This window comes from Cupriavidus sp. SS-3 (genome assembly GCF_035818815.1).
GTDB lineage: Bacteria > Pseudomonadota > Gammaproteobacteria > Burkholderiales > Burkholderiaceae > Cupriavidus > Cupriavidus taiwanensis_C.
On record NZ_JAYLVT010000018.1, the window covers coordinates 1 to 56,321 of the forward strand.

The window sequence follows — 56,321 nt, forward strand, 5'->3', positions numbered from 1 at the left end:
GCGACGATCTCGCCCAGCGTGGCGTAGCTGTAGGTATAGATCGAGCCCGACACCGGGATCGCCGAGGCGAACTCCGCGTAGCACAGCGCGGCAAAGCCGCACGCCAGCGCCGCGATCACGAACGACACCGTCAGCGCCGGCCCCGCGGTCAACGCGCCGGTGCCGGTCAGCACGAAGATGCCGGTGCCGATAATGGCGCCGATGCCCATCAGCACCAGGTCGACCGGACCCAGCACCTTCCTCAGGGTGGCAGCGTGCGTCTGCGCCAGCATGGCGTCGATGTTCTTGGTTCGGAACAAGCTCATATAGGGATCTCCTGCATGGGTTGTGCCGCGCGCGCGCACGGATCCGCGCCGGAGATGGCGACGAGGCATGCGGTGCGGTGGCATCCGGGCAGCGTGCCGACGGGTAGACGACAGCGCTTGCCGGCATGCAGGTCGCGCGCCGGTCCCGGTAATTTTTTTGGAATTGCCCAGACCGCAGAGGCGGCGGGGACAGCTGTCAAGCCAAATCAACGCGGCGAGCGTTGCCCTGCGATGCCTTGCTCGCCGCCGAGGTCAATCACGCCGGTCTCAGTCGACGTGGTGCACCCATCCGAACGGGTCGGCGATGCTGCCGCGCTGGATGCCGGTCAGCAAGGTACGGAGCCGTTGCGTGACTTCGCCTTCGCCGCCGTTGCCGATGGTGAATTCGCCGCCGGCGTGGCGCACCTGCCCGATCGCGGTGACGACCGCGGCGGTGCCGCAGGCGAAGGTTTCCCTGACCCGGCCACTGGCTGCATCGGCGCGCCACGACTCGAAGTCGTAGGGCGTTTCGTCGACCGGAATGCCCTCGTGCCGCGCCAGTTCGATGATCGAAGCGCGGGTAATGCCCGGCAGGATGGTCCCTTTCAGGGGCGGCGTGCGCAGCGAGCCGTCATCCATCACGAAAAACACGTTCATGCCGCCGAGCTCCTCGATCCAGCGGTGCTCCGCCGCGTCCAGGAACACCACCTGGTCGCAGCCCTTGGCCGCAGCCTCGGTCTGCGCAATCAGGCTGGCCGCGTAATTGCCGCCGCACTTGGCGGCGCCGGTGCCGCCGGAAGCCGCGCGGGTGTATTGATCCGACACCCAGACGGTCACGGCGGACTTGCCCGGCTTGAAATAGGGGCCGACCGGACATGCGATCACGCAAAATATGTATTCGGCCGAGGCGCGCACCCCGAGAAAACTCTCCGAGGCGAACATGAACGGGCGCAGGTACAGGCTGCCCTCGCTGCCGGGAATCCAGGCACGGTCAATATCGACGAGCGCTTCCACGGCTTGCAGGAAGGTGGCTTCGGGCAGTTCCGCCATCGACATGCGGGCGGCGGAGGCACGAAAACGCCTGGTGTTTTCCTGCGGCCGGAACAGCGAAATCCTGCCGCCCTCGCCACGGTATGCCTTCATGCCTTCGAAGATCTCCTGCGCATAGTGCAGCACTGCGCAGGCGGGGTCGATCTGGAAAGGTCGGCGTGCTTCCACCCTGGCGTCATGCCAGCCGCGACCGTCGGTCCAACGGATCGTGACCATGTGGTCGGTGAACACGCGACCGAAGACGGGGCTCTCCAGCCTGGCAGCGATCTGCTCGGCGGGGGTGGGGCCGGGATGGGGCTCCAGAACGAACTGCAGTGGATTTTCGGTGCTCATGCTTCAGTGCTCGGGGGGTGTTGGGCCGTACGGCCTGGCCGCCGCGGTAGCGTTGCCGGGGCGGGTGCGCTGCAAGGGAGTATCGGGCAAAGGTGCGGCTTCGGGCAACCGACCGCGGCCTGGTGCGGGCTGGCGCGTGGGGTGGGATTCACGATGTCTGTCTCCGGATGCTTCTTTTTGTTCGGAGCAGTGTATGAAGCGGTCGACACGCAGTAAATTGAAGAATTCCGACATCTGGTATCTGCAAAACGCATAGCGGGCGATGGGTTCCGCTGCCGCCCCGAGGTCTTCGGGTCAGCGATCGTGACGGCGATCCCGTCGGTGGCGAGGTATGTGCCGTGGCCGACGTGATGCCATATCATGCTGAGGCATCCGCCACCGGATGCTTGCGGCAACGCATCTCGACCATCCCATCCAGCAGCCTACGCCACGCCAAGCATGTCTTGTCACGATCCCTCTCTCCGCCGGAACAACTGCCTGCCCGGTCCACCGGGCCGGCCAGGAAGCGGGCGCGGCACCTTCGGCAAGGCCGGCCGCGCCCTGATGGTGCTCCTGCTTGCGGGAGTCGGCGCCTGCGGCTCGCTTTCTCACAATGTCCCCCGCAACCTGCCCCAGGCGGCGGCCGCCAGCGCCACCGTACCGCTGCGTGAACCCGCCGATGTCGCCGGGCCGACTACCGTCGCCATGGCGTTCTCCGGCGGCGGCACGCGCGCCGCGGCGTTCGCCTTCGGCGCGCTGCAGGGGCTTGACGCCATGCGGGGTTCCGGCGGCGCGTCCTTGCTCGACGACGTGGCCTTCATCAGCAGCGTGTCCGGAGGCTCGCTCACCGCCGCCTACTACGGCCTGCACGGCAAGGACAGCCTGGCAACGTTCCGGTCGGTGCTGCTGAAGGACGGCGAGGCCCGGCTGCGCTTCAGCCTCCTTAACCCCTTCAATATTGCGCGGCTCTTTGGCGGGGGCCTCAATAATCGGGAAGACCTCCGGACCTGGCTGGACGAGGACGTGTTCCAGGGGGCCACCTACGCCGACATGTTCCGCCGCGGCAAGCCGCTGGTGTGGATCAACGCCACCAACGTCTATTATCGGGTCGCATTTCCGTTCAGCCAGCTCGCCTTCGATGCGCTTTGCAGCGATCTCGCCAGCTTTCCCGTCTCCGAGGCGGTCGCGGCGTCGATGGCGGTGCCGCTGTTCTTCGCGCCCATCGTGCTGGAGAAACATCCCGAGGCTTGCCGCGCGCCGCTGCCCAACCTGGATCACGCCGAGGCGCCGGGGCAATCGCTGCTGATTGGCGCGTTGGCGGTTGCCGTGCGCGGCCACCGGGATCTGTCCAAGGGCAAGTACATCAAGCTGGTCGACGGCGGCGTGACGGACAACTACGGGCTAGCCACCATTTTCCAGTCGCGCCTGCTGCTGGGCACGGCCTACGGGCCCATGAGCGAGAACGACGCCATCAAGGTGCGCCGGCTGCTGTTTGTCGTGGTCGATGCCGGCCAGGGCCCGCGTGGCGACTGGAACCAAAGCCAGGTTGGCCCGTCGGGGATCGAAGTGGCAAACGCGTCCATCGACGCCGCCATGGCCACCAACGTGCGCATGAGCTATGACGCCTTCGTGCCCATGACGCGCCAGTGGCGCAACGACCTGGTCGCCTATCGCTGCGCCATGCCGTTTGCACGGCAGCAGGCCATCGCCGCAAGCCGTCCAGGCTGGCGCTGCGACGATGTCGAATTCTTCGTCACGCGGATCGCATTCGACTCCCTCGACAAGGCGCGTGCCGCGAGCCTGAACGAGCTGCCGACCCGGCTTCGGTTGCCCGAGCAGGATGTCGATCGCCTGATCGAAGCCGGCCGGGACGCCATCCTGGGCAACCCGGTGATCCGCGAGTTCGAGCGCGAAGCCAACGCGGTCCGGTAGTTCCGCTGCCGGCAGACCCGGCGCAGCCGCATCGTGCCCGACGATTGGTGCCGGCGAGGTAACAGTGCGTGTACTGCTGCGGCACTACCGGTGCGTCCGGCCCACGGCTACGCTTCGTTCCAAGCGGTACCTGCCTGCCATCCGGCGCAGCGCCGCCAGGCATCCCCGCCATCTCAGCAGGAGCGATCATGACGCAACGCCTCAACTACTTCCAGCAGTCTCCGGAGCTGTCCAAGAAGCTCATGGAGCTCAACAGCCTGTTCCCTAAAACGACGGTCGAGCAGCACATTCGCGAGCTCGTCGAGATTCGCGCGTCGCAGCTCAACGGCTGCGCGTTCTGTGTCGACATGCACATCAAGATGGCCAAGATCCACGGCGAGCGCGAGCTTCGGCTGCATCACGTGGCGATCTGGCGTGAATCGACGCTGTTCTCGGCGCGCGAGCGCGCCGCGCTGGCCTGGACCGAGGCCCTGACCCAGCTGCCCGCGCAAGGGGTGCCGGACGATGTCTACGAGCGCGTGCGCACGCAGTATTCCGAGAAGGAGCTGTCCGACCTCACTTTCCTGGTGGGCGCCATCAATACCTGGAACCGGTTGAACGTAGCGTTCCGCATGGTCCCCGGTTCCTCCGACAAGGCCTTCGGGCTGGACAAGGCCAACCTGGAGTAATGCCATGAAACAGTCGATTGCCATGGCGGCGAGCCTGGTGCTGCTGCTGTCGGCGCCGCTGGCCAGCGCCGCGCCGCCGGAAGTGGTGGTCCAGTCTCTGACCACCAGGGCGCTGCCCGACTACGCGGGCAAGGAAGTGCAGATGATCACGGTGGAGTACCCGCCCGGCGGCTTCGACCCGGTGCATCGCCATGACGCGCATGCGTTCGTCTATGTGCTCGAAGGCAGCATCGTGATGGGCGTGAAGGGCGGCAAGGAGGTTACGCTGAAGGCGGGCGAGACCTTCTATGAAGGCCCGGACGACCTCCACACCGTCGGTCGCAATGCCAGCAAGACCAGGCCAGCGAAGTTTGTCGTGTTCCTGCTCAAGAAGCAGGGGGCGCCGGTCTTTACGCCGGTGAATTAGCGCGGTCGTTCTCCCGGGCCGGTCACGGCCCGGGTGCCCGGGTCACGGGGCCAGGATCCGCCGGTATTGCGTCGGGCGGCCGGGCGCCATGCGCCATGCTACTTCCCCAGCCATACCGCACGGCGCGCATCGAACTCCCCGCCGGCCCTGGCCAGGTGCAGCCACTGGTCGACGTACCGCTTGAACACCTCGTCGCCATTCGGCAGCAGATAGCCCATCTCAGCGTACTGCAGCGGCTTGTCGGGATTGACCGCGCACAGCTCGGGATGGGCCTTGCTCTGGACGATGGCTTCGGCGGCCTCGGTGACGAAGACGTCGGCGCGGCCCTGGATCACCTCGTCGAAAATCGTCAGGTTGTCCTTGTGCATGGTCAGCCTGGCCTGGGACAGGTGGGTGCGGGCGAAGCGCTCGTTGCTGCCGCCGGGATTGGCGATCACGCGCACGCCGGGCCGGTTGATGGCCTCCACGGTCTGGAAGCGCTGCACGTTCTCGCAGCGCGTGATCGGTGTCTTGCCATTGACCATGTAGGGCGCACTGAAATAGGCCTGCTTCTGGCGTTCCAGCGACACCGAGATGCCGCCGGCGCCGATATCGCACTTGCCGCCGACGAAGTCCGGCATCAGCGTGGCCCAGCTGGTCTTGACGAATTGCGGTTTGGCGCCGAGCGAACTGGCCAGCGACGTCATCAGGTCCACGTCGAGCCCTTCGTACTGGCCTTCCGACTTCATGAAGCTGAAGGGTTTGTAGTCGCCCGGCGTGCAGACGCGCAGCACGCCCGATTGGGCGACGCGGGTCAATGTGGGCGACAGCCCGGCGGCCGGCGCGGCCGGCTGCGAGAACACCGGGGCGGCGCAGAGCAGGGCAACGGCGCTGACGATCGTCCTTGTCATTGGCATTTTCGTTTTTCTCTGTGTTGGGTTCGGGAAATGTGGCCACGGCGGCATGCGGAAATATATCGCATGCGCCTGCCCCGGCGCCGGTCTCGCGCCGATATGCCATGAGCCGGCCGCGGCCTTATTCCCGGCTTGGTACGTAGGTCGACGACTGACCGAAGATCCAGCTTAGTGCCAGTCCGGCGGCCAGGGCGTCTTTCCGGCGCACCAGCGGGCTGTTCTCGAAGCTGGCGCCGTCGAGCCGGTCGTAGCGGACGAAGGCGCCGAACCAGACATGGCGAAAGCGCTTGGACAGCGAAGCCAGCGCCATGCTGCCGGAATAGCCACCCTGCGCGCTGTAGGCCGGACGTGCCGCGGTCGCGAATTGTTCTTCGACGGAATAGAAATACTGGTTGTAGCGCGCGGTCGAGAACAGTGGCCCCGCCATCAGGCCCAGGTTCCAGCCGGGCAGGCCGCCGACGTTGGCAACGTCGAGGTTCAGGTTGGGCGAGAAGATCCAGCCGATCGCCTTGGGCGACGATTCGACGGTGATGGCCAGCCGTATGGGAAGCCGCAGATCGAGCCTGGTACGGTCCTCGGCGGAACGCCAAAGCGTCACTGCCAGCGACGGCCCGATTTCCACCGCGGTCTTGAGATCCGGCATGCCGCGTCGGACTTCATCCTCGCTGCTCTTGACCGGGAGCGAGAGGCCGAGGCTGACATTGAGCTCGATCCGGTCGCTGTCGAACAGCTTGCCACGCACGCCGTTGCGGTCCGCGCGCAGATGCTCGCCGCGATAGACGAAGTAGGGCACCGGGAATAGCAGGTTGGCGCGTGCATCCGAGCCTCGGTAGTGCGGCAGGGTGATGCCGCCGACTCCGAGCCCGGCTTCCCACAACGGCCGTTCGATGGCATCGAAATCCTGTGCCCCGCAGGCCGTTGCGAAGGCCGCGGCAAAGGCCGGGAGCGCGCGGTAGCGTTTGCGCAGCCTCTTCTCTGGCAAGGCATGCCGTGAACGGCTGGCGCAATGCCCGGTTCGCATGGCGTGGCTCCGGAGAACTTTGGTGGAATTGCGGGGGAAAACCGAACAGGAGCAAAACTTGGCCAAGTATAACCAGAGTGGCTGGCTGCGCGGTTCCCGTTCAGCCTCGGTATTTCTCCCACATCTCCCGCACGATCGGTTCCGGCGGCGGCGCCGGGGCGAAGCCGGCGACATTGGCGAACACGCCGGCAATGCGGCGCCTGAACGAATCGAGGTCCTCGGTCGGCCCCGGCGCGGCATTGGCGATATCGAGAATCGTGTGCAGCTGCTCGGCGGAGAGGCCGGCGATCGCACTCCATAGGTCTTCGGGGGTGGCACTGGGCAGGGCTAGCATCGGTCATCTCCTCGCGGATGCTGCAGGGCTAGCGCACCGCCGCGCCGCGCTTGCCGCCGTCCGGGTACACGGCCGCCTGGAACGGTGCCAGGCCGATCCGTGCGACCACGTCGACGAAGCGCTCGGCATCGCTGTCGCGATGCGCCAGGTAGGTGCCGATCAGCGTCTCGATCACGTCAGGCACCTGTTCCTGTGCGAACGAGGGGCCGATGATGCGGCCGATCGCCGCGCCGCCGCCGCCGTCCTGGCTGTCGGCGCCGTTCTGCCGGCCGCCCAGGGTGACCTGGTACCAGGCCTCGCCGGCCTTGTCGACGCCGAGGATGCCGATATGGCCGACATGATGATGCCCGCACGAGTTGATGCAGCCCGAGATGTTGAGGTCGAGCTCGCCGATGTCGTGCACGTGGTCCAAGTCCTCGAAACGCTCCTGGATTGCCTGCGCCAGCGGGATCGACACCGCATTGGCGAGCGAGCAGAAGTCGCCGCCCGGGCAGGCGATGATGTTAGTGATCCGGCCGACGTTGGGCGTGGCCAGGCCCGCCGCATCCAGCGCGCGCCACAGCGCAGGCAGGCCGCTGCGCCGCACGTCGGCGAGGATCAGGTTCTGTTCGTGCGAGACCCGCAGCTCGCCAAAGCCGTGGCGCTCGGCGAGGTCGGCCATCAGCTCCATCTGGTCGGCGGTCATGTCGCCCGGCGCGCGGCCGGTTGCCTTTAGCGATGCCGTCACCGCGGCATAGCCGGATACGCGGTGCGGATGGACGTTGCTGCGCAGCCAGAGCCGGAACGCACGGTCGGTCTGCGCGAGCCGGGCGCTTTCATCGGCATCGTCCGCCGCGGCGGGGTCATAAGGCGGCACGGTGAAGCGCGCCGCCACCGACTCGACGAAGTCTTCGGTGACGGTATCCGGGCCGCCCCGGATGCGCTGCCACTGCTCGGCAACCTGTTCGCGGAAGACCTCGGGGGTGAGGTCCTTCACCAGGATCTTGATGCGCGCCTTGTACTTGTTGTCGCGCCTGCCATGCAGGTTGTAGACGCGCAGCGTGGCCTGCAGGTAGGTCAGCAGGTCCTGCCAGGCGACGAAGGGATTGATCAGCTTGCCGACCATGGGCGTGCGCCCCATGCCGCCGCCGACCCATACGCGGAAGCCGACCTGTCCTTCCTGCTCGACCGCCTGCAGCCCGATATCATGCACGCCGACCGCGGCCCGGTCGGTGGTGGCGCCGCTGATCGCGATCTTGAACTTGCGCGGCAGGTAGGCAAACTCGGGGTGCAGCATCGACCATTGCCGCACGATCTCGCACCACACCAGCGGATTCACCAACTCGTCGGGCGCGATACCGGCAAAGTGGTCGGTAGTGGTGTTGCGGATGCAGTTGCCGCTGGTCTGGATCGCGTGCATCTGCACCGTGGCGAGTTCCGCGAGGATGGCGGGCGCGTCTTCCAGGCGCGGCCAGTTGAACTGCAGGTTCTGCCGCGTGCTGAAGTGCCCGTAGCCACGGTCCCAGCGGCGCGCGATCTGCGCCAGCTTGCGCAGCTGCGTCGACGACAGCATGCCGTAGGGGATGGCCACGCGCAGCATCGGCGCATGGCGCTGGATATACAGCCCGTTCTGCAGCCGCAGCACGCGAAACTCTTCCTCGTCGAGCTCGCCATCGAGAAAGCGGCGGGTCTGGTCGGTGAACTGCACGACCCGCTCGTCGACCAGCCGCTGGTCGATCTCGTCATAGACATACATGGTGAAGGTCTCCTCGCGCCCGTGCGCTAGTCTTTGGCCCGTGCCCGTTCGATCGACATGTCGGTCGGCATCATGTTGAGGTCGGCGTTGTGCATCACCCACAGCGAGCCGGCGACGACGATGACGATCAGGAAGCCGGTGCAGGCGAAGATGGCGGTATTGCCGCGCTGCCCGGGACCGGTGCCCAGGTGCAGGAAGTAGACCAGCTGCACCAGCAGCTGCGCGACGCACAGGCCCACCACCAGCGCGATCGCGGCGTGGCTTTGCAACGCGCCGGTCATCACCGAGGCAAACGAGGCCACGGTCAGCGCCACCGACAGCAGCAGGCCGATGGTGTAGCTGCGCACGCTGCCGTGGGTGGCGTGCTGGTCCGGATGGACGGAATGAAGGTGGGACGGCTTCATGCGAACTCCCGCAGGTAGACGAAGGTGAAGACGCAGATCCAGACCAGGTCCAGGAAGTGCCAGAACAGGCTCAGGCACGCCAGCCGGCGGCGCACGATGTCGTCGAGGCCAAAGCGCCGGATCTGGTGGATCATCACGGCCAGCCAGCACAGGCCCGCGGTGACGTGCAGGCCGTGGGTGCCGACCAGCGTGAAGAACGCCGACAGGTAGGCGCTCACGCCGGGGCCGGCGCCCTGGTGCAGCAGGTGGGCAAACTCGTAGACCTCCATGGCGATGAACACTGCGCCCAGTACGAAGGTGGCCGCCAGCCAGCGGATCATGCGCGGCGCGGCATTGGCGTCCTGGCGCAGCATGGCCAGGCCGAAGGTGTAGCTGCTGAGCAGCAGCACCATGGTCTCGGCGAACACGAACGGCAACTCGAACAGTTGCTGCCCCCCAGGGCCGCCGGCGGTGTTGCCGGACAGCACGCCGAAGGTGGCGAACAACACCGCGAAGATCAGGCAGTCGCTCATCAGGTAGAGCCAGAAGCCCAGCGTGGTGTGCGCGGCGGCATCGTGATGGCCGTGGTCGGCGGGTGCGGTCGCGTGTGCGGCGTCCGGGCCCGGGCGGTGCAGGGTAGGGGATAGCGTCGGGTTCATGGCTCAGGCAGCTTGCTGCAGTTGGGCGTAGCGGGCGCGCTCGATGCGCTCGACTTCGGCGGCCGGGACGTAGTAGTCGACATCGCGGTCGTAGCTGCGCAGCACGAAGGTCGCGATCGCGCCGAGCAGCCCGGCCACGGCGACCAGCCACATGTGCCAGACCAGCGCGAAGCAGGACACCAGTCCGAACACCGACACCAGGAAGCCGGCCGCGGTGGGGCGCGGCATGTGGATGTCCTCGTACCGGGCGGGCTGGCGCCAGGCTCGTCCCGCCTCCTTGTCATCCCAGTGCTGTTCCAGCGAGGTGATGTTCGGGACCTTGGCGAAGTTGTAGAACGGCGCCGGCGATGCGGTCGACCATTCCAGGCTGCGGCCGTCCCACGGGTCGCCGGTCAGGTCGCGGTTGTGCTTGCGGTCGCGGATGCTGACGGCCAGCTGCACCATCATCGCCAGGATGCCGGCGCCGATGACGAAGGCGCCGATCATCGCCACCACCAGGTAGGGATGCCAGTCGACGTTGGCGTAGTGGTTCATCCGGCGGGTCATGCCCTTGAAGCCCAGCACGTAGAGCGGCATGAAGGCCAGGAAGAAGCCGGCCAGCCAGCACCAGAACGACACCTTGCCCCAGAACTCGTTGAGCTTGAAGCCGAACACCTTCGGGAACCAGAAGCTGATCGCCGCCAGGCAGCCGAACAGCACGCCGCCGATGATCACGTTATGGAAGTGGGCCACCAGGAACAGGCTGTTGTGCAGCACGAAGTCGGCGCCCGGCACCGCCAGCAGCACGCCGGTCATGCCGCCGATCGCGAACGTCACCATGAAGCCGATGGTCCACATGGTCGAGGTATGGAAGCGGATCCGGCCCCGGTACATGGTGAACAGCCAGTTGAACAGCTTGACGCCGGTCGGAATCGAGATGATCGACGTCATGATGCCGAAGAAGGCATTGACGTTGGCGCCCGAGCCCATGGTGAAGAAGTGGTGCAGCCAGACGAAGAACGACAGCACGCCGATCGACGAGGTCGCATAGACCATCGACTTGTAGCCGAACAGCGGCTTGCGCGAGAACGTGGCGATGATTTCCGAGAACGCGCCGAACGCGGGCAGGATCAGCACATAGACCTCGGGGTGCCCCCAGATCCAGATCAGGTTCACGTACATCATGGCGTTGCCGCCCAACTCGTTGGTGAAGAAATGCATGCCGAGGTAGCGGTCGGCGGTGAGCAGGGCGAGCGTGGCGGTCAGCACCGGGAAGATGGCGACGATCAGGATGTTGGTGATCAGCGCGGTCCAGGTGAACACCGGCATCTTCATCAGCGTCAGGCCCGGCGCGCGCATGCGCAGGATGGTGACGATGAAGTTGATGCCGGTCAGCGTGGTGCCGAGCCCGGATATCTGCAATGACCAGATGTAGTAGTCGACGCCTACGGTCGGGCTGTAGCCGAGCTCGGACAGCGGCGGGTAGGCCACCCAGCCGGTCGCGGCGAAGTCGCCGACGAACATCGACAGCATCACCAGCACCGCGCCCATCGCCGACAGCCAGAAGCTGAGCGAGTTGACGAACGGAAAGGCCACGTCGCGCGCGCCAATCTGCAGCGGCACGATCACGTTCATCAGCCCCACCACCAGCGGCGTGGCGACGTAGAAGATCATGATCACGCCGTGGGCGGTGAAGATCTGGTCATAGTGGTGCGGGGGCAGGTAGCCGGCCGCATCGCCGTAGGCGATGGCCTGCTGCGTGCGCATCAGGATCGCGTCGGCAAAGCCGCGCAGCAGCATGACCAGGGCCAGGATGATGTACATCACCCCGACCTTCTTGTGGTCGACCGAGCAGATCCACTCGGTCCACAGGTATTTCCACTTGCGGTAGTAGGTGATGGCGCCGAGCAGCGCGGCGCCCAGCACGATCACCACGGCCAGCGTCCCCATGATGATCGGCTCGTGGTAGGGGATGGCCTCGAGGTTCAGTTTTCCTAGCATGTCATTGCTCCATGCGGCCGGGCAGCGCCGAGGAGACGCGCTGGAAGGCCTGCAGAGATTCAGGAGTGTCCGCGCGGCACACCGCGCCGTAGGCCTGCATGTACTTGTCGACCACCTGGTCGAACAGCTTCGGCGTCACCGATGCGTACAGCGTGACCGGGTCCTTGCTGCTGGGCTGCTCCAGCGCGCGATAGGTGTTCGCATCGAGCGCCTGGCCCGAAGCGCGGGCCTTGCCGATCCACGCGTCGAATTCCTCGCGCGAGCTCGCCAGGGTCTTGAAATGCATGTCCGAGAAGCCCGCGCCGCTATAGGCCGCCGACTGGCCGAGATAGACGCCGGGCGACTCGGCGATCAGGTGCAGGCGGGTCTGCATGCCGGCCATGGTGTAGACCATGCTGCCAAGCTGCGGGATGAAGAACGCGTTCATCATCGACTCCGAGGTCAGCCGGAAACTGACGGGCGTGCCGACCGGGATCGCCAGCTGGTTCACCGAGGCGACGCCGTACTCCGGATAGACGAACAGCCATTTCCAGTTCAGCGCGATGACGTCGACCTGCAGCGGCCTGACCTCGGATTCCAGCGGGCGGTACGGGTCGAGCTTGTGCGTGGAGTCCCAGATCAGCACCGCCAGGCAGGCCACGATCACGCACGGGATGCCCCACACCACGATCTCGATCCTGGTCGAGTGCGACCATGTGGGCGCGTAGGTCGCGCGCGTGTTGCTTTCGCGGTAGCGCCAGGCAAACCACAGCGTCAGGAAGATCACCGGGATCACCACCATCAGCATCACGAACAGCGATATCAGGATCAGCGATTTCTCCTGCGCGCCGATGCTGCCCTTGGGATCGAGCAGTTCGAGGTTGCAGCCGCTGAGCAGGGCGCTCAGGCCGGCTGCGAGCAGCAAGACGCCGATACGGTGCGGCCGGGTTGGCGATGGACTGTGGCGGGAGGGCTGGCGGGGCAGCGGGCCTTGTCGGTTCTGGTTTGCCGGCCCGGCGGTAGGTTTGAGCATGTCGGACACCTTGGTTACGGATTACCGAAGGCATCCGGCCACGCGCCCGATTCAAGTGCTGCGTCAGCCCCGCGCGGGCGTGGCTTGTATGGATTCCTTCGGCAATGTCTGGCATGCTATTCGAAGACAAAGGCCATACATCTAGGAAAATTTTGGCAACAGAACCCATACAAGAGGGCGCGATCACGGCCGGATGGGATCTGCGGATCACCACCTCCGGCATCGCCCGCTACCTGCAGATCGTCGAATACATCGAACAAGCCATCGGCGACGGCCGGCTCGTGGCCGGCGACCGCGTGCCGCCGCAGCGCAGCCTGGCGCAAGCGCTCGGCGTCGACCTGACCACGGTCACGCGCGCCTACAACGAGGCCCGGCGGCGCCAGCTGATCGAGGCCAGGGGCGCGCTCGGGACGTTTATCGCCGCGCCGCGAGCGGAGCTGGCGCGGGTGGTCGACATGAGCATGAACGTGCCGCCGCCGCCGGCGGGCGTGGATTTCCATGACCTGTTGCGGCGCGGCCTGAACCAGGTGCTGCTGCGCAGCGACCCGCAGTTGCTGATGACCTATCAGCTTGGCGGCGGCAGTGCTTCGGACCGGTCGGCCGGCGCGCTCTGGCTGGCGCCGATGTTCGGGCCGGTCGACACCGCGCGGCTGGTGGTGTGTCCCGGCGCGCAGGCCGCGCTGGCCGCCGTGATCCTCAGCCGCACCCGGCCCGGCGATGCGATCGTGACCGAACCGCTGGCCTATCCGGGCATCCGCGCCGCGGCGGCGCAGCTGGGCCGGCGCGTGGTGGTCGCGCCGTGCGACGCGGACGGGATGCTGCCCGACGCGCTCGTCGCCGCCCGCGCCGAGGGCGCCACGCTGGCCTACCTCAACCCGACCGCGCAGAACCCCACCACCCACACCATGCCGGCCTCGCGCCGGGCCGAGCTGGCCAGCGCGGCGGAGCGCTGCGACATCGCGCTGCTCGAGGACGATCCCTACTGGCTGCTGACGCCGTCCGCACCGCCGCCGCTGGCGCGCTTTGCTCCCGCCCGCACCTATTACGTCGCGACGCTGTCCAAGGCGCTGAGCCCGGGCTTGCGCACCGCCTATGTGCTGTTGCCCGAAGGCCGCGGCAGCGACGACCTGCTGGCGCCGCTACGCGCCTTTGCGCTGATGCCCGCGCCCATGACGGCGGCCCTGGCGACGCAATGGATCCACGACGGCTCGGCCATGCAGCTGCTCGAAGGCATCCGCGCCGAAGCGCTGGCGCGCTGTGCCCTGGCCAGCCGCTGGCTGAGCGGGATGGGCCAGCTGCCGCCCAGCGGCATCCACGTATGGCACCGGCTGCCGTCCCACTGGTCCGCGCAGCAGCTGGCCAGCGCCGCGCTGGCGGAAGACCTGCGGGTCACGCCCTCCGATGTGTTCTGGGATGGCGCGGGCGCACCCAATGCCATCCGGATTTCGCTGGGCGGGGTGGATGACCGGGCCCAGTTGGCGCACGCGCTGCGCAGGCTGGCGGCGCTGCTGGAGCGCGGACCGCGGCAGCATCCCATCACGATCGTCTAGCGGACCCAGCGCTCGACCCGCGCTTGCAGACGCGGCCCGACCAGCAGGATGGCGGGGATGACGATCACATAGCCGACGCCCCAGGAACGCAACCAGGTCAGTGCAAAGTCCTCGGTGAATCCCACATTGAGAGCGAGCAGGGCGAAGGAGATGATCCCCGTGGTCACCACGCCCATCGACAGCGCGAAGGCGATTTTCCGTTTCAGTTCTACGTTCATGGCGGCTTTCATGGCATAAGAATCAGGAGCGGCAGGTTGCCGGAGGCCGCATGTCCAGCGGATATGGCGCGGACGGCGGGCACTCCGGAGGCGGACCCTCACCGCGCAATGCCGTACCGCGCGGCCGGCTGCGAACGCGAAAGATTTGGCCCCAGCGCGGCGCGTGCCGCCTCGAAGGCCTGCCAGTCCCCGGCGTCAGGCAACGACGGCAGCGTGATCACCTCGCCCTGGTCCAGACCCGCCAGTGCCGCATCGACCAGGTCGTCGCCGTCCATCACCAGCGCTTGCGGCAGGTTCTCGACAGGCTGCCCGGCAACGTCCCAGAACGCCGTGCGGGTCGCCCCTGGCAGCACCGCCTGGACGCGTACGCCGTGGCCGGCAAGCTCATGCTGCAGCGACTGGGTAAAGGCCAGCACAAAGGCCTTGGAGCCGCCGTACACGCCGTTCAGCACCTCGGGCGCGATCGCGACGATCGACGCAATATTGATGATCGTGCCCTGGCCCCGCGCCACGAAGGCCGGCGCTGCGGCGTAGGTGAGGCGGGTCAGCGCCGTGACGTTGAGTTCGATCATTGCCTGCATGGTGTCTGCATCCGACGCCAGCAACGGCGACGCCCCACCGAACCCCGCGTTGTTGACCAGCGTGGTGATGCTGGCGTCCGTCCTCAGGATGTTCTCGACATGGCGTAATTCGGCAGCCTGGCCCAGGTCGGCCGTGACGATCTCGACGGAACGCCCGGTCTGGTCGGTGATCCGCCGTGCCAGGGTCTCGAGCCGGCCGCGGTTGCGCGCCACCAGGATCAGGTCATGGCCGCGGCGCGCGAGCCGATCCGCGTAGATGGCGCCGATGCCCGAAGACGCCCCGGTGATCAGGGCGGTGCCAGCGTAGGTATGAGTTGTCACGTTGAAGCTCCATAACAGTGGGAAGGCAGTGAGAAGGTCCGTGGCAGCCGGCGGTGCGTATCGCCGCTGCGTGCATCGAAGATTAGGTGCACAATGGCGATGGCAACAATGTCGTAGATCCCACCTTTTATGCCATGGCTGGAAATGTGCCTTCCGCCGCCACCAGGAGTTCGCCATGCACCATGTGGCCCTAGCCCTCTATCCCGGCTTCCAGGCGCTGAACCTTGCGGTGTCGACGGTGCTCGAGTTCGCCAACCGGGCGCTTGGCGAGCCGCTGTACCAGGTTCACTTGCTGTCCGAACATGGCGGCCCCGTGGCGAGTTCCGGGGGCTTTGCCGTCAGCACCGCGCCCTTTGGCCGGCGTCGCTTCGATACCGTGCTGGTGGTGGGAGACAATGACGTCATGCCCGCGCCGCCGGCGCTGGTGAAGTTCCTGCAGCGCGCGGCGCGCACGTCGCGACGCATCGGCGCCACGTGTACCGGCGCCTTCACCCTGGCCGAGGCGGGCTTGTTGGCCGGCCGCCGTGCCACCACGCACTGGTATTACGCCGAGGAGCTGCGGCGCCGCTTCCCGGACGTCAGCGTGGAAGAGGACCGCATCTTCATCATCGACGGTCCGGTCTGGACCTCGGCCGGAATGTCGGCCTGCATCGACCTCGCGCTGGCACTGGTGGAGAAGGACGCGGGCGCCGCCGTCGCGCGCGGCGTGGCCAAGAGCCTGGTTGTTTACCATCGCCGCGCCGGCGGCCAGTCGCAGTTTTCGGCGCTGCTGGACCTGGAGCCGCGCTCTGATCGCATTCGCGGCGCGCTGGATTTCGCGCGGCAGAACCTGCAGCAGGACCTGTCGGTGGAGCAGCTGGCGAATGCCGCGCACCTCAGCGCCCGCCAGTTCTCGCGCGCATTCCGCGACGAAACCGGGCAAAGCCCGGCCAAAGCCGTGGAGCGCCTGCGCGTGGAGGCGGCGCGGCTGATGATGGAAAGCGGACGCCACCCCATCGACGTGGTGGCCCGGGATACCGGCTTTGGCGATGCCGAGCGCATGCGGCGGGCCTTCCTGCGGGCGTTCGGGCAACCGCCGCAGGCGATCCGCCGCATGGCGCGCGGTGGCGCCTTGCAGACGGCCTAGCTGGTGCAGGCGTCACATTGGCTGGATATGCGTGTTCCGGGGCAGGGCGTCCTTCGCCAACGCCGGAAGCGGAATCGCGCCGGTATGCGCAATACGCCAGCTAGAATCTGAAAACAGCTTCTCTTGGCACGGCATCATGAAACACGAATCCAGCGTTATGCATGACGAGCCGCCGGCCCCGCGCGGGGAGGGCCAGCCGGGCGACCTGGCGGATGCGGCTACGGTGTCCAACGGCAATGCGCTCTATATCAACCGCGAACTCAGCCAGCTGGCGTTCTTTGAGCGGGTCCTGCAACAGGCGGCCGATCCTGCCATGCCGCTGCTCGAGCGCCTGCGTGCGCTGTGCACCTTCAGCAGCAACCTGGATGAGTTCTATGAGATCCGCGTGGCGGGGTTGAAGGAACAGTGCGTGCTGTCGTCGCCGGTGGTCGGCCCGGACGGGCTGACGCCGCAGGCCGTTTTTGCCGCGGTCAACCAGCGCGTGCGCGAGCTGGTCGGTCAACAGTACCGGCTGTTCAATGACGTGCTGATTCCCGCCATGGCCCGGGAGCAGATTTGCTTCTTGCGGCGGCCATCGTGGAATGCCGCGCAGCAAGACTGGATTCGCGAGTTCTTCTTTGCCGAGCTGATGCCGGTCCTGACGCCAATCAGGCTGGACCCTGCGCATCCGTTTCCGCGGGTGCTGAACAAGAGCCTGAACTTCGCCGTGGAGCTCGAGGGCAAGGATGCGTTCGGCCGCAGCTCCGGCAATGCCATCGTGCAGGCGCCCAGGGCGCTGCCGCGCGTGATCGCGCTGCCAGCGCAGGTGGCCGGATGCGAATACGGCTTCGTGTTCCTGTCTTCGATCCTGCATGCCCACGTCGGCGAGCTGTTCAGCGGCATGACGGTGCGCGGCTGCTACCAGTTCCGGGTTACCCGCAACAGCGAGCTGTTTGTCGACGAGGAAGAGGTCAAGAACCTGCGCGAGGCGCTGCAGGGCGAACTGCCGCACCGGCACCTCGGCGATGCGGTGCGGCTCGAGGTGGCCGACAACTGCCCGCGCGCCATGACCGCGTTCCTGCAGGAACAGTTTGGCCTCGCACCCGCCGAGGTGTTCGCGGTCAACGGCCCGGTCAACCTGGTCCGCCTGATGCAGGTGCCGGACCAGGTCGACCGGCCGGACCTGAAATACCCGCCGTTCCGGCCGGCCTTGCCCAAGGCGCTGCGGGACCAGCCCGATGTCTTCCGCGCCATGCGCGATGGCGACATCCTGCTGCACCATCCATTCCAGTCGTTTGCGCCGGTGGTCGATTTCGTCAGGCAGGCGGCGCAGGATCCGGATGTGGTGGCGATCAGCCAGACGGTGTATCGGGCCGGGCATGACTCGGCGCTGCTGTCGTCGCTGATCGAGGCCGCGCGCAACGGCAAGGAGGTCACGGCCGTGGTGGAGCTGATGGCGCGCTTCGACGAAGAGGCCAACATCGGCTGGGCCGGGCAACTCGAGGAAGTGGGGGCGCATGTGGTCTACGGCGTGGTCGGCTTCAAGGCGCACGCCAAGATCCTGATGGTGGTGCGGCGCGAGGACGGAAGGCTCAGGCGCTATGTGCATCTCGGCACCGGCAACTATCATCACGAGACCTCGCGCAGCTATACGGATTTCGGCTTGCTGACCTGCGATGAAGCGCTGACCCAGGACGTGGCTCAGGTCTTCAGCCAGCTGACCGGCCGCGGCCAGACGCAAAGCATGACCCATGTCTGGCAATCGCCGTTTACGCTGAAGCAGCAGCTGCTGGCGGCGATCCGGGGCGAGGCCGAACACGCCCGGGCCGGGCGCAAGGGGCGCATCATCGCCAAGATGAATGCGCTGCTCGAGCCCGAGCTGATCCAGGCGCTGTACGACGCGTCAGGCCAGGGGGTGCGCATCGACCTGATCGTGCGGGGCGCGTGCGCGCTGCGTCCGGGTGTCGCCGGACTGTCCGAGCACATCACGGTGAAATCGGTGATGGGCCGGTTTCTCGAGCACTCGCGCATTTTCTGCTTCCACGACGGCGGCGCCGACAAGGTCATGCTGTCGAGCGGGGAATGGATGGAACGAAGCCTGTCGCGTCGCATCGAAATAAGTTTTCCGGTGCTCGATCCCCGCTTGAAGGAGCGCGTCTTCTCCGAGGGCCTCGAGCCGTACCTGTCCGATCGGTGCGAAGCGTGGATGATGACGCCTGAAGGAAACTATGAGCGCCCGCCCGTGCCGGACGGCGAGTCGGCGCAGCGCATGCTGCTGGCTGCGCTGACCTGAGTGCGCCACTGCCACGTGTCGCCCCCAGTCCCTGCAAAAGGAACGACCATGACCCTGACTCCAGCCATCGGTCAAGGCCGCCTCAAGGCACGCCAGGCCAGGACCGCTGCCGCGTACACGACCTCCATGCTCGACGGCGGCCTGGTGTTCGACCATCGCCACTGGGCCTGCGGCGAGGCGGAGTTTCGCTGGAAGGCGCCGCGCCACCTGATCGTGCTGACCGAGCGCGGCTCGACCGCCCGCACTTGCGTCTACGGCGAAGGTCGCCTGATGCACGACGGGCGCGACCGGCCCGGCACGCTCAGTTTCGTGCCTGCCCACGCGGAACGCAGCGGGCATTTCCGCGACGCCGACCTGGTCTACACGGCGCTGTGGCTCGATCCGGCGCTGGCGCTGCCGGGTTGCGACCGGCTGGCGCAATTGCCGATGCGCATCAACGGCACCGCCGATGCGGTGGTGCAGGCACTGCTGACCTCGCTCAGCGCCGACATGGCCGCTGGCCGCGTGCCCGAAGCGGTCTACCTGGAGCAGCTGGTGTCGCTGGTGGCGCTGCGCCTCGCCGGCGCCGCGCCGGCCGCGCCCGCGCGCCGCGTGCAGGGGCTGGGCCAGCGATTGCTGGCGCGCCTGACCGACTATATCGATGCGCGGCTGGACGCGTCGCTGTCGCTGTGCGACCTGGCCGGCGTCGCGGGCATGCCGGTGGACACCTTCGCACGGCGCTTCAAGGCGGAGACCGGCATGGCCCCGTATGCCTACGTCATCGACCGGCGCGTGCGGCGCGCGCAAGCACTGCTGCGCGGCAGCGCGCTGCCGATCAGTGCCGTGGCGCTCGAACTGGGATTTTCGAGCCAGAGCCATTTCACCTCCACCTTCCAGCGCCTGACCGGCACCACGCCGCGCAGCTATCGGCAGCACTTGCTCCGGGATTCTGATAGTTCCGCCTGATATGTGAAAGAAACGCCCCGCTGGCGCCGACATACTGGCGGTGCCGGCTGTGGCGGCTTCCGCTGGGGAAGTCTGTCGCGCCGCGCGGCAGGGCCAGGCCCTGCCGTCCTCACCAGGAGCAGGCCATGGATCAGGCGGACCATCCGCAAAACCCCGGTCGCCGCGCGGTGCTGCGCGCCAGCGCGGCGAGCGGCATGCTGTTCGCAGTCGGCCCTGCGCCGGCGCAGGGCGCCGCGGGCCCATCCTCAGCCTCGAACGCCGCGCCCGCCGCCGTGCCGCTCCGCCCGCTGACCTTGCGCATCAACGGCGCGGAACATGCGGTGCAACTGGATGTGCGCACGACCCTGCTGGACGCGCTGCGCAACCAGCTCGGCCTGACCGGCACCAAGAAAGGCTGCGACCACGGCCAGTGCGGCGCCTGCACAGTGCTGGTGAACGGCCGCCGCATCAATGCCTGCCTGACGCTGGCGGTGATGCACGATGGCGACGCCATCACCACCATCGAAGGACTGGCGGACGGCGATACGCTGCATCCCCTGCAAACCGCATTTATCGCGCGTGACGCGTTCCAGTGCGGCTACTGCACGCCCGGCCAGATCTGCTCGGCCGTCGGCATGCTGGCCGAGGTGCGTGCCGGCTGGCCCAGCCATGCCAGCCGCGATGTCGCCGCGCGGACGTTCGCGCTCGACGAGGCCGAGGTCCGCGAGCGCATGAGCGGCAACCTGTGCCGCTGCGCGGCCTATCCGAACATCGTCGCCGCGATCCGCGATGCAGCCGACGGAGGCCGGGCATGATGAGCTTCAGCTACGAGCGCGCCGGCAACGCGGCAGAGGCGGCGCAGGCCGTCGCCAGCCGGGACGGCGCCCGCTTTATCGGCGGCGGCACCAACCTGCTCGACCTGATGAAGCTGGGCATCGAGCAGCCGCGCCACCTGGTCGACATCAGCCGGCTGCCGCTCGCCGTGATCGAGGATACCGCGGACGGCGGGCTGCGCATCGGCGCGCAGGTGCGCAACAGCGACCTGGCGGCGGACCCGCGCGTGCGGGCGCGCTATCCGCTGCTGTCGCAGGCGCTGCTGGCGGGCGCATCTGCTCAGATCCGCAACAAGGCGTCGACCGCCGGCAACCTGCTGCAGCGCACGCGCTGCGCCTATTTCTACGATCCGCACATGCCCTGCAACAAGCGCACGCCCGGCAGCGGCTGCGCGGCGATGCAGGGCCACAACCGCATGAACGCCATCCTGGGCGGCAGCGAAGCCTGCATCGCCGTGCATCCGTCCGACATGGCGGTGGCGATGGCGGCGCTGGACGCGCGCGTGCATACCGTGTTGCCGCAGGGCGGCGGGCGCGTCATCCCGGTGCGCGAGTTGCACCGGCTGCCGGGCGCGACGCCGCACCTCGAGACCCAGCTCGCGCACGGCGAGATGATCGCCGCGGTCACGCTGCCGCCCCCGCCGGCTGGCCGCCAGCTTTACCGCAAGGTGCGCGACCGTGCCTCGTATGCGTTTGCGCTGGTGTCGGTGGCGCTGGTGCTCGATGTGGCCGGCGGCCAGGTGCGCGGCGCCCGCATCGCGCTGGGCGGCGTGGCGCCGCGCCCATGGCGGGCCGACGGCGCCGAGCAGTCACTGCGCGGCAGGGCGGCGGATGCCGCCAGCTGGCAGGCCGCAGCCGACGCGGCGCTCGCGGGCGCGCGCGGCCATGGCGGCAACGATTTCAAGATTCCGCTGGCGCTACGCACGGTGCGGCAGGCATTGGCCGCCGCGGCGCAGGGCGTTCCGCAGCGGACCTGACACGGACTGGTGCCCGGGTGCGCGGCTGGATCGGGCCGCCGACCGCTTGCCGCCACGGGCACATGGCGACGGACACGAACCATGACGACAAAGATGCAGGGTAATGCGGGCCGGGGGCCGGGCGCTCCGGTGGGCCTGCCCATCGACCGGGTCGACGGCAGGCTGAAGGTGACGGGCCGCGCCACCTATGCCTATGAACAGCCCGCGGCAGGGCCGGTGCCGCCGGCTTACGGCTATATCGTGGGCGCCACCATCGCGCGCGGCCGCATCGTTGCCATCGATACCCGGCAGGCGCGGCAGGCGCCGGGGGTGATCCATGTGATGACGTATCGGAACGCGCCGGCGCAGCCGGCCTTCGGGCCATCGGTGCCACCCACGCCGCGCGACGTGTTCACGCGCGCGCGGCCCTACCTGGCATCGGACCGCGTGTGCTATTACGACGAGCCGGTGGCGCTGGTGGTAGCCGAGAGCTTCGAGGCGGCGCGCGCCGCCGCCGCGCTGGTGCAGGTGCGCTACCAGGCCGAGCGCGGCGAATTCGAACTGGCGCCGCGGCTGGCCGGGGCCTACAAGCCCCCGCGCACCAATGCCGGATTCACGCCCGACAGCGCGACCGGGGATTTTGCCAGCGCGTTCTCCGAGGCAGCGGTGGCGCTCGACGTGACCTATGCCACGCCGTACCAGAGCCACAACCCGATGGAGCCGCACGCCACCATGGCGGTATGGTCGGATGCGGGGCTGACCGTCTACACCGGGTCGCAGACGCTGGGCAACTTCCAGGCGGGCCTGGCCGCCACGCTGCGCATCCCGCCGGAACGGGTGCGCATCGTCAGCCCCTTCACCGGCGGCGGCTTCGGCGCCAAGCTGATCGTCCATGCCGACACCGTGCTGGCCGCGCTGGCGGCGCGCGAACTGCGGCGGCCGGTCAAGATCGCGCTGACGCGCCAGCAGATGTATGCGAACGCCGGCCATCGCGCGGCCATGTCGCATCGCGTGCGCCTGGGCGCGGACCGGGACGGAAGGCTGTCGGCAATGGGCTATGAGGTCTGGTCGGCCACCTGCCGGTTCGAGGAGTATTGCGAGCAGACCGCGGTGTTCGCGCGCGCGCTGTACGCCGCGCCCCACCGCGCGACGCGGCACCGGCTGGTACCGGTCGACCTGAACCGCGGCGAATGGATGCGTTCGCCCGGCGAGGCGCCGGGCATGCAGGCTTTCGAGTGCGCCATGGATGAGCTGGCCGAGCGCCTGGGGCTCGACCCGATCGAACTGCGCGTGCGCAACGAGCCCGAGCGCGAGCCCGAGACCGGCCTGCCGTACTCGACCCGCAACCTGGTGGACTGCATGCGCACCGGCGCCGCGCGCTTCGGCTGGCAGCACCGCCGCGCCGCGCCCCGCAGCGTGCGCGAAGGACGCTGGCTGGTCGGCATGGGCATGGCCGCGGCGATACGGCCGAACTACCTCGGCGCCGCGGCGGCACAGGTCGCCATGGACAGCCGCGGGCGCGTCACGGTGCGGCTTGACATGACCGACATCGGCACCGGCACCTACACCATCCTGACGCAGATCGCCGCCGAGAGCCTGGGCGTGCCGCTGAACTGGGTGCGGGTCGAACTGGGCGACAGCGGCTTCCCGCGCACGGCGGGCTCCGGCGGATCCTGGGGCGCGGCCAGCGCGGGTTCCGCGGTGGCCGACGCCTGCACCCAACTGAAGGCCCGCATCGTGGCCGCCGCAAGCGGGGCGCACCAGGCCGCGCCCGCGGCGGTGCGCTTCGCCGATGGCAGCGTCACCCTCGGCGCGCAAACGCATCGGCTGGACGACCTGATGGCAAGCGTCGCGCCCGGCGGGCTGCAGGCGCAAGGCCAGGTGGCCGGCATGGGCGAAGCGTACAAGGCGCATTCGCACCACGCCTATGGCGCGCATTTCGCCGAAGTCGCGGTCGACGCCGATACCGGCGAGATCCGCATGCGGCGCATGCTGGCGGTGATCGGCGCCGGCCGCATCCTCAACCCCAAGACCGCGCGCTCGCAGATCCTGGGCGGCATGACCTGGGGCATCGGCGCCGCGCTGATGGAACAGACCCTGCTGGATCCGCGCTACGGCAGCTTTATCAACCACGACCTGGCCGAGTACCTGGTGCCGGTCAACGGCGACGTGGCGCAGATGGAGGTGGTGTTCCTGGACCAACCCGACCCGAACGCCAACCCGTTGGGCATCAAGGGGCTGGGCGAACTGGGCGTGTGCGGCGCGGGGGCGGCGGTGGCCAACGCGGTCTACAACGCCACCGGGGTGCGGGTGCGGGAATTTCCGGTGACGCTGGACAAGGTGCTGGCGGGGATGGAGGCGGCGCAGCGGCTGGCCTTGTGAGGCCGCTCACTGGGCACTGCGGCAAGTATTTTTCCTGGCCGCTGCGCAGGGTTGTACAAGCTATTGCCTCAGTCGATCAGCTTCCCCTGTGCATCGAAGAACGGATACGCAGGTCCGTGGTCCCCGATTGCAACGGCATGGGTGACCAGTCCGTGCACGGGATGCCACCAGTGCAGCAGCAGGCCCGGCGGCTCCATCCGGAAGCGCGAAGCCGCCTGCGGGTCGAGGTCCAGCGCGACCTGGTGCGCCGGGCCGGGCGCGGTCATGGCGATGGTGCCGCCGAAGCGCCGCGTGATATGCCGATGCAGATGGCCGCACAGCACTCGCTCGATCTGTGGATGGCGCCGCACCACGGCTTCGAGCAGCGCGGCGTTCTCCAGGCCCTGCCGGTCCATATGGCCGATGCCGGTGTGGAAAGGCGGGTGATGCAGCATCAGCAGGGTGGGACGCTGCGGGGCGGCGGCCAGCGCGGCTTCCAGCCATGGCAGCGCATCCGGGTCCACGCGCCCGCCGCTATGGCCGGGGACGGTGCAGTCGAAGGCGATCAGCGTCAAGGGCCCCGCGTCGATGCGGTAATGGACCGGGGCGTCGGCATCGCCCGCGGCGAACAGATAGGCGTGATCGGCGTGATCTGCGAATACGCGGCGCAGTGCGCCGCGGCTGTCGTGATTGCCCGGCATCAGCCGCACCGGCATCGGCAAGGATTCAAGGATCCCTCGCAGAAAGCGATATTCATCCTCGCTGCCGAAGTCGACCAGGTCGCCGGTCACCACCGCAACGTCTGGGCGCTGAGGCAACGCCAGCAGCGTGTCGATGCACTGGCGCAGGGCGCCCGCGGTATCCACGCGCCGGTAGGAAAGCCTGCCGCCCGCCTTGATATGCAGGTCCGTGATGTGGGCGACCAGGTAGGGCGTGGCCTGGGGGGCGCTCTGCATCATGCCGCGCTCCCTACTGACACGGAGGGCGCAGCAGGCACCGTCAACAGATGGCCGGTATCGATGCGCAGGCCAACGCGGTCGCCGGCTACCCAGCGGTCGCGTCGCGCGGTATCGAGCACGATCGGGGCAGGTGCGCCAACATCGACCAGCAGCCGGGTTGCATGGCCAAGGAACAGGGCCGTGACGACACTGCCGGCCACATGGACGTCGGGCGCATTGGGTGCGTCGGCCAGCGCTACGTCCTCGGGCCGGAACATCAGCTCCACCTGCGCCACCTCCATGTGCCGCGGCTCACGCGGCAATGCGCCACCAGGCACGCGCCATACCTGGTGATCCGCAGCCGCCGGCAAGCGATTCATCGTGCCGATGAAGTCCGCGACGAAAGCATTGGCCGGATGCCGGTAGATGTCCTGCGGCGTGCCGCTTTGCGCGATGTGCCCCTTGTCCATCACGATGATCCGGTCGCCAAGCGCCATCGCCTCGGCCTGGTCGTGCGTGACATACACGGTGGTGATGCGCAGGCTGCGCAGCAGCTGGTTGATGTCGGCGCGCAGCGCATCACGCAGCTTGGCATCGAGCGCCGTCAGCGGCTCGTCCAGCAGCAGCACACGCGGCTGCACGGCGATGGCGCGCGCCAGCGCCACGCGCTGGCGCTGGCCCCCGGACAGCTGGTCGACGCGCCGGTTGGCGAAGGCGCCCAGCTGCATCATGGCGAGCATGTCGTCGACCCGACGCCGGCGGGTCTGGGCGTCGACCTTGCGCACGCGCAGGCCATAGCCGATATTCTCGGCCACGGTCATATTGGGGAACAGGGCATAGTTCTGGAACACCATGCCGACGCCGCGCTGCTCGATCGGCAGATGCGTGACCGCTGCGCCGCCGAACAGGACCTCTCCGCCCGTATCGGGAAATTCCAGCCCCGCGATCATCCGCAGCGTGGTGGTCTTGCCGCAGCCGGACGGACCGAGCAGCACGACAGTTTCTCCGGCACCGATGTCCAGATCCAGTGGCTCGAGCGCGCGCGTGCCGTCGGGAAACGTCTTGCCGCATTGACGCAGGGCGATGGGGGTGGGCTCATGCATGGCGGGGGGCCTCCGTCTGTGGCTGGGACTGCGGGGTGCTGTCCGGTCCGGCTGGCGAGTTATGCGAGCTGGTGACCGTGGCGAGTGGCATGGGCGTGTCCTGTACCGGATGTCGTTGGGCCCGCGCACCCAGCGCGGACACCATTTGCATGATCACCAGCAGCGGAATGATCATCAGGAAAAACACGATGGTGTAGGCAGAGCCGATCTCCAGGCGCATCGAGGCATAGCTGTCGGCGAGTCCGACCGGAAGCGTCTGCGTGGTGGGCGTATGGAGCATCCATGTCAGGTTGAATTCGCCGACCGACAGCGTCACGACCATCAGCGCGCCGGCGAGTATCCCTTGCCGGCAATTGGGCAGCACCACGGTGAAAAAACGCTGCATGCGTGTCGCACCGAGGCTGGCGGCGGCGTCCTCGAGCGTGCGGATATCGATGGCGGACATGATGGCCAGCACCGAGCGCACCATGAAGGGCAAGGTGAACAGCACATGCCCGATCAGGATGAAGATCCAACTGGTGCGCAGCCATGGCAGGCCCCCATACAGCAGGATCAGGCCGAGTGCCGTCGCAAGTCCGGGGATCGCCACCGGCAACATCAGCAATTCTTCGATCAGCCGGGTCACGCGGCTGCGGCGCAGCGCCATGTAATAGGCGGCCGGAACGCCGAGCACCAGCGTGCAGGCCAGGCACGCCAGCGCGATCCATAGCGACAGGAAGATGGTGTTGCGGTACAGGGCCCACACTTCCTCGACCCAGCGCGTGGTCAGGCCGCTCTGCAGCCCGACGAAGATATTGTTGGTGAGTCCGGCCAGCACCGACAGCGCCACGGGGACGGTCATGAACGCGCAAACGGCGAGCGTCAGCGCGAGTTGCGCCCAATAGGCGGAGCCGCGACGGTTGGTCTTCATGCTTGCTCCTACGCGGTGGCGGCAACCGCGTTGCCGGAAAGATGACGCGCCACCGCCAGCAGCGCCCAGGTCACGACCCCGAGCAGGATGGACAGTGCGGCGGCCATGCCGAAGTTGGCGTAGTTGGTGAACTCGTTGTAGATGGTGAGCGGCAGCACATCGAGTTGCGTGGCAAGGGTGAAGGCGGTGCCGAACGCGCCCATGCTGGTGGCGAAGCAGATCGCGCCGCTGGAGATCAGTGCGGGCATCAGCGCCGGCAGCATCACGTCGCGCACCACGCGCCACCGGCCGGCGCCCAGTGAGCGGGCCGCTTCCTCCAGCGAGGCGTCGAGTTTTTCGACCGCCGCCATCACGGTCAGGATCACGCGTGGAATGGAGAAATACAGGTAGCCGACAAACAACCCGGCCATGCCATAAGCAAAGGTCCAGCGCTCGCCGGCGAGCAGGTCGCCCACCGATGCGAGCAGGCCGTTGCGGCCGCCCAGCATGATGACCATGAACCCGATCACCACGCCGGGAAAGGCCAGCGGAAAGGTCAGCATGGCGACCAGCACCGGCTTGCCCGGCACCGGATGCCGCTGCAGGAAGGTCCCCGCCACGCCCGCGATTGCCAGCGTGGCCAGCGTCACCGAGGCCGACAACAGCACCGTGGACAGCAGGCTGTGCAGATAGCGCGGGCTGGACAGCACGGTCCAGTAGACTCCCGCGCCATTTTCCCCCGCCACGCTGACCGCCAGCAATTTGGCCATCGGCAGGCAGAAGAATGCCAGGAAAACGATCAGCGCCGGCAGCGCGAAGACGATCAGCGTGCGGGCGGTTGGCGCAGTGGTGCGACGGCGCATGGGTTTCTCCATCTCGAGGGGGACTGGCCGGGGCCGACGCGCGCCCCGGCGCGACGTCAGCGCACTTCCTTCAGGTACTGGTCGCTGAAGGCCTTTTGCGCTTCGGCCATCTTGCCGTAGTCGATGGTCTTCGCACGCGCATAGTCCGAGGCCGGCAGGAAGCGCGATTCCACTTCCCTGGACACGGCCTTGGCCCGTACCGGGCGCAGATAGGCATTGGCCCACAGCGACTGGCCGGCGTCGGACAGCACGAAGTCCAGCACCTTGCGGGCTTCCGCCGGGTGCGGTGCCTTGTTGACCATGCTCATGACGTAGGGCACCACCAGCGAGCCCTCCCGGGGAATCACGAAGGCAACGTTGGCGCGATCCTTGTAGCGCGCGCGATAGGCGTTGAAGTCGTAGTCCAGCAGGATCGGGATTTCACCGGACAGCACGCGCGCGTACGCGGTCTGCTTCGGCACGATGGGCTGGTTCTTCTGCAGGTCCTTGAAGAACTTGAGGGCCGGGCCGAAGTTGTCCAGCGAGCCGCCCAGCGCCTGGTTGATCGCCACCGCGCCCACATAGCCGACAAAGGCGCTGGCCGGGTCGAGATAGCCAACCATGCCCTTGTACTCGGGCTTCTGCAGGTCGGCCCATGACTGCGGCACCGGTTTGCCGCGCAACGCGTCGACATTGACCATCAGGCCCAGCGTGCCCGAATGGATGGCAAACCAGTGGCCCTGCGGGTCCTTCAGGCCGTCGGGGATGTCATTCCAGTTGGCGGGCTTGTAGGGTGCCGTCACGCCTTCCTTCTGCGCCTGGATGCCGAACGTCACGCCGTAATACACCACGTCGGCCACCGGATTGGCCTTTTCCGCGACGATCTGGGCCAGTGACTGGCCCGAGTTCTTGTTGTCGTGCGGCACCGTGACGCCGGTCTTCTCCTTGATCGCGCGGATCTGCGCTGCCCAGTCCGCCCATTCCGGCGGGCAGTTGTAGCAGATTGCCGTTTGCGCGGCCGCGGCGTGGCTGAATACGACCGCGCCAACCGTGGGCAGCAGCCAGCGCAAGCGGCGCAGCCAGGACGAAGTCGATTGCATGATGCACTCCTTTTCTAGATACGACGGTGGTGGAAAACGGCGTAGGACGAGGCGATGTCGGCGCTGCTTTGGTTGCAGTGCCGCTAAGCCGGCGGCCCGACGGTAGCGCCTTCGCGCAGCGCGTGCGGCAGCAGCGTCGCGCGCGGCAAGCGGGGGTCAGGCGCGGCCCCGGCGCTGGCCGGCGCCAGCCGTGCCAGCAGGCAGCCCAGCGCACGCGCACCGATCTCGTGGTTGGGCTGCGCCACGGTGGACAGCGGCGGCTCCAGCAACTGGCCGAGCTCGATGCCGTCGTAGCCGAGCACGGATACATCGCCGGGCACGGACAGTCCCAGGCGCCTCAGGATGGAAATCACACCGATCGCCAGCATGTCGTTGGTGCAAAACAGCGCGGTGGGCGCGGATGGCGCTGTGACGAACCGCCGGATGCGCTCGACCTCCGCCGGCGTGTGCGTGGGCGTATGGGCTGGCAGGGACAGCGGCGGCAACGATTGCAGGCCATGCGCGCGCATCGCGTCCTGGTAGCCCATATGGCGCTGCCTGGCGCGGTCCGACGCGACGAAGGCGCCCGACACCACCGAAATGCGCCGATGCCCGGCAGCGATCAGCGTCTCGACGCCGGCGCGCGCGCTGACGCGGTTGTCCACCGATACCGAATAGCGTTGGCCCCGGCGCGCTGCCTGGTTGTAGGCCAGGACATAAGGCACGCCTTCGGCATCCAGCTGTTCCAGCACCGCGCTGCGGGCGGCATCGGCCACCGTCAGCACCATGCCGTCGACGCGGTGACGCAGCAGATATTCGATCCGCTCGCGTTCGCGGGCCGGGTCGTAGCGGCTGGTCACCAGCATCAGCGAATAGCCTTGCGCCAGCGCCGCCTCCTCGATGCCGCGCCAGCATTCGGCAAACACGGCATTCTCGAGCGTCGGCAGCATGACCCCGACGATGCGCGAGCGCTGGGCTCGCAGCTTGGCACCCAGCAGGTTGGGGCGAAAGCCTAGCTCACCCGCCGCCTGCAATACGCGCTCGGCGGTCTCCTGGCGCACCAGCTCCGGATTGCTGAACACGCGCGAGGCGGTCGCCAGCGACACGCCCGCGGCCCTGGCGACATTGACCAGGGTCGCGCCATTGGATGGCGCGGGCGAAGCGGCGAGGGAGGTGGCGTTGCGGCGCATTCGGCAGGTGAGTGCAGGAGTCGGTGCAGAAGAAATGAAAACGTTTTCATTCAAGCCGCAAAAAAACGGGTGTCAAGGACAACCGTTGGTGCGGTGCGCCGCAAGACAAGCGGCGGGGCCATGCGAGTGGCCTGGAAGGCCGGATGAAGGCGATTGTGCGGGGCGCAAGTGACAGCGGGATGACACGAGGGGCGAGGGACCCTCCATGGATCCGTCGCTTGATTGGTTGGGGCCGATGGCACGAGGGGCCAAATTTAAACGTGCCCCGTATTGCGCTGGTCCGGGAACATACGTTATAGTTTCGCCTCTCTGCTGCGGCGCTGGTACGAAAGTACGCTGCAGCAGGTACCGACACAGGAGTGGTAGTTCAGTCGGTTAGAATACCGGCCTGTCACGCCGGGGGTCGCGGGTTCGAGTCCCGTCCACTCCGCCAGTATCAAGAAACGCCCGCATTGCGGGCGTTTTTCATTTGCGCCATGGCTTCGCTCCGCCATGTTCGCCACCCTGCACAAAGGGCGCTTGCCCACCGGCTCCTGATAGAATCGCGGAGTTTGTCTTTCGTGCCAATCCACTACCCGAATCCGCATGCTTGATTTCGTACGCAACAACCGGCGCCTGATGCTCTTGCTGCTGCTGGTGCTTGTTTTCCCGTCGTTCGTGTTCTTCGGCGTGGAAAGCTATTCGCGCTTCATGGACAGCTCGCACGATGCCGCCAAGGTCGACGGCCGTGCCATCAGCGTGCAGGAGGTCGACAACGTGGTGCGCGACCAGAGCGAGCGCGCGCGCCAGATCCTGGGCGCCAACTATGATCCGCGCCAGTTCGAGGGCCCGGAGGCACGCAAGGCCGTGCTCGAGCAACTGATCCAGCAACGCGTGCTGGCCAATGCGGTGACCAGCGAGCACCTGACGGTGTCGGACGCCAGGCTGCTCGAAGAGATCAGCAACCTGCCGGCGATCGCGCAGCTGCCGCGCGGCAAGGACGGCAAGATCGACGACAAGGCTTACCTGCAGCTGCTGCAGTCGCAGGGCATGACACCCGAGCAGTTCGATGCGCGCATGCGCTTCGAGCTGGCCACGCAGCAGCTGGGCGGGTCGATTGCCGCGACCGCGTTCGTGCCGAAGTCGCTGATCGAGCGCCTGATGGCGGTGCGCGACCAGCAGCGCGAGGTGCAGGCGCTGCTGTTCAAGCCTGCCGGCTACACGGCCAAGGTGCAGCCCGACGCCGCCGCGCTGAAGGCCTACTATGACAGCCACCAGCAGGACTTCTCGGTGCCCGAGCAGGCCAAGGTCGAATACCTGGTGCTGTCGGGCGAGGCCCTGGCCGCGTCGCAGGCGGTGACGCCGGAAGAGCTGAAGTCGTACTACGAAAGCAATATCGCGCGCTTCCGCGTCGACGAGCAGCGCCGCGCCAGCCACATCCTGATCAGCGCGCCGAAGGACGCGCCGCCGGCGCAGCGCCAGGCCGCCAAGGACAAGGCGACCAAGCTGCTGGAAGAAGTGCGCAAGCAGCCGGACAGCTTCGCCGACGTCGCGCGCAAGAACTCGCAGGACCCGGGTTCGGCCGCGAAGGGCGGCGACCTCGGCTTCATGGGCCGCGGCGCGCTGGTCAAGCCGTTCGAGGACGCCATGTACGCGCTCAAGGAAGGCCAGATCAGCGACGTGGTCGAGACCGACTTCGGCTACCACATCATCAAGCTGACCGGCACCAAGCCCGCCGAAACCAGGCCGCTGGAGGCCGTGCGCACGGAGCTGGAAGCCGAGCTGCGCAAGCAGTTCGCTGACAAGAAATTTGCCGAGCAGGCGGATGCCTTCGGCAATACCGTCTACGAGCAGGCCGACAGCCTCAAGCCCGCCGCCGACAAGTTCAAGCTGACCATCCAGACCGCCGACAACGTCACGCGCCAGCCGAATCCGGCGCTGGGCGCGCAGAGCCCGCTGAACCACGAGAAGCTGCTCAAGGCACTGTTCAGCGACGACGCGATCAAGAACAAGCGCAACACCGAAGCCGTGCAGGTCGCGCCGAACACGCTGGTGGCCGCGCGCATCGTCGCGTACCGCCCGGCGACCGTGCGCAAGTTCGAGGAAGTCGAAGCGCAGGTGCGCGAAGGCTATGTCGCGCAGCAGGCCGCGGCGCTGGCGCGCAAGGATGGCGAGGCGCGACTGGCCGCGCTGAAGCAGGCCGACAGTGCCGAGGGTTTCGGCGCGGTGCAGACGGTGTCGCGCACCAAGGCCGAGGGCATGACGCCGCAGGCGGTGGAAGCCGTAATGCGCGCCGATGCCGCCAAGCTGCCGGCGCTGGTCGGTGTCGACCTGGGCGCGCAGGGCTATGCGGTCTATCGCATCACCAAGGTCAGCCAGCCGCCGCAGGCCGATCCGGCCCGCCGCCAGGCCGAGGCACAGCAGCTGGCGCAGCTGGCCGGCCAGACCGACCTGCAGGCCTTCTATGAAAGCCTGAAGGCCCGCTCCAAGGTCAAGCTGCTGACGCCGGCCGGCGCGACGCAGGAGCAGGGCGCGGAGTGATCCGCGCCAGGCCGGCGCTACGCCGCCACGCCTGAATCAAAAACCCCTGCCATGCGGCAGGAGTTTTTTATGTTCACTTCGCGCCGCTGCGCTTGAGCAAGGGCTTGAGCTGCGGCCACACCGTGTCGAGCAAGGCGGGCTGCGCCGCGGCGGTCGGGTGGATGCGGTCGGGCTGGAACCAGTCTTGCCGCGCAATAACCTGGTCGAGGAAGAACGGCACCAGCCGCACCTTGTATTCGCCCGCCAGCCTGGGATAGAGCGAGACGAACTTTTCGGTGTAGTCCTGGCCATAGTTGGGCGGGATGCGCATGCCGATCAGCAATACGCTGGCGCCGGCCTGCTGCGCGGTGGTGACCAGGTTGCGCAGGTTGGCCTCGGTGGTGTGCAGCGGCAAGCCGCGCAGCGCATCGTTGGCGCCGAGCTCGATCACCACGATGGCGGGGCGGTGCCGCGACAGCAGTTCGGGCAGGCGGGTCTTGCCGCCGATGGTGGTCTCGCCGCTGATGCTGGCATTGACGACGCTATAATCGAAGCGCTCTTGCCGCAGCCGGTCCTGCAGCAGCGTGACCCAGCCCGCGCCGCGCGCGATGCCGTATTCGGCCGACAGGCTGTCGCCCAGTACCAGCAGCGCGGGGGCGGCGGCCCGGGCCGCGGTCTTGGCCGGAGCCTGGGCCCGCGCCGGTCCGGCAGCCGCAATCGCCAGCGCCATGCCGGCTGCCAGCAGCAGCCTGCGCTTTTTCCCTCGGATCCCTATATCCATGTCTTCTTCCATTCTTGCAGTCGAATCCCTTGGAAAGACCGTAGCCGACACGACCGGTTCGCTGACGATTTTGCACGACGTGACGTTTTCCGTCACGCCGGGCGAAACGCTCGCCATCGTGGGCGCGTCCGGATCCGGCAAGTCGACGCTGCTGGGGCTGCTGGCGGGGCTGGACCTGCCCAGCACCGGCACGGTGCGGCTGCAGGGCCAGGACCTGTACGCGCTGGACGAGGACCAGCGCGCCGCGGTGCGCGGCCGGCATGTCGGCTTCGTGTTCCAGTCGTTCCAGCTGGTGGGCCACCTGACCGCGCTGGAGAATGTGATGCTTCCGCTGGAACTGCGCGGCGAAACCGCGCAAGTGCGCGAGCGCGCAGTCGACATGCTGCAGCGCGTGGGGCTGGGCGCGCGCCTGGGCCACTACCCGCGCACGCTGTCGGGCGGCGAGCAGCAGCGCGTGGCGCTGGCGCGCGCCTTCGTCGCGCGCCCCGACATCCTGTTCGCCGATGAACCGACCGGCAGCCTCGATACCGCCACCGGCGAAGCGGTGATCGCGCTGATGTTCGAGCTGAACCGCGATGCCGGCTCGACGCTGGTGCTGGTCACGCACGACCGCTCGGTGGCGTCGCGCTGCGGGCGCGTGCTGACCATCGACGCCGGCCGCGTGGCCAGCGACGAATGGATCGGCCTTGAGGTCTAGCGGCTAGCTGGCCGCGCCCGCCTGCAGCACCGCGCGGGCACGCGCGATCAGCGCGGCGGTGGAGGCATCGTGCTGGCCGGTGGCGGTGCCGGCCAGTTCGGCCTCGATCGGCCGCGCCAGGATCTTGCCCAGCTCGACGCCCCACTGGTCGAACGAGTTGATGCGCCACACCACGCCCTGCACGAAGGTGCGGTGCTCGTACAGCGCAATCAGCGCGCCCAGCACATTGGGCGTCAGGTCCTCCATCAGCAGCGTGTTGCTGGGGCGGTTGCCGTCGAACACCATATGCGCGATGCGCACCTCGTCCTTCAGCCCGCCGGCGCGCAGCTCGTCGGCGCTGCGCCCGCGCATCAGCGCCTCGGCCTGGGCGAAGCAATTGGCCAGCAGCTTGGCGTGATGGCCCGGCAGCCGGCGCGGCGGCACCAGCGGCGCGACGAAATCCACCGGCACCACCTGCGAGCCCTGGTGGATCTGCTGGAAGTACGCGTGCTGGCCGTTGGTGCCGGCCGTGCCCCACACCACCGGCGAGGTATGCGTGCGGATGGGCTGGCCGTCGAGCTGCACCGACTTGCCGTTGCTCTCCATCTCCAGCTGCTGCAGGAAGGCGGGGAACAGCTCCAGCGAGGTGGAATAGGGCGCCATGCAGCTGGTGGGCAGGTTCCAGAAATTGCGGTACCAGATGCCCAGCATGCCGAGGATCACCGGCATGTTGCGCTCCAGCGGCGCGCTGCGGAAATGCTCGTCCATCGCGCGCCCGCCGGCGAGGAGGTCGGCAAAGGCATCGAAGCCCACCGCCAGCGTGATCGACAGGCCCACCGACGACCACAGCGAAAAGCGCCCGCCGATCCAGTCCCAGAACTCGAACATATTGGCCGGGTCGATGCCGAACTCGCGCACCGCCTCGGTATTGGTCGAGACCGCGACGAAGTGCTTGGCCAGGTCCTGCTCGGCCACGCCGCCGGCGACAAACCACGCGCGCGCGCTGCGCGCGTTGGCCATGGTCTCGAGCGTGGTGAAGGTCTTGGAGCAGACGATCACCAGGGTCCGCTGCGGATCCAGCCGCACCAGGGTCTCGGCGAGGTCGGTGCCGTCGACATTGGAGACGAAGTGCATGCGCGGCGCGGTGTTGCCATCCGCATCGGCGAGATGCGACAGCGCCCGGCACACCATGCGCGGCCCCAGGTCGGAACCGCCGATGCCGATGTTGATGACATCGGTGATGCGCTCGCCGGTCGCGCCCTTCCAGGCGCCGCTGCGCACGCGCGCGGAGAAGTCGCGCATGCGCGCCAGCACCTGCTGGATCGCCGGCACCACGGCTTCGCCGTCGACCTTGTAGCCGGCGCCGGCGGTGGCGCGCAGGGCCACGTGCAGGGCCGCGCGGTCTTCGGTGGTGTTGATATGCTCGCCCGCGAACATCGCGTCGCGACGGCGGGTGACGCCGGCCTCGGCCGCGAGCTGCATCAGCAGGCTCATGGTCTGCGCGGTGATGCGGTTCTTCGAGTAGTCGAGATAGAGACCGGCGGCCTCGAGCGAGCATTGCGCGACGCGCTGTGCGCCTTCGCGATCGAACCAGTCGCGCATCTGGGCGTCGCGAAGGGTGTCATGGTGCCGCAGCAGGGCGTTCCAGGCGTGAAGGTCAGTGGGCATGCAGGACTGGCGTGCAGGACTAGCGGGGTTGCGGGGCGCGAGCCGCGTGGCATTGCCGGCTTGCAAGACGGAGCGGTAAGTATATCGCCAGCGATCGCGGCATCGAGGCTCGCGGCGGCGTCATATCGTTACCACTTGCAACATAACAGCCGCGGCGCCGAGCCGGTATCGGTCGTTGTCTGACGGCAGGTGCGGCGGGCGCCGCCGGTATGCGCCGGAACGCGAAGCTCGCGCTTGCCTTACGCTTGCGCTGCGTTCAGCAACTGGTTGAATACGCCGCGGGCCGGCGCATACAGTTCACCTGCCATGACGCCTGCCGGGCCCGTGCCTTGTTCGACCAGCACATCGGCGGCACGGCCATGGATCCACACTGCCGCCTGCGCCGCGGCCAGCGGCGCCATGCCTTGTGCCAGCAGCGCGCCCAGCATGCCGGCCAGCACGTCGCCGGTGCCGGCGCTGGCCAGCGCCGCGTTGCCGGTGGGGTTCAGCGTCCACGGGCTGCCGTCGGGCGCGGCGATCACGCTGCCCGATCCTTTCAGCACCACCACGGCCTGCCATTGAGCGGCCAGCGCCGCGGCGGCGGCGGGGCGGTCGCGCTGGATCTCGGCCACCGGCACGCCCATCAGCCGCGCGGCTTCGAGCGGGTGCGGCGTCATCACGGTGGCGGCGCCGCGCGCGGCCAGCGCACCGGCCAAGGCAGGATCGGACGCCAGCAGGTTCAGCGCATCGGCATCCAGCACCAGCGGCTGCGTCGCGGCCTGCAGCAGCCGCGCGAACTGCTGGCGGGCGTTGGCATCGGTGCCCATGCCCGGCCCGATCACCAGCGCCGACATCGACGCCAGTGCCAGCGCGTCGAGCGCATGCAGCATCAGCTCCGGATGCAGCGGATCGAGCAGCGGCGCCGGCTGCGCCAGGAAGCCGATATGCACCTTGCCCGCGCCAAGCCATTGCGCGGCCCGGGCCCCGAGCAGCGGCGCGCCGGTCATGCCGAGGTTGCCGCCGATCACGGCGAGCGAGCCATGCGTGCCCTTGTTGCTGGCGTGGCGGCGGCGCGGCAGCGCGGCACCGAACAGCGCGGGGCCGTTCACCAGGCCCTGCGGTGCTTCGCGCGGGGGATAGTCCAGGCCGATCGGCGCGATCTCGACCGCGCCGGCGCAGTCGCGCCCGTCCAGCGTCAGCAGGCCGGGCTTGGCGGCAATGAAGGTCAGCGTGCGCCGGGCGCGCACGGCCGGCGCGCCCGCGCCGGTGTCGGCGGACAGGCCGCTGGGAATGTCCAGCGCAAACACCGGCAGCGCGGCGCGGTTGAGCTGGTCGATCCACCACGCCATGCGGCCGTCGGCGGGGCGGTTCAGGCCGATGCCGAGCAGGCCGTCGACGATCGCGGCGGTGCCGGCGGGCCAGGGCGCGTCGTGCGCGGCATCCACCTTGGCCATCACGCTCGACGGCACGCCCGCGGCCTGCGCCTGCTGCCACGCGGTGGCGGCATCGGCCGGCAGGCGCTGCGGCTCGGCGGCGAGCCAGACCTGCACCGCGCGCCCGGCGCGATGCAGCTGCGTGGCGGCGACCAGCGCGTCGCCGCCGTTGTTGCCCGGCCCCGCCAGGAACAGCAGCGGCCCGTCGGGCGCATGGCAGGCGAGCCAGCGCGCCGCCGCCGTGCCGGCGCGCGACATCAGCGTGAAGGCCGGCAGCCGCGCCAGCGCGGCGTGCTCGAGCCGGCGGATCGCGGCCACGCCGTAGAGCGGCACCGGGGCCGGCGCGGCCGCATCGAGGGCAAGCCAGTCGTGTTCGAGGTCGGTGGGCGTGATGACGGTGGCGGCAGGGCGGGTCATGTCGGGCTCAGTTGGCCGGCCCCAGCCCGTAGCGGTCGGGCAGCAGGCCTTCCATGTCGATGTCCGGACCGTCGCGGCCGGCGGCAGCGCCAGCGCTGGCGGCGATCTGGTCCGCCGCAATCTTGCCTGATCCGCAGCTCATCGCCCAGCCCGTCGAACCATGGCCGAGGTTCAGGAACAGCCCCGGCACCGCGGTGGGGCCGATCAGCGGCGGCCCGTCGGGCAGCATCGGCCGGGCGCCGGCCCATTGCGTCGCCTCCTGGTAGTTGCCGGCCACCGGGAACCAGTCGCGTGCGACCTTGACCAGCGTGTTCAGCGCGGCGGGGCGCAGGTCGAGCCGGCGCGAGCCCAGCTCTGCCGTGCCGGCCACGCGCAGCCGGTTGCCCATGCGCGTCATCGCGACCTTGTACGACTCGTCCATCAGCGCGCCCAGCGGGGCCTGCAGTTCGTCGCGGATCATCACCGTCACCGAATAGCCCTTGACCGGATACAGCGGCACGCGCAGGCCCAGCGGGCGCAGCAGCGCGGCGCTGTCGGCGCCGGCGGCGACCAGCACGCGCTCGGCACCGAGCACCGCGGCAGAGCCCTGGCCGCCGGGTTCGGTCAGCTCGATCTCCAGCTTGCCGGCCGGGCCGGGACGGATGCGTGTCACCGCGGTGTCGAAGCGGAACGACACGCCCGCGGCTTGCGCATGCCGGTGCAGCGCGCGCACGAACATCGGGCAGTTGCCGGATTCATCTTCCGGCAGGTGCAGCCCGCCGGCCAGCGGCGTGCCGGCGGCCAGCCCCGGCTCGATCTGGCGGCATTCGGCGGCGCTGACCAGCCGGTGCGGCACGTTGTTCTCGCGCAGCAGGGCGATGGCGGGCCCGGCCAGGTCCAGCTCGCGCGCGGTGCGGAACAGCTGCAGGTAGCCCTGCGACTGCTCGTAGTCGATCTCCAGCTCGCTGCGCAGCCGGTGCAGGCAGGCGCGGCTGTAGAACGCCAGCCGCTGCATGCGCAGCTTGTTGGCGCGGTAGCGCTCGAGCCGGCATTCGCGCAGCCAGCGCGCGATCCAGCGCCACATCGCCGGATCCGCGGCGGGGCGGAACAGCACCGGCGCCTCGCGCGCGAAGAGCGTGCGCAGGATCTTGGCCGGCATGCCGGGCGCGGCCCAGGGCGTGACGTAGCCGGGCGCGATCACGCCGGCATTGCCGAAGCTGGCTTCCTGCGCCGGCGCGCCGCGGCGCTCTAGCACGGTCACGTCGAAACCGGCCTGGCGCAGGTACCACGCCGAACTGACGCCGATCGCGCCGGCGCCGATGACAATCACATGCATCGCTGCGCGAACCTCCCTCGCGTGTCCGTTGCCGTCCCGGCCAAGGCTATTTGACCTCCTGCTGCATCACCGCGTCGGGCAGCCAGGTCACCACGCCGGGCCAGATCGTGACGATGGCGATCGCCACCACCATCATCATGAAGAACGGCAGCGAGACCCGCGCGATGTAATTGCTGTCCTTGCCTGTCATGCTCTGCAAAACGAACAGGTTGAAGCCGACGGGCGGCGTCACTTCGGCAATCTCCACCAGCAGCACGATGAAAATGCCGAACCAGACCAGGTCGAAGCCGGCCGCCTGCACCATCGGCAGCACCGTGGCGGTGGTGAGGGCGATCATCGAGATGCCGTCCAGCGCCGTGCCGAGCACGATATAGATCACCGTCAGCACCGCGATCAGCGCCCACGGCGACAGCTGCAGCGCGGCCACCCACTCGGCCAGCGCGCGCGGGATGCCGGTAAAGCTCATGGTCACCGACAGGAACGAGGTCGCGCCCAGCACGAACATGATCATCGCGGTCAGGCGCGTGGCCGACATCAGGCTGTCCCAGAATGCGGCGCGCGTGAGCGACCCGCCCGCCCACGCCAGCGCCAGCGACGCGACCACGCCATAGGCCGCGGCTTCGGTGGCGGTGGAGTAGCCGGTCACCATGATCGCGGTGATGAAGGCGATCAGCACGATGCACGGCAGCAGCTGCCGGATCGACGCCAGCCGCGCGCGCCAGTTGAAGTGCTCCGACGCCGGGGTCTTGTCCGGGTTGGCCAGCGCCCAGACCACGATGTAGCCGGAAAACAGCAGCATCAGCAGCAGCCCCGGGACGAAGCCGGCCAGGAACACGCGAATGATCGACACATCCGCCGAGACCGCGTACACCACCATCGTGATCGACGGCGGGATCAGGATGCCAAGCGTGCCGGCGCACGACAGCGAGCCCAGCGTGATGCGCTCGTCGTAGCCGCGCCGGGTCAGTTCGGGCAGCGCCGACTTGGCGATGGTGGCGCAGGTGGCCGCCGACGAGCCCGACACCGAGCCGAAGATGCCGCAGCCCAGGATGTTGACGTGCATCAGCCGCCCGGGCAGCCAGCTCAGCCATGGCGACAGCCCGCTGAACATCTGCTCCGACAGCCGGGTGCGGAACAGGATCTCGCCCATCCAGACGAACAGCGGCAGCGATGCCAGCGTGTACGAGGCGCTCGACGACCACCACGCATTGGCCAGGCTGACCAGGGCCTCGCGGTCGGAGAACACCACCAGCCCGAGCCACGACGTGACCGCGATGGCCACGGGAATCCACGCGCCCAGCGCGAGGAAGACGATCAGCACCAGCAGCAGGATCAGTGCAACCACGACCGTGCTCATCAGACCGTCTCCCCGAAATCGCCGGCGGCCAGCTTGGCCTCCTGGGCCAGCTGGTAGCGCGGCTTCTGCCGCCGCACCACGCGCAGCCATTCGTCGGCGACCGCGAGCAGGAATCCCGCGCAGCCCAGCACCGCGAAACTCTGCGGTATCCACAACGGGATCACGATCTGGCCCTGCGAGACATCGCCGATCTCCCAGCTCTGAAACGCGAAGGTGCCCAGCGCCCAGGCCGCATAGGCGGCGAACACCAGGCAGATGGTGAGCGAGACCAGTTCGAGCAGCCAGCGCCGGCGCGGGCCGACCGCCGACAGCAGCATCTCCACGCGCACGATGCCGCCATGCTGGAAGGTCTGGCCGAGCACCAGGAAGGCGGAGGCGGCGCACAGCCAGGCCACGATGTCGTCGCCGCCCTTGAAGATCACCGAGGTTTCGCGCGACAGCGACATCAGGATCATGATCACGCAGACGGCGAGGATGCACAGCGCGCCGAGCGCGGCGAACAGGTCCAGCAGGCGGTCGAGCCAGCGCTTGGAGGAGGGGGCAGTGGGCATGATGGGCGGCGAAGATAAGGATGGGCGCCCCGCATGGCAGCCGGCGCGGCCGCGATGCAGGGCGCTGGAGATCGGTGGACGCGGGTCCCCGGGCCTACTTGCGGTAGGCGTCGAGGATGGCCTTGCCGTCAGGGCCCGCGCTCTTGGCCCAGTCGTCGACCATGGTCTGGCCCAGCTTCTGCATGTCGGCCTTGAGCTGCGGCGACGGCTGCTGCACCGTCATGCCGTTCCTGGCGAGCGTGGCCAGGTATTCCTTGGTCTTCTGCTCCGATACCTGCCAGCCGCGCTTCTCGGCGTCGGCGACGGCCTTGAGCAGCGCATCCTGGGTGGGCTTGTCGAGCGCCGCGAAGGCCTTCTTGCTGACCACCAGCATGTTCTTGGGCAGCCAGGCATCGACCGCATAGAAGTACTTCACGCTCTCCCACACCTTGGTGTCGACGCCGGTCGCGCCCGACGACATGAAGGAGTTGACGGTGCCGGTGGCGAGCGCCTGCGCCAGGTCGGCGGCCTGGATCGTGACCGGCTGCGCGCCGACCAGCTCGGCGATGCGCGAGGTGGCGGGATTGTAGGCGCGCCACTTCAGGCCCTTCATGTCGGCGGCCGAATTGATCGGCTTGTTGGCGTAGATGCCCTGCGGCGGCCAGGCCACCGCGTACAGCAGCTTCAGCCCCTGCTTGTCCAGCACCTTCTCCGTGACCGGGCGCGAGGCCTGCCACAGCTTGTAGGCATCGGCATAGCTGGTGGCCAGGAACGGCACCGCGTCGACGCCGAACACCGGGTTCTCGTTGGCCAGCAGCGACATCAGGATCTCGCCCATCTGGACCTGGCCGGTCTGCACGCCGCGCTTGATCTCGTTGGCCTTGAGCAGCGACCCGTTGGGATGCAGCACGATCTTGAGCTTGCCGCCGGTGGCCTTGTCGACGTCGCTGGCCATCTGCTGCAGGTTCTCGGTGTGCAGGTTGGCGACGGGGTAGCCGGTGGGCAGGTCCCACTTGGTGTCCGCCTGTGCCGCCACGGCGGCCAGCATCAGCGTGGCCGCGATCATTGCCTTGACTCGCATCTCGATCTCTCCTGGTGTGCGCGCGGGGGCGCGGTTGTACAGCGGGTTGCGTACTACCTGGTGCCACGCGCGGGGCTGGCTCGGGCCCGGCGCATGGCGCAAGATCAACGGCGCGGCGGCGGGCTCAGTCGGCGCGCGCTAAGGGCTGCATGATGGGCTGCACGATGCGTTCCAATGCAAGGGCCGTGCCGAGCAGGCTGGCGTCGCGCATCGGCCCGTGCGACAGCATCAGGCCCACCGGCAGCTCGTCCGGCGCATGGCACGGCATCGATACCGAACAGCCGTCGAAGAAATTGAAGGCGGAGGTATTGCGCAACAGCAGGGCATTGACGCGGAAGAACTGCGCGTCATCGGTGCGCAGCGGCGCCATCTCGGGCGCCACCATCGGCACGGTGGGGCAGACCACCGCGTCGAAGCCGTCCAGCCGCGCTTCCATGCGGGCAATCCAGTCCAGCCGGGCGCGGCCCAGGTCGATATAGTCGGCGGCGCTGATGCCGGCGCCGCGGTCGATGCGCGACGCCACGCGCGGGTCGTAGCGGTCGCGGCGGGCCGCCAGCAGGTGGCGGTGGATGGCATAGGCCTCGGCCGCGCTGAAGCCGCCATGCGCGTTCAGCGCGGCCAGTTCGCCGAGCTCGGGCAGGTCGACATGCTCCAGCCGCACGCCGGCGGCCGACAGCCGGCCCAGGGCGCGGTCGAAGGCGCGTGCCACCACGGGGTCGAGATCGTCCAGCAGCAGCTGGCGCGGGATCGCCAGCCGCGTCGCGGCCGCATCGGTCACGCGCGGCAGCACCGCGCTGTCGGCAATCACGCTGTCCACCGCGATGCAGTCGCCGACCGTGCGCGCCATGGCGCAGGCGGTGTCCAGTGTGTACGACAGCGGGAAGGCCCCGGCCAGCGGCACGCGCCGCGCGGTGGGCTTGAAGCCGGTGATGCCGCACAGCGCGGCCGGGATGCGGATCGAGCCGCCGGTGTCGCTGCCGAGCGCGGCCACCGCCAGCCCCAGCGCCACCGATACTGCGGCGCCGGACGACGACCCGCCCGGGATGCGGGCGGCGCCTTCGCCGCCGGCCGGATTGGCGGGCGTGCCGTAATGGGGATTGATACCCACGCCGGAGAAGGCGAACTCGGTCATGTTGGTGCGCCCCACCAGCGCTGCCCCGGCCGCGCGCAGGCGCGCCACCACGGGCGCGTCGGCGGCGGCCGGCGCGGCATCGGCGCGCACCAGCGAGGCGGCGCGGGTGACCTCTCCGGCCACGTCATACAGGTCCTTGACCGAGACCGGCAGGCCGGCCAGCGGATGCAGCGCCTTGCCGGCGCGGCTGGCGGCATCGGCGGCACGCGCCACCTGCGCGGCGGCCTCGAAGGTGCTGTGCAGGAACACGGCCTCGGCCGCCGGCGTGGCCGCCCGGGCCGCGGCCTGCTCGACGATCTGTGCGCGGCTGGTGCCGCCGTCGCGCAGGCGGGCGTTGAGGGTATCGAGGTCGGGAAGCATCAAGGGCATGGGTCTGCAAATGAGGTGCGGCGGCGCGCGCAGCGCACGCCGGGGAGCGGCCTGGGAACCTCAAGGGTAGCAAGAAGCCCTGCAAGGCGACAGATAGGGATGGCCTCTATGTCGTGGCGCGCGCCGCGGCAGTGCCGGGGTGGGGTGGGGCGAAGCCGCCGGCTAGCCCTGGCGCGGCAGGCGTACCTCGAACAGGGTCCCGGCCGCATCGGAGCGGGCGTCGATCGAGCCTTGGTGGGCCCTGGCGATTTCGCTCGCGATATACAGCCCCAGCCCCAGGCCGGGGGCGTTCTTGTCGTGCGGATCCTCGCCGCGCCTGAGCGGGTCGAAGATCTGGCCCAAGGTCTGCGGATCGATCGGCGGGCCGCTGTTCCAGACCGACACATGGACCTGCGCCGCTTGGCCCGTGACGGTAACCCGGACCGGCGTGTCCGCCGCGCCGTACGTGACCGCATTGGTCACCAGGTTGGAAAGCAGCTGCTGCAGCCGCGCACCGTCCCAGACGCCCTGCAGGTTGCCCTCGGCGGCGAATTCGATGCGGTGGTCCGGGTGGGCGGCGCGCAACTGGTCCACGGCATCGCCAAACACCTGCGCCAGGTCGATCGCGGCGGGCGCGATGTTGATGCCCAGGCCAAGCTTGGTCCGGTTGAAATCGCACAGGTCGTCCAGCAGCGCATTCATGCGGGCGCCGCTGCGGATCAGCCGGGTCGCGGCTTCCGATACCTTTTCCCCGGCGTTCAGCGCGGCCAGGTATTGAGCGGTGGTCTGGATGGTCTGCAGCGGGCTGCGCATGTCGTGCCCCAGCATGCCGAGCAGCAGGTTGCGCGCCTGCTCGACCTGCGCATCGAAATACCCGACGGATTCCGTGACGGCCTGGTCGATGGCCTCGTTGAAGCGGACCATGTCTTCGAAATCCGATGGGCCCGGGTGGCCGTCATCGATCCACAGGCGCAGCACGCTGGCACGCAGGGCCCGGTACTCGCTGACCATCTGGTTGATGTTGAAGCCATGGCGTGCCCGCAGCAGCGCGTGGGTCTGGGCCGCGGTTTCCGGAGCATCGGGCAGGCGGGGCGACCGCCCCATCGACTTTTCGCGCTGGGCGCGGCGCGTTTGCGGGGTGGACAGATCCTTGATCACGGCATTCAGGATCTCCTGCGCGTGATCGCGCAGGGCGGGCGTATCCATGTGTCTTGCGGCCGGCATCAGGGTGCCGGCAAACGCCTCCCACTCCCTCAGGATGCTGCTCATGTCGCGCCTGATGAAATCAGCAAGTCGCATGTCTGCTCCGGCAGGATTGGACAAACCGGTCTATAGACCTGGTCAGTAACATCTTACGCGATTGCCGGCGCAGTGCTTGATTGCGGCGCCCTGGGCGCGCACGGCCGCGCTGACCGCGACTGTGACGGCAAGTGCTGTCGCGGCCATCGGGCAAGTCCGCGCTGCGACCGGCCGCGCGGTCAGCCGTGTGACTCCTCGGGGGTGACGGCGGCGCGCAGGCGCAGGCCACCGTCGTGGCAATGGATATGCAGTTCGCCGTTCTCCCGCCTGGCTCGTGCCCAGCCCGCAGAGATCGCGTCCTCGAGCGTCGGGAACCGTTGCCGTTGGGGCCGGCTCTCGCAGTCCAGCGCCCAGCCAACGTCGGCCGGTGTAACGCGAATTATTCGCGCTTGCATATTGCCTCCCGGGGTCCGGGCCAAAAAAGCGCCCGCTACGTGCAGCGGGCGATCAAAAGCCGAATGGGTGAACGCATCCGGCAGTGCGATATTGCCGCGCCGCAGTCGCCATAGCATATCCCTACTCAAGTGGTAGGGTGGCAGAAATGCATCACGTCTTGATGCTTGGGAGCCCGGCCGGGACCTCAGGCGGGTTCCGCGCGATAGGCCGACCAGTAATAGTGGCTGTGCCGGTTATGGCGCGCGAGCTTCTTTACGATAAAGAGCCGCACCGTGCCCAGATGGCCGGCCTCGACCAGGACCTCATGGTGATTGGGCGCCTCCGCCGTGGCGCGCGGCAGGGTCTGCAGCGCGGCGGCGACATGGTGTCCCTGCACTTGCGCCAGGATGCCGTTGGCCCCGGCTACCGGATACCCCGGCGTCGCGGCCGGCAGGTGGCAACCGGCGGCACGTTTGCTGTTGCCCATGCTTACCTCCGCCCGGGCACGATGCGCACCCCGTCCCGGCAGACCTCGATCCGAGGCTGGTGGCCGTAAGCGCGCAGCAGCCGCACATCGCTCCTGGCGGAAGCCGGAATGTCCTGACGGCAAGCCAGGGCGCTGCGGCTGATGTGAAAGGCGCCGCAGCCGGGGCAGAGGTAGAGATAGCCGCGGGGCGCGGCGCGCGTGCGCTCGGCAGCAGCGCCGCAGAGGGGGCAGTTTGCGGGTTCGGGCGACATGGGGGCTCGGGTTGATACTGTATGAATATACAGTATAGCGTCTCCGCCCGGTCTGAGAAGCTTCCGAGAAACCCCTGAGGTCTGTCCAGATATTCCAGCCGGGGCGCGGCCCCCGAAATGTCGTTTTATTCGTGGTAATTCACCGATAAACTGTCAGGCCGAAGGCGGCGGCCGGCGGGTCGATCCGGCGCAACCGGGCCCCCCGGACGCCTCGAATGCCCCCAATCGAAAGGAAACTCCCGCATGTCACGCAAGCCCGCCGAAAGCGCGCCCGCCGCCGCAGCCGCCGGAGCCGATGCCAGCGCCGGCCGGCCCGCTACCGCACTGTCGCGCGCCGCCGGCGCGAATATCGTGTCGTCGTCGCACCTGGTGTCGGTGCGCAGCCCCGAGTTGTCGGAATTCGAGTTCGGCCTGAACACCGCCTACAACGCCTACAGCCGCTGGGTGGTGCGCTGCATGGGCGCTGCCGGCGTGCGCGACCTGACCTTCCTGGACGTGCTGGTGCTGCACCACGTCAACCACCGCGGCCGGCCCAAGCGGCTGGCCGATATCTGCTTCGTGCTCAACGTGGAAGACACGCACCTGGTGACCTATGCGCTGAAGAAGCTGCAGGGGCTGGGGCTGGTGAGCGGGGAGCGGGTGGGCAAGGAGGCCACCTATTCGACCACCGCGGCCGGCGCCGAGGCGTGCTCGCGCTACCGCGAAATCCGCGAGCAATGCCTGACCAGCAATTTCACCGCGGGCAGCGAAGAGAATGCCGAGATCGGTGAACTGGCCCGGCTGATGCGGGTGTTGACCGGCCTGTACGAGCAGGCTGCGCGGTCGGCGACGTCACTCTGACCCGTTCATTGCGCGCAAGTGATGCATAAGCATTATCACGATCCGTGCTGACACAGCGCGGCCGTGATGTCGCAGTGCAAAAAGCGGGGCTCGGCAAGGTACAATAGCGGTTTCCCGCCAGCCGGCACCCCATGCAGCGGTGCCGGCCAAGCTGCAGCCCCTACCTCTCGCCTCCCGACCGCTACGATCATGGCGCATTTCTCGTGCTTCCCCGGCGCTTTGGCGCTCTCCGCCTTCCGTCAGCAACGCCTGCTTACCGCTCTCCGGCAAATCGACGCCGATATCGAGTCGGTGCACGGCCAGTTCCTGCATTTCGTCGATGCGCAGACGCCGCTGTCGGCCGACGACCAGTCGCGCGTGGCGGCGCTGCTGACCTATGGCGCACCGTTCGCCGAGCAGCCGGAGGGCGACCGCTTCGTGGTGATCCCGCGCTTCGGCACGATCTCGCCGTGGGCCAGCAAGGCCACCGACATCGCCCACAACTGCGGCCTGACCCATATCCACCGCATCGAGCGCGGCATCGAGATCACCGTGGTCTGCAAGAAGGGCCTGCTGCGCGGGCGCAAGTCGCTGGATGCGGACACCCGCGCCGCCGTCGCCGCGCACCTGTTCGACCGCATGACCGAGACCGTGGTCGCCTCGCGTGATGATGCCGCCGGTTTGTTCCAGGAACTGCCGGCCAAGCCGCTGCGCTTTATCGACATCTCGGCCGGGCGCAGCGCGCTGGCCGCGGCCAACGTCGAGATGGGCCTGGCGCTGTCCGAGGACGAGATCGACTACCTGGTCGATGCCTATGCAAAGCTGGAGCGCAATCCGACCGACGTCGAGCTGATGATGTTCGCGCAGGCCAACAGCGAACACTGCCGCCACAAGATCTTCAACGCCACCTGGACCATCGATGGCGTGCAGCAGGACAAGTCGCTGTTCGCGATGATCCGCAATACGCACCAGCTCAATCCGCAGGGCTCGATCGTGGCCTACTCGGACAACTCGGCGGTGATGGAAGGCGACGTGGCCGAGCGCTGGTTCCCGCGCGGCGCCGACCACAAGTACGGCCGCCACGAGGCGCTGACGCACACGCTGATGAAGGTGGAGACGCACAACCACCCGACCGCGATCTCGCCGTTCCCGGGCGCCTCCACCGGCGCCGGCGGTGAAATCCGCGACGAGGGCGCGACCGGCCGCGGCGCCAAGCCCAAGGCCGGCCTGACCGGCTTTACGGTGTCCAACCTGATGCTGCCCGAGGCGGTCGAATCGTGGGAAAACGACCGCGACGCCGCGCAGCCGGTGGCGCACCGCAATCCCGACGACAAGCCCGGCGTGACCGGCAAGCCGGACCGCATCGCCTCGCCGCTGCAGATCATGATCGACGGCCCGCTCGGCGGCGCCGCGTTCAACAACGAATTCGGCCGCGCCAACCTGGGCGGCTACTTCCGCGTCTACGAGCAGAACGTCGGCGGCACCGTGCGCGGCTACCACAAGCCGATCATGATCGCGGGCGGCATCGGCAATATCGATGCCTCGCACACGCACAAGAACCCGCTGCCGGCCGGCACGCTGCTGATCCAGCTGGGCGGCCCGGGCATGCGCATCGGCATGGGCGGCGGCGCCGCCAGCTCGATGGCGACCGGCACCAACACCGCCGACCTGGACTTCGACTCGGTCCAGCGCGGCAACCCCGAGATGGAGCGCCGCGCGCAGGAAGTGATCAACGCCTGCTGGCAGCTCGGCGACGCCAACCCGATCCTGTCGATCCACGACGTCGGCGCGGGCGGCATCTCCAACGCCTTCCCTGAACTGGTCGACGGCGCCGACCGCGGCGCGCGCTTCGACCTGAGCCAGGTGCACCTGGAAGAGTCCGGCCTGTCGCCGGCGGAAATCTGGTGCAACGAGTCGCAGGAGCGCTATGTGCTGGCGATCGCGCCGGACAGCTTCCCGCAGTTCCAGGCCATGTGCGAGCGCGAGCGTTCGCCGTTCGCCGTGGTCGGCATCGCCACGGAAGAGAAGCAGCTGCAGCTGGTCGACGCCAGCGTCGACGCCGCGCTCAAGGAGCACTACGCCGTTGACATGCCGATGGACGTGCTGCTGGGCAAGCCGCCGCGCATGCACCGCGACGTCAAGCGCGTCGAGCAGCCGCTGCCGGCCGTCGATGTGACCGGCATCAGCCTGGAGCAGGCCGTGCGCGACGTGCTGCGCCATCCGACCGTGGCCAGCAAGTCGTTCCTGATCAGCATCGGCGACCGTACCGTGGGCGGCATGAACGCGCGCGACCAGATGGTCGGCCCGTGGCAGGTGCCGGTGGCCGACGTGGCCGTGACCACGCTGGACTACAAGGGCAACGCCGGCGAGGCGATGACCATGGGCGAACGCACGCCGCTGGCCGTGATCGATGCACCGGCTTCGGGCCGCATGGCGATCGGCGAGGCGCTGACCAACCTGGCGGCCGCGCCGGTCAAGGACCTGGGCAAGGTCAAGCTGTCGGCCAACTGGATGGCCGCCTGCGGCGTCGAAGGTGAAGATGCGAAGCTGTACGACACCGTGCATGCCGTCGGCATGGAGCTGTGCCCGGCGCTGGGCATCAGCATCCCGGTGGGCAAGGATTCGCTGTCGATGCGCACCAAGTGGCAGGACGAGGGCGTCGACAAGGAAGTGGTGGCGCCGGTATCGCTGATCATCTCGGCCTTTGCCGCGGTCGACGACGTCAACCGCACGCTGACGCCGCAACTGCGCACCGACGCCGGCGACACCGTGCTGATCGCGGTCGACCTGAGCCGCGGCAAGAACCGCATGGGCGGCAGCATCCTGGCGCAGGTGACGCAGCAGGTGGGCGACAGCGCGCCGGACGTCGACAACGCCGAAGACCTGAAGAACTTCTTCAACGTGATCCAGCGCCTGAACCGCGAGGGCAAGCTGCTGGCCTACCACGACCGCTCGGATGGCGGCTTCATCGCCACGCTGGCCGAGATGGCCTTTGCCGGCCATTGCGGCATCTCGCTGAACGTCGACATGCTGGCGCTCGATCCGCAGCAGGAGCAGGACTACGGCGATGCCAAGAACTGGGCCCAGCAGATCGCCGAGCGCCGCAACGACCAGACCCTGCGCGCGCTGTTCTCGGAAGAACTGGGTGCGGTGGTGCAGGTGCGCATGGAAGACCGTGATGCGGTCTTCGCGGTGCTGCGCGAGGCCGGCCTGTCGGCATGCAGCCATGTGGTCGGCAAGCCCAACACCTCCGACCAGGTCGAGATCTATCGCGACGCCAAGAAGGTGTTCGGCGCCTCGCGCACCGACCTGCAGCGCAACTGGAGCGAGGTCAGCTGGCGCATCGCGCGCCTGCGCGACAACCCCGCCTGCGCCGACAGCGAATATGACCGCCTGCTCGACGCCGCCGATCCTGGCATCAGCCCGGTGCTGACCTTCGATCCGGCCGAGGACATCGCCGCCCCGTTCATCGCCACCGGTGCCCGTCCGCGCGTGGCGATCCTGCGCGAGCAGGGCGTCAACTCGCAGATCGAGATGGCGTACAGCATGGACCGCGCCGGCTTCGACACGCACGACGTGCACATGAGCGACCTGATCGCCGGGCGCGCCAACCTGGCCGACTTCACCGGCTTTGTCGCCTGCGGCGGCTTCAGCTACGGCGACGTGCTGGGTGCGGGCGAGGGCTGGGCCAAGACCATCCTGTTCAATGCGCAGATGGCCGAGCAGTTCGCCGCCTTCTTCAACCGCCAGGACACCTTCGCGCTGGGCGTGTGCAACGGCTGCCAGATGATGAGCAACCTGGCCCCGATCATCCCGGGCGCGGGCGCCTGGCCCAAGTTCACGCGCAACCAGTCGGAGCAGTACGAGGCGCGCTATGTCACGGTCGAGGTGCAGTCGTCGCCGTCGATCTTCTTCGCCGGCATGGAAGGCAGCCGCATCCCCATCGTGGTCGCGCACGGCGAAGGGTTTGCCGACTTCTCGCAGCAGGGCAATATCGACCAGGCCCATGTGGCGCTGCGCTTCGTCGACAACTACGGCGCGGTCACGCAGACCTATCCGCTCAACCCGAACGGCTCGCCGGACGGCATCACCTCGGTGACCACCGTCGACGGCCGCTTCACCGTGCTGATGCCGCACCCCGAGCGCGTGTTCCGCGCCGCGACCATGAGCTGGGCGCCGGATGCATGGAAGCAGGTCGCCGATGGCGGCAGCCCCTGGATGCGGATGTTCCGCAATGCGAGGAAGTGGGTGGGATAAGCACCAGCCTGGGGCCTGCGCCCCTTCTCCCAGGCAAGAGCCACCGGCAGCGCCGGTGGCTTTTTAGTTTTTTGGCGATGCAAGCCGCCAATGCGCGGATGCCGACGGCCATTTCGCTTCGCTTCATCGAATCTGCCGCATTTTCCGCCGCCTTCGCACTGTTAATCTCGCGCTGACTCACGATCGGATGCGGGGCCGGTGTCCCTGCACCCGGCTCGCTCGCACACGGAATGGTTGATTCGGAGATCCCGCATGAATCAGAAGGCGCAGTCGTCCCCGGCAGTTGATGCAGACTATATGTTGGCCCCGGTCCCGCCCGATGCGCGCAGGCCGACCTGGAAGCAGGTGATGGTGTGGGTCGGGTTCGGCTACGTTGCCACCGGCCTGTTTATCGGCGGTACGCTGGCCGGCCCGGCAGGCGGAGCGGGCGTTTCCTTTCCGATGGCGATGCTGGCCATCGCCATCGGCATGGGCATCCTGTTCGTGCTGACCTCGCTGCTGGGTGTGATCGCGCAACGAACCGGTCTGAGCCTGGCGCTGTTGTGCCGTTATGCCTATGGCGCAAAAGGCATGAATTTGCCGATGCTGGCGATGGGGCTGCTGACGCTCGGCTGGTTCTCGGCGATCACGGGCATGGTGGGGGATATCTGGGGGGCCTTTATCGGCAACCCGAGCGGCATCGTGGTGTTCGACCCGGGCCGGCTGGGATACCAGATCGCCCCCATTACGCTGGAGGTCTTTGCGGCCTGCCTGCTCTGCGGACTCTTGTTCACCGCGACTTCCATGTCCGGCATGAAAGGGCTGGAGCGGCTGGCGGTACCGGTGGCGCCCGTCATCATGCTGATCGCGGTGCTGGTCGGCATCGGCATGCTGGACGAGGGCGGCGGGCTCGGCAGTTTTGTCGCGGCCTCGTCGCAGAAGCACGGGCTGCCGCTGTCGTCGGCCGTCACCATGCTGGTGGGGAGCTGGATTGCCGGCGCCATCATGGGCGTCGACCTGTTCCGCTTCTGCCGGAACGCCCGGGCGGTCTGGCTGGGTTCGGCCGCCTGCTTCCTGCTGACCAATCCCTTGCTCAATATCGTCGGCTATATCGGCACCGTCACCGTCGGTGAATACAACTACGTGTCGTGGATGCTGGAAAAGAGCTTCCTGCTGGCACTGGCGGGCGCGGTCACATGGACCTTGTCGCTATGGACCACCAACGACGCCGAGCTCTATTGCAATGCGCTCTACACCGGTCCCGTGCTGCAGTCCTGCGGCTTCGATGTCAGCAAGAAGCAGCTCGTGCTGGTGGCGGGCCTTGCCGGCACCGTGCTCGGTGCGCTCGGCTTCTACCAGATGTTCTTTTCGCCATTCATCAACTACCTCGGCATCATGGCGCCGCCGCTGGCGGGCCCGCTGCTGGCGGATTTCTACATCAAGCACAAAGGCCGCTATGACGTCCGCGAACTGGATCAGCAGCCGGAGTACAACCGGGCGGGCGTGGGCTCGGCACTGATCGGCATGGTGCTGGGGCTCGCCCTCGAGCTGAACCAGTGGCTGGTGGCCTGGCCCAATGGCCTGGTGGCGCTGCTGGCCACCGTGCTGCTGTACTTGCTGTTGCACCCGATATTGAGCGCGAAGCCGCGCCCGCTGGCGGAGAAGGCATCATGAAGAAGGTCTTCCTGAATGAATTCTCCACGGCCGAGCTGGAGGCCATGTTCGCCGCCGGCAACCTCGACAGTGCGATCACGGTATTCGGCAGTTGCGAGAGCCATGGCGGCCACCTGCCGCTGGGGCCAGACCTGTTCGTGCCCACCGAAGTGGCCCGGCAGGCTGCGCAACGACTTGCCCGCACTGTGGTGGTCCCGGGCGTGCCGTTTGGCACCTCGATGCACTACAACGCCAATCCGATGGCGATCTCGCTTCGCTTCGAGACGGTGACGGCCGTCGCCGAGGATATGTTCGAGAGCCTGCTTGCCTACGGCATCCGGCACATCTTTGTGCTGAACGGCCATGACGGCAATATCGCACCGCTGGAAATCGCGCAGCGCAAGGTCAAGCAGCGGCATCCGGAAGCCGTGTTCGCCTTTATGCCCGCCTGGTGGTACCTGGTTGGCAAGCTGCTTGGGGAAGACTTCTTCGCCGAGTGGGACGGGCTGGGCCACGGCGGCGAAGGTGAAACCTCCATCACCATGGCGGTGCGCCCGGAATTGTGTGACCTGGGCAAGGCCGTGCGCCAGATGCCCGCTGACAGCATCCGCCTTGGCGAGCGCGTGCAGATCATGTGGGATATCGCTGAAGTTTCCGCGACCGGTGCCACCGGCGATCCTACGCGGGCCAGCGCGGAGAAAGGCAGCAAGATGCTCGATGCCCTGGTGGCGCTGGTCGTCGACAGTATCAGGCAGCTCGACGACGAAGGCTGGCGTTACGATCGCCGACAGTGAGGGACGCTTTAACCCCGGATCGGCGCGCGCAAGCCTGAGCTCCACGACGCAAACGCATAAGTCAGCACGCGCCTGGTTTCAAGACCGGGGGGCGGCGTGATCTCGCCGCGAGCCTCCTTGTATGCCACCACGGCATGCAGGATCTTCTCGGGCGAGTAACGGTCCCGCAGGGGAAGGTGGGGATGGAGCCGGCGCCAGCCGGGGGCGGCGCCGTCCAGGGTGGCCCAGGCCAGTGCGCAATAGCACAGGCCCCGGGACGAGAGATGCCAGAGCTGCCAGTAGCGGCCGGTCGTCTGCACGCGCTGCATCCTTGATGGCTGCAGGGCCGGCGGGGGCGACCGGCCCGCGGCTTACTGGACCTTGGCCTTGTCCTTCAGGGCCTTCATCATGGCCTGGAACTGCTCGCGCTGCCAGTTCTGGTCGCCCATCAGCATCTGCGTCAGCTGCGGCTTCACTTCTTCGAACGACGGGATCTTGGCGTCGCGCACGTCGACCAGCTCGATGATGTGCCAGCCGAACTGGGTCTTGACCGGGGTGTCGGTCATCTGCCCCTTCTTCAGGCCGGTCATGGCCGCCGAGAACTCGGGCACGTAGCTGCTGCTGTTGGCCCAGTCCAGGTCGCCGCCGTTGGCGGCCGAGCCCGGGTCCTTCGAGGCGGCCTTGGCCTGGTCCTCGAACTTGGCGCCGCCCTTGATCTTGGCGATGATGGCCTTGGCGTCGGCTTCCTTTTCCACCAGGATATGGCGGGCGTGGTATTCCTTGCCATTGCCGAACTGCGACTTGATCTTGTCGTATTGCTTGCGCAGCTCGGCGTCGCTGGCGCCGTGGGTCTTGACGTAGTCTTCGAACACCGCACCGGCCAGCACGTTCAGGCGCGCCTGTTCCAGTTGCTCCTGCACGTCGTCGCGCTGGGTCAGGCCGCGCTTGTTGGCTTCCTGCACGAGCAGTTCGCGGTCGATCAGCATGTTGCGGGCGCGCGTGCGCAGCTCCGGGCTGTCGGGCTGGCCGGTGCCGGCGATCAACTTGTCCAGCTTTGCCGACGGAATGGCCTTGCCATTCACGACGGCGGCATTCTGGGCGATGGCCGGCAGGCTGCCGGCAGCAAGCACAGCCGCCAGGCTGAACGAGAGGACGGTGGTCTTCATGGAATCAGGTCTGAGAGTTGCTGGAAGAATCGCGTGAGGGTGCGAGGGATTGTGCGCGGAATTGGTACTCTTGGTCGGTGAACGCAGTCACGGCCAGGGCGTGGATCTGCGTGGGGAACAGACCGCGCAGCGCATCATACACCATGCGGTGTCGGGCAACCCGGTTGTGACCCGCAAAGCGCTCGCTGACGATTGTCACGTCGTAATGTCCGCCGCCGGACGCGGCGCCGGCATGTCCGGCGTGCAGCGCGCTGTCGTCGCGCACGGCCAGGTGGCTGGGGGCGAGCGCTGCGCGCAGCATTGCCTCGATCGTAGCGGGATCGGCTGCCATCGGTGGTTTCCTTCGGTTTGTGGGAACGAAACGGGGGCGGGGCGCCGCCGTCAGTCCTGGGTGTTTTCCGGCATGTGGCGCGACAGCCAGACGCTTTGCGCGACGATGAAGACCAGCATCAGCCCCATGCTGCCGAACAGCTTGAAGTTGACCCAGGCCTCGGTCGAGAACTGGTAGGCCACGTACAGGTTGAGCACGCCCATGGCGGCGAAGAAGCCGGCCCACGCGAGATTGAGGCGCGCCCACACCGGATCCGGCAGGGACACCTGCTTTTCCATCATGGCGCGGATCAGGTTCTTGCGCCACACCAGCACCGAGCCCAGCAGCGCGGCCGCGAACAGCCAGTACAGCACGGTCGGCTTCCACTTGATGAAGGTTTCGTTGTGCAGCACCAGCGTGGCGCCGCCGAAGACCGCGATGATCAGCAGGCTGACCCACTGCATCGGCTCGACCTTGCGGTGGCGGAACCATACCCAGCCGATCTGCACCACCGTGGCGCCGATGGCCACGGCGGTGGCGGTGTAGATGTCGGCCAGCTTGAAGGCGGCAAAGAAAAGAATGACCGGGAACAGGTCGAACAGGAATTTCATGCGGGTCCAGGTTGTGCCCGGCGTCTGGGCCGGGCCATTCAGGCGTCAGGGCTGCGGGTCGCGTTTGGGCGCTTCGGCAGCGTGGGCATCGTCCGCCGCACGCTGCGCCGGGTCGCGATCGTCGAATTTTAGCGCAGCCGAGTTGATGCAATAGCGCAGGCCGGTCGGCGCCGGCCCATCCTCGAACACGTGGCCGAGGTGGCTGCCGCACTCCTTGCAGCGGACTTCGACGCGCGTCATGCCGTGGCTGTGGTCGACATGCTCGGCAATGACCTCGCCGTTGATCGGGCGGAAATAGCTGGGCCAGCCGCAGCCGGCATCGAACTTGGTGGCCGATTCGAACAGCGGCGTGCCGCAGCCCACGCAGTGGTAGATGCCCTGGTCCCAGTGGTCCCAGTAGCGGCCGGTGAAGGGGCGCTCGGTGGCGGCCTCGCGGGTCACGCGGTATTCGATCTCGGAGAGTTGTGCACGCCACTCGGCGTCGGTCTTGGTGGTGGTCATGGTTGTCCTCGCGGTGTTCCTTGGAGTGGATGGCCGGTCAGGCGTTCAGCGTCCACGCTTGTCCTTGCGGTTTGTCCACGGCATTGGTCGCCGGAATTGCGCGAACCTTACACCGGCTTGCGCCGGCTTGCAGGCGTGCGGTGCCGGTTGTAGTCGTCAGGATGAGCAACTCACCTCCAGCCCCGCGGCCCAGTCCGGCGGCAGCGCCGCGTAGTGCTCGGCCTCGGGCTGCTCGTCGAACGGGCGCGACAGCACCGCCAGCAGCCGGTCCACCTCGGTGAAGTCCTTGTCGCGGGCACGGCGGATGGCGGTTTCGGCCAGGTGGTTGCGCAGCACGTACTTGGGGTTGACTGCCAGCATTTCCAGTTCGCGGGCGGCATCGTGCGATTGCTCGGCGCGCAGGCGCACGCGGTAGTCGGCCACCCAGGCGTCGAAGGCGGCGCGGTCGAGGAACAGGTCGCGCACCGGCGCGTCGCGCGAGGCATCGGTGGACGAAATGCCGCACAGCTTGCGCCAGAACAGGGTGTAGTCCACGCGCTGGCCGTGCAGCAGCTGGAACAGGCGGGTCAGCAGCGGCTCGTCGGACCTTTCGCTGGCAACCCGGTCGCCGCCTGCAGGTGGGCGCAGGCCCAGCTTGGCGCGGTAGTGGCGGAAGAACGCCGCGGCGTAGCGCTCGCGGAACGGGTCCAGCGCGGCGCGCGCGGCTTCGACTGCGGCATCGCGCGCGCTTTCCTGATCGGCCTGCCCGGGTGGCAGCCACAGCGGCAGCAGC

50 protein-coding genes, 1 tRNA gene and 1 pseudogene (1 of these 52 running past the window's edge) are annotated in these 56,321 nt (G+C 68.0%); 17 read left to right on the plus strand and 35 right to left on the minus strand.

Going from position 1 to position 56,321, the window contains the following annotated elements:
* Both U9J39_RS22870 and U9J39_RS22875 read right to left on the minus strand, forming a co-directional pair.
* Positions 1-305, minus strand: a 305-nt coding sequence (locus tag U9J39_RS22870) for an amino acid permease (RefSeq protein WP_326348161.1), incomplete at its 3' end; no start/stop codon positions are given.
* Positions 306-572: 267 nt separating this feature from the next.
* Positions 573-1,667 (minus strand): branched-chain amino acid aminotransferase, encoded by a 1,095-nt coding sequence (locus tag U9J39_RS22875; RefSeq protein ID WP_326348162.1) that lies wholly within the window; start codon positions 1,665-1,667, stop codon positions 573-575.
* A gap of 543 nt (positions 1,668-2,210) precedes the next feature.
* Between U9J39_RS22875 and U9J39_RS22880 the strand changes: the two genes are divergently transcribed.
* The 3 genes from U9J39_RS22880 (at position 2,211) to U9J39_RS22890 (ending at position 4,652) form a co-directional block, all read left to right on the plus strand.
* Entirely contained in the window at positions 2,211-3,578 is a 1,368-nt protein-coding gene (locus U9J39_RS22880) for a patatin-like phospholipase family protein (protein ID WP_240987666.1), read from the plus strand.
* A 188-nt stretch (positions 3,579-3,766) separates the two neighbouring features.
* Positions 3,767-4,246 carry a carboxymuconolactone decarboxylase family protein gene (locus U9J39_RS22885; RefSeq protein ID WP_115709274.1) on the plus strand — a complete coding sequence of 160 codons (480 nt, stop codon included), beginning with the start codon at positions 3,767-3,769 and terminating at the stop codon, positions 4,244-4,246.
* Between the two features lie 4 nt (positions 4,247-4,250).
* Positions 4,251-4,652, plus strand: a complete 402-nt coding sequence (locus U9J39_RS22890) for a cupin domain-containing protein (RefSeq protein ID WP_326348163.1) — start codon at positions 4,251-4,253, stop codon at positions 4,650-4,652.
* Positions 4,653-4,750: 98 nt separating this feature from the next.
* Here U9J39_RS22890 and U9J39_RS22895 read toward each other — a convergent pair whose 3' ends face one another.
* From U9J39_RS22895 to cyoA, 8 genes and pseudogenes are all read right to left on the minus strand, one after another.
* Positions 4,751-5,542 (minus strand): transporter substrate-binding domain-containing protein, encoded by a 792-nt coding sequence (locus tag U9J39_RS22895; RefSeq protein WP_115709277.1) that lies wholly within the window; start codon positions 5,540-5,542, stop codon positions 4,751-4,753.
* Positions 5,543-5,666: 124 nt separating this feature from the next.
* Positions 5,667-6,527: a MipA/OmpV family protein gene (locus U9J39_RS22900; protein ID WP_240987667.1), complete on the minus strand. Its 861-nt coding sequence runs from the start codon at positions 6,525-6,527 to the stop codon at positions 5,667-5,669.
* Between the two features lie 139 nt (positions 6,528-6,666).
* Positions 6,667-6,900: a hypothetical protein gene (locus U9J39_RS22905; protein ID WP_115709281.1), complete on the minus strand. Its 234-nt coding sequence runs from the start codon at positions 6,898-6,900 to the stop codon at positions 6,667-6,669.
* Positions 6,901-6,903: 3 nt separating this feature from the next.
* Positions 6,904-8,635 (minus strand): annotated as a pseudogene (locus U9J39_RS22910) (nitrite/sulfite reductase).
* Positions 8,636-8,661: 26 nt separating this feature from the next.
* Entirely contained in the window at positions 8,662-9,039 is a 378-nt protein-coding gene (gene cyoD / locus U9J39_RS22915) for a cytochrome o ubiquinol oxidase subunit IV (RefSeq protein ID WP_116312488.1), read from the minus strand.
* Positions 9,036-9,677, minus strand: coding sequence for a cytochrome o ubiquinol oxidase subunit III (cyoC, locus tag U9J39_RS22920; protein WP_116312489.1), 642 nt, complete (start codon positions 9,675-9,677; stop codon positions 9,036-9,038). The genes cyoD and cyoC overlap by 4 nt, the downstream gene beginning before the upstream one ends.
* 3 nt (positions 9,678-9,680) lie before the next feature.
* Complete coding sequence (gene cyoB / locus U9J39_RS22925) at positions 9,681-11,657, minus strand: cytochrome o ubiquinol oxidase subunit I (protein ID WP_116312490.1); 1,977 nt, start codon at positions 11,655-11,657, stop codon at positions 9,681-9,683.
* 1 nt (position 11,658) lies between these two features.
* On the minus strand, positions 11,659-12,669 hold the full coding sequence (gene cyoA, locus U9J39_RS22930) for a ubiquinol oxidase subunit II (RefSeq protein WP_326348164.1): 1,011 nt from the start codon (positions 12,667-12,669) through the stop codon (positions 11,659-11,661).
* 149 nt (positions 12,670-12,818) lie between these two features.
* On the opposite strand from cyoA, the gene U9J39_RS22935 reads away from it, so the two are divergent.
* Complete coding sequence (locus U9J39_RS22935; RefSeq protein WP_442784921.1) at positions 12,819-14,219, plus strand: aminotransferase-like domain-containing protein; 1,401 nt, start codon at positions 12,819-12,821, stop codon at positions 14,217-14,219.
* Here U9J39_RS22935 and U9J39_RS22940 read toward each other — a convergent pair.
* Positions 14,216-14,437, minus strand: coding sequence for a DUF2798 domain-containing protein (locus U9J39_RS22940; protein WP_115706793.1), 222 nt, complete (start codon positions 14,435-14,437; stop codon positions 14,216-14,218). The genes U9J39_RS22935 and U9J39_RS22940 overlap by 4 nt on opposite strands.
* Before the next feature lie 98 nt (positions 14,438-14,535).
* Positions 14,536-15,339, minus strand: coding sequence for an SDR family NAD(P)-dependent oxidoreductase (locus U9J39_RS22945; RefSeq protein WP_326348166.1), 804 nt, complete (start codon positions 15,337-15,339; stop codon positions 14,536-14,538).
* Positions 15,340-15,514: 175 nt separating this feature from the next.
* Here U9J39_RS22945 and U9J39_RS22950 point away from each other — a divergent pair, with 175 nt between their 5' ends.
* The 6 genes from U9J39_RS22950 to U9J39_RS22975 all read left to right on the plus strand — a co-directional run bounded on the left by U9J39_RS22950 (position 15,515) and on the right by U9J39_RS22975 (position 23,832).
* Entirely contained in the window at positions 15,515-16,465 is a 951-nt protein-coding gene (locus U9J39_RS22950) for a GlxA family transcriptional regulator (protein WP_326348167.1), read from the plus strand.
* A gap of 136 nt (positions 16,466-16,601) precedes the next feature.
* Positions 16,602-18,737, plus strand: coding sequence for a polyphosphate kinase 1 (gene ppk1 / locus U9J39_RS22955; RefSeq protein WP_326348168.1), 2,136 nt, complete (start codon positions 16,602-16,604; stop codon positions 18,735-18,737).
* A 48-nt stretch (positions 18,738-18,785) separates the two neighbouring features.
* Positions 18,786-19,682, plus strand: a complete 897-nt coding sequence (locus U9J39_RS22960) for a helix-turn-helix transcriptional regulator (RefSeq protein ID WP_326348169.1) — start codon at positions 18,786-18,788, stop codon at positions 19,680-19,682.
* 125 nt (positions 19,683-19,807) lie between these two features.
* The gene (locus U9J39_RS22965) at positions 19,808-20,476 is read left to right on the plus strand and encodes a 2Fe-2S iron-sulfur cluster-binding protein (protein WP_326348170.1); all 669 of its coding nucleotides are present in this window, start codon (positions 19,808-19,810) and stop codon (positions 20,474-20,476) included.
* Entirely contained in the window at positions 20,473-21,471 is a 999-nt protein-coding gene (locus U9J39_RS22970; protein WP_326348171.1) for an FAD binding domain-containing protein, read from the plus strand. Before U9J39_RS22965 ends, U9J39_RS22970 begins: the two co-directional genes overlap by 4 nt.
* An 81-nt stretch (positions 21,472-21,552) precedes the next feature.
* Positions 21,553-23,832 (plus strand): xanthine dehydrogenase family protein molybdopterin-binding subunit, encoded by a 2,280-nt coding sequence (locus U9J39_RS22975; RefSeq protein ID WP_326348172.1) that lies wholly within the window; start codon positions 21,553-21,555, stop codon positions 23,830-23,832.
* A 68-nt stretch (positions 23,833-23,900) separates the two neighbouring features.
* Here the strand turns inward: U9J39_RS22975 and U9J39_RS22980 are convergent, their stop codons facing one another.
* The 6 genes from U9J39_RS22980 to U9J39_RS23005 form a co-directional block, all read right to left on the minus strand.
* Complete coding sequence (locus U9J39_RS22980) at positions 23,901-24,770, minus strand: phosphodiesterase (RefSeq protein ID WP_326348173.1); 870 nt, start codon at positions 24,768-24,770, stop codon at positions 23,901-23,903.
* Entirely contained in the window at positions 24,767-25,852 is a 1,086-nt protein-coding gene (locus tag U9J39_RS22985) for an ABC transporter ATP-binding protein (RefSeq protein WP_326348174.1), read from the minus strand. Before U9J39_RS22985 ends, U9J39_RS22980 begins: the two co-directional genes overlap by 4 nt.
* Positions 25,845-26,762, minus strand: coding sequence for an ABC transporter permease (locus U9J39_RS22990; protein WP_326348175.1), 918 nt, complete (start codon positions 26,760-26,762; stop codon positions 25,845-25,847). Before U9J39_RS22990 ends, U9J39_RS22985 begins: the two co-directional genes overlap by 8 nt.
* 8 nt (positions 26,763-26,770) lie before the next feature.
* Entirely contained in the window at positions 26,771-27,604 is an 834-nt protein-coding gene (locus U9J39_RS22995; RefSeq protein ID WP_062799089.1) for an ABC transporter permease, read from the minus strand.
* 56 nt (positions 27,605-27,660) lie between these two features.
* Positions 27,661-28,683 (minus strand): ABC transporter substrate-binding protein, encoded by a 1,023-nt coding sequence (locus U9J39_RS23000; protein ID WP_115709323.1) that lies wholly within the window; start codon positions 28,681-28,683, stop codon positions 27,661-27,663.
* 83 nt (positions 28,684-28,766) lie between these two features.
* Entirely contained in the window at positions 28,767-29,852 is a 1,086-nt protein-coding gene (locus U9J39_RS23005) for a LacI family DNA-binding transcriptional regulator (protein WP_326348176.1), read from the minus strand.
* A 356-nt stretch (positions 29,853-30,208) separates the two neighbouring features.
* Here U9J39_RS23005 and U9J39_RS23010 point away from each other — a divergent pair.
* Both U9J39_RS23010 and U9J39_RS23015 read left to right on the plus strand, forming a co-directional pair.
* Positions 30,209-30,285 (plus strand) — tRNA-Asp (locus U9J39_RS23010).
* A gap of 152 nt (positions 30,286-30,437) precedes the next feature.
* Positions 30,438-32,372 carry a SurA N-terminal domain-containing protein gene (locus tag U9J39_RS23015; protein ID WP_326348177.1) on the plus strand — a complete coding sequence of 645 codons (1,935 nt, stop codon included), beginning with the start codon at positions 30,438-30,440 and terminating at the stop codon, positions 32,370-32,372.
* A gap of 73 nt (positions 32,373-32,445) precedes the next feature.
* Here the strand turns inward: U9J39_RS23015 and U9J39_RS23020 are convergent, their stop codons facing one another.
* Entirely contained in the window at positions 32,446-33,132 is a 687-nt protein-coding gene (locus tag U9J39_RS23020; protein ID WP_116312513.1) for an arylesterase, read from the minus strand.
* Between U9J39_RS23020 and U9J39_RS23025 the strand changes: the two genes are divergently transcribed.
* On the plus strand, positions 33,131-33,829 hold the full coding sequence (locus U9J39_RS23025; RefSeq protein WP_018005892.1) for an ABC transporter ATP-binding protein: 699 nt from the start codon (positions 33,131-33,133) through the stop codon (positions 33,827-33,829). The two genes, U9J39_RS23020 and U9J39_RS23025, sit on opposite strands and share 2 nt — an antisense overlap.
* Before the next feature lie 3 nt (positions 33,830-33,832).
* Here U9J39_RS23025 and pgi read toward each other — a convergent pair whose 3' ends face one another.
* The 10 genes from pgi to U9J39_RS23075 all read right to left on the minus strand — a co-directional run bounded on the left by pgi (position 33,833) and on the right by U9J39_RS23075 (position 45,229).
* Positions 33,833-35,476, minus strand: coding sequence for a glucose-6-phosphate isomerase (pgi, locus tag U9J39_RS23030; RefSeq protein ID WP_115709331.1), 1,644 nt, complete (start codon positions 35,474-35,476; stop codon positions 33,833-33,835).
* 239 nt (positions 35,477-35,715) lie between these two features.
* Positions 35,716-37,305, minus strand: coding sequence for an NAD(P)H-hydrate dehydratase (locus U9J39_RS23035; RefSeq protein WP_326348178.1), 1,590 nt, complete (start codon positions 37,303-37,305; stop codon positions 35,716-35,718).
* Positions 37,306-37,312: 7 nt separating this feature from the next.
* Entirely contained in the window at positions 37,313-38,620 is a 1,308-nt protein-coding gene (locus U9J39_RS23040) for a D-amino acid dehydrogenase (RefSeq protein ID WP_115709335.1), read from the minus strand.
* Positions 38,621-38,666: 46 nt separating this feature from the next.
* On the minus strand, positions 38,667-39,977 hold the full coding sequence (locus U9J39_RS23045; protein ID WP_115709336.1) for a TRAP transporter large permease: 1,311 nt from the start codon (positions 39,975-39,977) through the stop codon (positions 38,667-38,669).
* Positions 39,977-40,528: a TRAP transporter small permease subunit gene (locus U9J39_RS23050; RefSeq protein WP_116312516.1), complete on the minus strand. Its 552-nt coding sequence runs from the start codon at positions 40,526-40,528 to the stop codon at positions 39,977-39,979. Before U9J39_RS23050 ends, U9J39_RS23045 begins: the two co-directional genes overlap by 1 nt.
* A gap of 94 nt (positions 40,529-40,622) precedes the next feature.
* Positions 40,623-41,588, minus strand: a complete 966-nt coding sequence (locus U9J39_RS23055) for a TRAP transporter substrate-binding protein (RefSeq protein WP_115680151.1) — start codon at positions 41,586-41,588, stop codon at positions 40,623-40,625.
* A 124-nt stretch (positions 41,589-41,712) separates the two neighbouring features.
* The gene (locus U9J39_RS23060; RefSeq protein ID WP_326348179.1) at positions 41,713-43,089 is read right to left on the minus strand and encodes an amidase; all 1,377 of its coding nucleotides are present in this window, start codon (positions 43,087-43,089) and stop codon (positions 41,713-41,715) included.
* A gap of 162 nt (positions 43,090-43,251) precedes the next feature.
* Positions 43,252-44,367 (minus strand): sensor histidine kinase, encoded by a 1,116-nt coding sequence (locus U9J39_RS23065; RefSeq protein ID WP_326348180.1) that lies wholly within the window; start codon positions 44,365-44,367, stop codon positions 43,252-43,254.
* Between the two features lie 179 nt (positions 44,368-44,546).
* Positions 44,547-44,879: a DUF2188 domain-containing protein gene (locus U9J39_RS23070; protein WP_326348181.1), complete on the minus strand. Its 333-nt coding sequence runs from the start codon at positions 44,877-44,879 to the stop codon at positions 44,547-44,549.
* A 68-nt stretch (positions 44,880-44,947) separates the two neighbouring features.
* Positions 44,948-45,229 (minus strand): hypothetical protein, encoded by a 282-nt coding sequence (locus U9J39_RS23075; protein ID WP_115680154.1) that lies wholly within the window; start codon positions 45,227-45,229, stop codon positions 44,948-44,950.
* Positions 45,230-45,723: 494 nt separating this feature from the next.
* On the opposite strand from U9J39_RS23075, the gene U9J39_RS23080 reads away from it, so the two are divergent.
* The 4 genes from U9J39_RS23080 (at position 45,724) to U9J39_RS23095 (ending at position 52,982) form a co-directional block, all read left to right on the plus strand.
* On the plus strand, positions 45,724-46,320 hold the full coding sequence (locus U9J39_RS23080) for a winged helix DNA-binding protein (protein WP_115709348.1): 597 nt from the start codon (positions 45,724-45,726) through the stop codon (positions 46,318-46,320).
* 189 nt (positions 46,321-46,509) lie between these two features.
* The gene (purL, locus tag U9J39_RS23085; protein WP_326348182.1) at positions 46,510-50,556 is read left to right on the plus strand and encodes a phosphoribosylformylglycinamidine synthase; all 4,047 of its coding nucleotides are present in this window, start codon (positions 46,510-46,512) and stop codon (positions 50,554-50,556) included.
* A gap of 297 nt (positions 50,557-50,853) precedes the next feature.
* Positions 50,854-52,209 (plus strand): purine-cytosine permease family protein, encoded by a 1,356-nt coding sequence (locus U9J39_RS23090; RefSeq protein WP_326348183.1) that lies wholly within the window; start codon positions 50,854-50,856, stop codon positions 52,207-52,209.
* Positions 52,206-52,982, plus strand: coding sequence for a creatininase family protein (locus U9J39_RS23095; RefSeq protein ID WP_116312522.1), 777 nt, complete (start codon positions 52,206-52,208; stop codon positions 52,980-52,982). Before U9J39_RS23090 ends, U9J39_RS23095 begins: the two co-directional genes overlap by 4 nt.
* Positions 52,983-52,990: 8 nt before the next feature.
* Here the strand turns inward: U9J39_RS23095 and U9J39_RS23100 are convergent, their stop codons facing one another.
* The 6 genes from U9J39_RS23100 to U9J39_RS23125 all read right to left on the minus strand — a co-directional run.
* On the minus strand, positions 52,991-53,290 hold the full coding sequence (locus U9J39_RS23100; RefSeq protein ID WP_326348184.1) for a hypothetical protein: 300 nt from the start codon (positions 53,288-53,290) through the stop codon (positions 52,991-52,993).
* 42 nt (positions 53,291-53,332) lie between these two features.
* On the minus strand, positions 53,333-54,127 hold the full coding sequence (locus U9J39_RS23105) for a peptidylprolyl isomerase (RefSeq protein WP_115680161.1): 795 nt from the start codon (positions 54,125-54,127) through the stop codon (positions 53,333-53,335).
* 4 nt (positions 54,128-54,131) lie between these two features.
* Positions 54,132-54,458: a BolA family protein gene (locus U9J39_RS23110; RefSeq protein WP_326348185.1), complete on the minus strand. Its 327-nt coding sequence runs from the start codon at positions 54,456-54,458 to the stop codon at positions 54,132-54,134.
* A gap of 50 nt (positions 54,459-54,508) precedes the next feature.
* A complete protein-coding gene (locus U9J39_RS23115; protein ID WP_115706832.1) occupies positions 54,509-55,048 on the minus strand; it encodes a septation protein A in 540 nt (179 codons plus the stop codon).
* Positions 55,049-55,093: 45 nt separating this feature from the next.
* A complete protein-coding gene (gene msrB / locus U9J39_RS23120) occupies positions 55,094-55,549 on the minus strand; it encodes a peptide-methionine (R)-S-oxide reductase MsrB (RefSeq protein WP_115709359.1) in 456 nt (151 codons plus the stop codon).
* A gap of 156 nt (positions 55,550-55,705) precedes the next feature.
* Positions 55,706-56,321 carry the 3' portion of a protein adenylyltransferase SelO gene (locus U9J39_RS23125; RefSeq protein ID WP_326348186.1) on the minus strand. 971 nt of this gene lie beyond the right edge of the window, so the window shows 616 of its 1,587 coding nt (coding positions 972-1,587); its start codon lies beyond the right edge, outside the window; it ends in the stop codon at positions 55,706-55,708.

Excerpts from the sequence above, each read along its gene's own strand:
- U9J39_RS23080 (WP_115709348.1), top strand. The coding sequence starts at position 45,724 with ATGTCACGCAAGCCCGCCGAAAGCGCGCCCGCCGCCGCAGCCGCCGGA.
- U9J39_RS22890 (WP_326348163.1), top strand. The coding sequence starts at position 4,251 with ATGAAACAGTCGATTGCCATGGCGGCGAGCCTGGTGCTGCTGCTGTCG.
- cyoC (WP_116312489.1), bottom strand. The coding sequence starts at position 9,677 with ATGAACCCGACGCTATCCCCTACCCTGCACCGCCCGGGCCCGGACGCC.
- pgi (WP_115709331.1), bottom strand. The coding sequence starts at position 35,476 with ATGCCCACTGACCTTCACGCCTGGAACGCCCTGCTGCGGCACCATGAC.
- U9J39_RS22895 (WP_115709277.1), bottom strand. The coding sequence starts at position 5,542 with ATGACAAGGACGATCGTCAGCGCCGTTGCCCTGCTCTGCGCCGCCCCG.
- U9J39_RS23115 (WP_115706832.1), bottom strand. The coding sequence starts at position 55,048 with ATGAAATTCCTGTTCGACCTGTTCCCGGTCATTCTTTTCTTTGCCGCC.
- ppk1 (WP_326348168.1), top strand. The coding sequence starts at position 16,602 with ATGAAACACGAATCCAGCGTTATGCATGACGAGCCGCCGGCCCCGCGC.
- U9J39_RS23090 (WP_326348183.1), top strand. The coding sequence starts at position 50,854 with ATGTTGGCCCCGGTCCCGCCCGATGCGCGCAGGCCGACCTGGAAGCAG.
- U9J39_RS23015 (WP_326348177.1), top strand. The coding sequence starts at position 30,438 with ATGCTTGATTTCGTACGCAACAACCGGCGCCTGATGCTCTTGCTGCTG.
- U9J39_RS22905 (WP_115709281.1), bottom strand. The coding sequence starts at position 6,900 with ATGCTAGCCCTGCCCAGTGCCACCCCCGAAGACCTATGGAGTGCGATC.
- U9J39_RS23040 (WP_115709335.1), bottom strand. The coding sequence starts at position 38,620 with ATGCATGTGATTGTCATCGGCGCCGGCGCGATCGGCGTCAGTTCGGCG.
- U9J39_RS23110 (WP_326348185.1), bottom strand. The coding sequence starts at position 54,458 with ATGGCAGCCGATCCCGCTACGATCGAGGCAATGCTGCGCGCAGCGCTC.
- U9J39_RS22990 (WP_326348175.1), bottom strand. The coding sequence starts at position 26,762 with ATGAAGACCAACCGTCGCGGCTCCGCCTATTGGGCGCAACTCGCGCTG.
- cyoB (WP_116312490.1), bottom strand. The coding sequence starts at position 11,657 with ATGCTAGGAAAACTGAACCTCGAGGCCATCCCCTACCACGAGCCGATC.
- U9J39_RS23070 (WP_326348181.1), bottom strand. The coding sequence starts at position 44,879 with ATGCTATGGCGACTGCGGCGCGGCAATATCGCACTGCCGGATGCGTTC.
- U9J39_RS22965 (WP_326348170.1), top strand. The coding sequence starts at position 19,808 with ATGGATCAGGCGGACCATCCGCAAAACCCCGGTCGCCGCGCGGTGCTG.
- U9J39_RS23065 (WP_326348180.1), bottom strand. The coding sequence starts at position 44,367 with ATGCGACTTGCTGATTTCATCAGGCGCGACATGAGCAGCATCCTGAGG.
- purL (WP_326348182.1), top strand. The coding sequence starts at position 46,510 with ATGGCGCATTTCTCGTGCTTCCCCGGCGCTTTGGCGCTCTCCGCCTTC.
- U9J39_RS23025 (WP_018005892.1), top strand. The coding sequence starts at position 33,131 with ATGTCTTCTTCCATTCTTGCAGTCGAATCCCTTGGAAAGACCGTAGCC.
- U9J39_RS23100 (WP_326348184.1), bottom strand. The coding sequence starts at position 53,290 with ATGCAGCGCGTGCAGACGACCGGCCGCTACTGGCAGCTCTGGCATCTC.
- U9J39_RS22985 (WP_326348174.1), bottom strand. The coding sequence starts at position 25,852 with ATGCATGAGCCCACCCCCATCGCCCTGCGTCAATGCGGCAAGACGTTT.
- U9J39_RS23000 (WP_115709323.1), bottom strand. The coding sequence starts at position 28,683 with ATGCAATCGACTTCGTCCTGGCTGCGCCGCTTGCGCTGGCTGCTGCCC.
- cyoD (WP_116312488.1), bottom strand. The coding sequence starts at position 9,039 with ATGAAGCCGTCCCACCTTCATTCCGTCCATCCGGACCAGCACGCCACC.
- U9J39_RS23050 (WP_116312516.1), bottom strand. The coding sequence starts at position 40,528 with ATGCCCACTGCCCCCTCCTCCAAGCGCTGGCTCGACCGCCTGCTGGAC.
- U9J39_RS22960 (WP_326348169.1), top strand. The coding sequence starts at position 18,786 with ATGACCCTGACTCCAGCCATCGGTCAAGGCCGCCTCAAGGCACGCCAG.
- U9J39_RS23060 (WP_326348179.1), bottom strand. The coding sequence starts at position 43,089 with ATGCCCTTGATGCTTCCCGACCTCGATACCCTCAACGCCCGCCTGCGC.
- U9J39_RS23095 (WP_116312522.1), top strand. The coding sequence starts at position 52,206 with ATGAAGAAGGTCTTCCTGAATGAATTCTCCACGGCCGAGCTGGAGGCC.
- U9J39_RS23005 (WP_326348176.1), bottom strand. The coding sequence starts at position 29,852 with ATGCGCCGCAACGCCACCTCCCTCGCCGCTTCGCCCGCGCCATCCAAT.
- U9J39_RS22885 (WP_115709274.1), top strand. The coding sequence starts at position 3,767 with ATGACGCAACGCCTCAACTACTTCCAGCAGTCTCCGGAGCTGTCCAAG.
- cyoA (WP_326348164.1), bottom strand. The coding sequence starts at position 12,669 with ATGCTCAAACCTACCGCCGGGCCGGCAAACCAGAACCGACAAGGCCCG.
- U9J39_RS23105 (WP_115680161.1), bottom strand. The coding sequence starts at position 54,127 with ATGAAGACCACCGTCCTCTCGTTCAGCCTGGCGGCTGTGCTTGCTGCC.
- U9J39_RS22970 (WP_326348171.1), top strand. The coding sequence starts at position 20,473 with ATGATGAGCTTCAGCTACGAGCGCGCCGGCAACGCGGCAGAGGCGGCG.
- U9J39_RS22875 (WP_326348162.1), bottom strand. The coding sequence starts at position 1,667 with ATGAGCACCGAAAATCCACTGCAGTTCGTTCTGGAGCCCCATCCCGGC.
- U9J39_RS22880 (WP_240987666.1), top strand. The coding sequence starts at position 2,211 with ATGGTGCTCCTGCTTGCGGGAGTCGGCGCCTGCGGCTCGCTTTCTCAC.
- U9J39_RS22975 (WP_326348172.1), top strand. The coding sequence starts at position 21,553 with ATGACGACAAAGATGCAGGGTAATGCGGGCCGGGGGCCGGGCGCTCCG.
- U9J39_RS23020 (WP_116312513.1), bottom strand. The coding sequence starts at position 33,132 with ATGGATATAGGGATCCGAGGGAAAAAGCGCAGGCTGCTGCTGGCAGCC.
- U9J39_RS22940 (WP_115706793.1), bottom strand. The coding sequence starts at position 14,437 with ATGAACGTAGAACTGAAACGGAAAATCGCCTTCGCGCTGTCGATGGGC.
- U9J39_RS22995 (WP_062799089.1), bottom strand. The coding sequence starts at position 27,604 with ATGCGCCGTCGCACCACTGCGCCAACCGCCCGCACGCTGATCGTCTTC.
- U9J39_RS23075 (WP_115680154.1), bottom strand. The coding sequence starts at position 45,229 with ATGGGCAACAGCAAACGTGCCGCCGGTTGCCACCTGCCGGCCGCGACG.
- U9J39_RS23045 (WP_115709336.1), bottom strand. The coding sequence starts at position 39,977 with ATGAGCACGGTCGTGGTTGCACTGATCCTGCTGCTGGTGCTGATCGTC.
- U9J39_RS23055 (WP_115680151.1), bottom strand. The coding sequence starts at position 41,588 with ATGCGAGTCAAGGCAATGATCGCGGCCACGCTGATGCTGGCCGCCGTG.
- U9J39_RS23035 (WP_326348178.1), bottom strand. The coding sequence starts at position 37,305 with ATGACCCGCCCTGCCGCCACCGTCATCACGCCCACCGACCTCGAACAC.
- U9J39_RS22950 (WP_326348167.1), top strand. The coding sequence starts at position 15,515 with ATGCACCATGTGGCCCTAGCCCTCTATCCCGGCTTCCAGGCGCTGAAC.
- U9J39_RS22980 (WP_326348173.1), bottom strand. The coding sequence starts at position 24,770 with ATGATGCAGAGCGCCCCCCAGGCCACGCCCTACCTGGTCGCCCACATC.
- msrB (WP_115709359.1), bottom strand. The coding sequence starts at position 55,549 with ATGACCACCACCAAGACCGACGCCGAGTGGCGTGCACAACTCTCCGAG.